44 protein-coding genes are annotated in these 56,870 nt (G+C 68.1%); 25 read left to right on the top strand and 19 right to left on the bottom strand.

What is annotated here, in order from left to right; all coding sequences use genetic code 11:
• The coding region (locus tag IT359_07155) for a transposase (GenBank protein ID MCC6928752.1) at window positions 1-703 on the bottom strand (703 nt) is incomplete at its 3' end.
• Between the two features lie 47 nt (window positions 704-750).
• Window positions 751-1,092, bottom strand: coding sequence for a transposase (locus IT359_07150; protein MCC6928751.1), 342 nt, complete (start codon window positions 1,090-1,092; stop codon window positions 751-753).
• Window positions 1,093-2,177: 1,085 nt separating this feature from the next.
• Here IT359_07150 and IT359_07145 point away from each other — a divergent pair.
• From IT359_07145 to IT359_07135, 3 genes are all read left to right on the top strand, one after another.
• Window positions 2,178-3,530, top strand: a complete 1,353-nt coding sequence (locus IT359_07145) for a hypothetical protein (GenBank protein ID MCC6928750.1) — start codon at window positions 2,178-2,180, stop codon at window positions 3,528-3,530.
• A 613-nt stretch (window positions 3,531-4,143) separates the two neighbouring features.
• Window positions 4,144-7,392, top strand: a complete 3,249-nt coding sequence (locus IT359_07140) for a hypothetical protein (protein MCC6928749.1) — start codon at window positions 4,144-4,146, stop codon at window positions 7,390-7,392.
• Window positions 7,393-7,563: 171 nt separating this feature from the next.
• A complete protein-coding gene (locus IT359_07135; protein MCC6928748.1) occupies window positions 7,564-8,733 on the top strand; it encodes a PLP-dependent transferase in 1,170 nt (389 codons plus the stop codon).
• A gap of 18 nt (window positions 8,734-8,751) precedes the next feature.
• Here the strand turns inward: IT359_07135 and IT359_07130 are convergent, their stop codons facing one another.
• The 4 genes from IT359_07130 to IT359_07115 form a co-directional block, all read right to left on the bottom strand.
• Window positions 8,752-9,837: a homoserine O-succinyltransferase gene (locus tag IT359_07130; protein ID MCC6928747.1), complete on the bottom strand. Its 1,086-nt coding sequence runs from the start codon at window positions 9,835-9,837 to the stop codon at window positions 8,752-8,754.
• Between the two features lie 76 nt (window positions 9,838-9,913).
• Window positions 9,914-11,086 (bottom strand): COX15/CtaA family protein, encoded by a 1,173-nt coding sequence (locus tag IT359_07125; protein ID MCC6928746.1) that lies wholly within the window; start codon window positions 11,084-11,086, stop codon window positions 9,914-9,916.
• On the bottom strand, window positions 11,083-11,745 hold the full coding sequence (locus IT359_07120) for a hypothetical protein (protein ID MCC6928745.1): 663 nt from the start codon (window positions 11,743-11,745) through the stop codon (window positions 11,083-11,085). The genes IT359_07125 and IT359_07120 overlap by 4 nt, the downstream gene beginning before the upstream one ends.
• The gene (locus IT359_07115) at window positions 11,742-13,313 is read right to left on the bottom strand and encodes a hydrogenase iron-sulfur subunit (protein ID MCC6928744.1); all 1,572 of its coding nucleotides are present in this window, start codon (window positions 13,311-13,313) and stop codon (window positions 11,742-11,744) included. Before IT359_07115 ends, IT359_07120 begins: the two co-directional genes overlap by 4 nt.
• Window positions 13,314-13,483: 170 nt before the next feature.
• Here IT359_07115 and IT359_07110 point away from each other — a divergent pair, with 170 nt between their 5' ends.
• The 11 genes from IT359_07110 to IT359_07060 all read left to right on the top strand — a co-directional run bounded on the left by IT359_07110 (window position 13,484) and on the right by IT359_07060 (window position 22,007).
• Window positions 13,484-14,116 carry an RrF2 family transcriptional regulator gene (locus tag IT359_07110; GenBank protein MCC6928743.1) on the top strand — a complete coding sequence of 211 codons (633 nt, stop codon included), beginning with the start codon at window positions 13,484-13,486 and terminating at the stop codon, window positions 14,114-14,116.
• A gap of 35 nt (window positions 14,117-14,151) precedes the next feature.
• On the top strand, window positions 14,152-14,316 hold the full coding sequence (locus IT359_07105) for a hypothetical protein (protein ID MCC6928742.1): 165 nt from the start codon (window positions 14,152-14,154) through the stop codon (window positions 14,314-14,316).
• Between the two features lie 7 nt (window positions 14,317-14,323).
• On the top strand, window positions 14,324-14,929 hold the full coding sequence (locus IT359_07100; GenBank protein MCC6928741.1) for a hypothetical protein: 606 nt from the start codon (window positions 14,324-14,326) through the stop codon (window positions 14,927-14,929).
• Window positions 14,926-16,686 (top strand): cbb3-type cytochrome c oxidase subunit I, encoded by a 1,761-nt coding sequence (locus IT359_07095; GenBank protein ID MCC6928740.1) that lies wholly within the window; start codon window positions 14,926-14,928, stop codon window positions 16,684-16,686. The genes IT359_07100 and IT359_07095 overlap by 4 nt, the downstream gene beginning before the upstream one ends.
• A complete protein-coding gene (locus IT359_07090; GenBank protein ID MCC6928739.1) occupies window positions 16,671-17,603 on the top strand; it encodes an SCO family protein in 933 nt (310 codons plus the stop codon). Before IT359_07095 ends, IT359_07090 begins: the two co-directional genes overlap by 16 nt.
• 46 nt (window positions 17,604-17,649) lie before the next feature.
• Window positions 17,650-18,900 carry a hypothetical protein gene (locus tag IT359_07085; GenBank protein ID MCC6928738.1) on the top strand — a complete coding sequence of 417 codons (1,251 nt, stop codon included), beginning with the start codon at window positions 17,650-17,652 and terminating at the stop codon, window positions 18,898-18,900.
• A gap of 24 nt (window positions 18,901-18,924) precedes the next feature.
• The gene (locus tag IT359_07080; protein ID MCC6928737.1) at window positions 18,925-19,227 is read left to right on the top strand and encodes a metal-sulfur cluster assembly factor; all 303 of its coding nucleotides are present in this window, start codon (window positions 18,925-18,927) and stop codon (window positions 19,225-19,227) included.
• Window positions 19,224-19,730 (top strand): DUF2249 domain-containing protein, encoded by a 507-nt coding sequence (locus IT359_07075; GenBank protein MCC6928736.1) that lies wholly within the window; start codon window positions 19,224-19,226, stop codon window positions 19,728-19,730. The genes IT359_07080 and IT359_07075 overlap by 4 nt, the downstream gene beginning before the upstream one ends.
• Window positions 19,731-19,759: 29 nt before the next feature.
• Complete coding sequence (locus IT359_07070; protein ID MCC6928735.1) at window positions 19,760-20,137, top strand: cupin domain-containing protein; 378 nt, start codon at window positions 19,760-19,762, stop codon at window positions 20,135-20,137.
• Between the two features lie 98 nt (window positions 20,138-20,235).
• Window positions 20,236-21,450: an amidohydrolase family protein gene (locus IT359_07065; GenBank protein ID MCC6928734.1), complete on the top strand. Its 1,215-nt coding sequence runs from the start codon at window positions 20,236-20,238 to the stop codon at window positions 21,448-21,450.
• Window positions 21,451-21,527: 77 nt separating this feature from the next.
• The gene (locus IT359_07060; GenBank protein ID MCC6928733.1) at window positions 21,528-22,007 is read left to right on the top strand and encodes a hypothetical protein; all 480 of its coding nucleotides are present in this window, start codon (window positions 21,528-21,530) and stop codon (window positions 22,005-22,007) included.
• A gap of 37 nt (window positions 22,008-22,044) precedes the next feature.
• Here the strand turns inward: IT359_07060 and IT359_07055 are convergent, their stop codons facing one another.
• A complete protein-coding gene (locus IT359_07055; GenBank protein ID MCC6928732.1) occupies window positions 22,045-22,236 on the bottom strand; it encodes a hypothetical protein in 192 nt (63 codons plus the stop codon).
• A 13-nt stretch (window positions 22,237-22,249) separates the two neighbouring features.
• On the opposite strand from IT359_07055, the gene IT359_07050 reads away from it, so the two are divergent.
• The 4 genes from IT359_07050 (at window position 22,250) to IT359_07035 (ending at window position 29,787) form a co-directional block, all read left to right on the top strand.
• Window positions 22,250-24,535, top strand: coding sequence for a TonB-dependent receptor (locus tag IT359_07050; GenBank protein MCC6928731.1), 2,286 nt, complete (start codon window positions 22,250-22,252; stop codon window positions 24,533-24,535).
• Window positions 24,525-25,937, top strand: coding sequence for a hypothetical protein (locus tag IT359_07045; GenBank protein ID MCC6928730.1), 1,413 nt, complete (start codon window positions 24,525-24,527; stop codon window positions 25,935-25,937). The genes IT359_07050 and IT359_07045 overlap by 11 nt, the downstream gene beginning before the upstream one ends.
• A 182-nt stretch (window positions 25,938-26,119) precedes the next feature.
• Window positions 26,120-29,485, top strand: a complete 3,366-nt coding sequence (locus IT359_07040; protein ID MCC6928729.1) for a PD40 domain-containing protein — start codon at window positions 26,120-26,122, stop codon at window positions 29,483-29,485.
• A 5-nt stretch (window positions 29,486-29,490) separates the two neighbouring features.
• Window positions 29,491-29,787 carry a helix-hairpin-helix domain-containing protein gene (locus IT359_07035; GenBank protein MCC6928728.1) on the top strand — a complete coding sequence of 99 codons (297 nt, stop codon included), beginning with the start codon at window positions 29,491-29,493 and terminating at the stop codon, window positions 29,785-29,787.
• Here the strand turns inward: IT359_07035 and IT359_07030 are convergent.
• The 4 genes from IT359_07030 to IT359_07015 all read right to left on the bottom strand — a co-directional run bounded on the left by IT359_07030 (window position 29,784) and on the right by IT359_07015 (window position 37,896).
• Entirely contained in the window at window positions 29,784-32,987 is a 3,204-nt protein-coding gene (locus tag IT359_07030; GenBank protein MCC6928727.1) for a ribonuclease H-like domain-containing protein, read from the bottom strand. The genes IT359_07035 and IT359_07030 overlap by 4 nt on opposite strands.
• Window positions 32,988-33,782: 795 nt before the next feature.
• Window positions 33,783-34,856, bottom strand: a complete 1,074-nt coding sequence (locus tag IT359_07025; GenBank protein ID MCC6928726.1) for a tartrate dehydrogenase — start codon at window positions 34,854-34,856, stop codon at window positions 33,783-33,785.
• A gap of 22 nt (window positions 34,857-34,878) precedes the next feature.
• A complete protein-coding gene (locus tag IT359_07020) occupies window positions 34,879-36,549 on the bottom strand; it encodes a hypothetical protein (protein ID MCC6928725.1) in 1,671 nt (556 codons plus the stop codon).
• Between the two features lie 6 nt (window positions 36,550-36,555).
• Entirely contained in the window at window positions 36,556-37,896 is a 1,341-nt protein-coding gene (locus IT359_07015) for an aminotransferase class V-fold PLP-dependent enzyme (GenBank protein ID MCC6928724.1), read from the bottom strand.
• A gap of 149 nt (window positions 37,897-38,045) precedes the next feature.
• On the opposite strand from IT359_07015, the gene IT359_07010 reads away from it, so the two are divergent.
• The 3 genes from IT359_07010 to IT359_07000 all read left to right on the top strand — a co-directional run bounded on the left by IT359_07010 (window position 38,046) and on the right by IT359_07000 (window position 42,528).
• Window positions 38,046-39,437, top strand: a complete 1,392-nt coding sequence (locus tag IT359_07010; GenBank protein MCC6928723.1) for a beta-lactamase family protein — start codon at window positions 38,046-38,048, stop codon at window positions 39,435-39,437.
• Window positions 39,438-39,679: 242 nt separating this feature from the next.
• A complete protein-coding gene (locus tag IT359_07005) occupies window positions 39,680-42,082 on the top strand; it encodes a zinc-dependent metalloprotease (GenBank protein MCC6928722.1) in 2,403 nt (800 codons plus the stop codon).
• Complete coding sequence (locus IT359_07000) at window positions 42,073-42,528, top strand: hypothetical protein (protein MCC6928721.1); 456 nt, start codon at window positions 42,073-42,075, stop codon at window positions 42,526-42,528. The genes IT359_07005 and IT359_07000 overlap by 10 nt, the downstream gene beginning before the upstream one ends.
• Here IT359_07000 and IT359_06995 read toward each other — a convergent pair.
• The 5 genes from IT359_06995 to IT359_06975 form a co-directional block, all read right to left on the bottom strand.
• On the bottom strand, window positions 42,503-42,922 hold the full coding sequence (locus IT359_06995) for a VOC family protein (protein ID MCC6928720.1): 420 nt from the start codon (window positions 42,920-42,922) through the stop codon (window positions 42,503-42,505). The two genes, IT359_07000 and IT359_06995, sit on opposite strands and share 26 nt — an antisense overlap.
• A gap of 126 nt (window positions 42,923-43,048) precedes the next feature.
• Window positions 43,049-44,905 (bottom strand): amidase, encoded by a 1,857-nt coding sequence (locus IT359_06990; protein ID MCC6928719.1) that lies wholly within the window; start codon window positions 44,903-44,905, stop codon window positions 43,049-43,051.
• Window positions 44,906-45,164: 259 nt separating this feature from the next.
• Entirely contained in the window at window positions 45,165-45,836 is a 672-nt protein-coding gene (locus IT359_06985; protein MCC6928718.1) for a hypothetical protein, read from the bottom strand.
• 11 nt (window positions 45,837-45,847) lie between these two features.
• Complete coding sequence (locus IT359_06980) at window positions 45,848-48,112, bottom strand: Ig-like domain-containing protein (GenBank protein ID MCC6928717.1); 2,265 nt, start codon at window positions 48,110-48,112, stop codon at window positions 45,848-45,850.
• 320 nt (window positions 48,113-48,432) lie between these two features.
• A complete protein-coding gene (locus tag IT359_06975) occupies window positions 48,433-49,878 on the bottom strand; it encodes a serine hydrolase (protein MCC6928716.1) in 1,446 nt (481 codons plus the stop codon).
• 221 nt (window positions 49,879-50,099) lie between these two features.
• Here IT359_06975 and IT359_06970 point away from each other — a divergent pair, with 221 nt between their 5' ends.
• Window positions 50,100-50,504 carry a VOC family protein gene (locus IT359_06970; GenBank protein MCC6928715.1) on the top strand — a complete coding sequence of 135 codons (405 nt, stop codon included), beginning with the start codon at window positions 50,100-50,102 and terminating at the stop codon, window positions 50,502-50,504.
• 24 nt (window positions 50,505-50,528) lie between these two features.
• On the opposite strand, the gene IT359_06965 is transcribed toward IT359_06970, so the two are convergent.
• On the bottom strand, window positions 50,529-51,092 hold the full coding sequence (locus tag IT359_06965) for a DinB family protein (GenBank protein ID MCC6928714.1): 564 nt from the start codon (window positions 51,090-51,092) through the stop codon (window positions 50,529-50,531).
• Between the two features lie 141 nt (window positions 51,093-51,233).
• Window positions 51,234-52,097 carry a hypothetical protein gene (locus tag IT359_06960; GenBank protein MCC6928713.1) on the bottom strand — a complete coding sequence of 288 codons (864 nt, stop codon included), beginning with the start codon at window positions 52,095-52,097 and terminating at the stop codon, window positions 51,234-51,236.
• 190 nt (window positions 52,098-52,287) lie between these two features.
• Between IT359_06960 and IT359_06955 the strand changes: the two genes are divergently transcribed.
• On the top strand, window positions 52,288-53,214 hold the full coding sequence (locus IT359_06955; protein ID MCC6928712.1) for a dienelactone hydrolase family protein: 927 nt from the start codon (window positions 52,288-52,290) through the stop codon (window positions 53,212-53,214).
• A gap of 508 nt (window positions 53,215-53,722) precedes the next feature.
• On the opposite strand, the gene IT359_06950 is transcribed toward IT359_06955, so the two are convergent.
• On the bottom strand, window positions 53,723-53,974 hold the full coding sequence (locus tag IT359_06950; protein ID MCC6928711.1) for a hypothetical protein: 252 nt from the start codon (window positions 53,972-53,974) through the stop codon (window positions 53,723-53,725).
• 75 nt (window positions 53,975-54,049) lie between these two features.
• Between IT359_06950 and IT359_06945 the strand changes: the two genes are divergently transcribed.
• Together IT359_06945 and IT359_06940 are read left to right on the top strand one after the other, a co-directional pair.
• Window positions 54,050-54,688 carry a DsbA family protein gene (locus IT359_06945; GenBank protein ID MCC6928710.1) on the top strand — a complete coding sequence of 213 codons (639 nt, stop codon included), beginning with the start codon at window positions 54,050-54,052 and terminating at the stop codon, window positions 54,686-54,688.
• Window positions 54,688-55,992: a hypothetical protein gene (locus tag IT359_06940; protein ID MCC6928709.1), complete on the top strand. Its 1,305-nt coding sequence runs from the start codon at window positions 54,688-54,690 to the stop codon at window positions 55,990-55,992. The genes IT359_06945 and IT359_06940 overlap by 1 nt, the downstream gene beginning before the upstream one ends.
• The last annotated feature ends 878 nt before the right edge of the window (window positions 55,993-56,870 follow it).

The following is a 56,870-nucleotide window of genomic DNA, read 5'->3' as shown; positions in this document are numbered from 1 at the left end:
GCGGCCGGATCGTGGTGACCTTGAGCGTCTGGTGCCAGCGTTCGAGCTTGCCGTTCGACTGCGGATAGTAGGGCGACGTCCGCACGTGCGTCATCCCCGCCAGCCGCACGAACTCCTTGAAGTCGCGGGCGATGAACTGCGGCCCATTGTCCGAGATGATCCGCGGGCGGGCGTCGGGATACTGCTCGCGCGCCCGCTGCAGGATCGTCTCGACGTCGGCGGTGGTCATGCGTTCGCGCAGCTCCCAATGCACGAGGAAGCGCGTGGCGCCGTCGAGGAGCGCGCACAGGTAGGAGAACGTCCCCGCAATATTGAGGTAGCTGATGTCGATGTGCCAATGCTCGTGCGGCGCGGTCGGCTGCACGAAGCCCGTGCCCTTCGTCGACGGCGTCCGGTTCCACCGGTCGAGCACCCCGGCCGCCCGCAGCACGCGATACACCGTCGCGGGACTCACCGCCACGATGTTCGCGTCGAGCATCCGGTAGGTCATGCGGCGATAGCCCTCCGGCGCATGCGTGTCGTGGTACGCGAGAATCGCCTGCCGCTCCGCCGGCTGCAGCCAGTGGTCGCGCGGCACGGGGCCGGCGGGCGTGTTGGCCATCCCGTAGCGCGCGGTCCAGCGATAGTACTGCGTCGGGGCCAGGCCCAGGCGCGCCAGCACCCAGCGCACCGACTGTTCGGTGCGCGCACTGAACGTCGACACGAAGTCGACGACCGCGTCGCGGAGATCGGGCGGGACCCATCGGTCGCTCAGGGCGCCCCAAGTTTTTTTTTCAGGGCGAGGTACTCCTCCGACACCTCGGCGATCACCGCATCCTTCTTCGCGAGCTTCGCCTCGAGCGCCGCGACGCGTGCCCGTTCGGCCGCCCCGGCCTGCGCCGCGCCCCGTTGCGAGCGCCCGTCCTGCAGCGCGGCGCCCAGGTGCTCGAAGGCCTGACGCTGCCAGAGGTAGAAGAGCGTGGGCTGGATGGCGTACTCGTCACACAGGTCCGAGACCGGGACCTTGTCGACGAGATGGCGGCGTAGGATCGTGGCCTTCTCATCCGGCGTGAACTGTCGCCGAGCTTTCTTCTTGCCATTCGGTCGACTCATGGACTCCTCCGAGCTCACGGCATAGAGTGAGCGGTTGGGAGTCACATTTCAACTGAGGCAGGACAACTGCACGAACCCGACCGGTGGAGTAGGCGCTATACAGATTACCTGGGGTGACGGATCGCACGGCACTTGCCGGTCGATCACCTTTTCACGAGGCCAGTACACGACCACGATCACGGTTCAGGTGCGTGATACTGGCGTAACTCTTCCTGCTCGATCCTACAGCGTGCAAGTGCAAGTCGAGGACCTAGATGTTTCTTGCCCCACTTGCGTATAAGGAAGATGGCCGACAGGCGCCTCTTCGCCGCAGATGCAATCGTCGAGAGGATGCGTTCATTGGCAAATCGACGATCGTCGCTCTGTTCAAGGCCATCGACCGAAGCCGTACCTAGGCCGACCATCGGACGTCGATCGCGAGCGAATCCGAGCGTGTTCGAAGACGTCCGTTTACTAGTCTCGTTGTCGTATGCTCATCCGGATCTGGTTTGCAGTTCGAGCACGCCTGGCCCTGCGTACCGTGCTACTGATAACTGCTGCAGCCCTACCGCTGGCAGGACAGGAGCGGGCCTCTCGGACGTTTGACCTCTTGAGGCCTGACATCAAAGGTCTGGATCTCTCGGGGACTGAGACGGGTACGGCAGGGTCGGTCCGTACCATTTTCGGCCCACCGGCGACACCCTTGCTGGCGGAACCAAGGTCAACGTTTCGATACGTGGTAACCGGTGCATTGCTCGGCGCAATCGTTGGTGGTATTTGGATTGGCGAACGGGCGTCACATGGATATCCAGGGAACGAGGCCGCACTCTCCCCCGGTAGCGCACGAACCCTTGGCGCCATCGTCGGGGGCGTAGTCGGTGCCGGAGTTGCTGCGCTGCTTCGGGCGGCGAAGAGTTCCCCGAAGAATCGCGATTCCGCAGGATGAAGCGACAATGCTCCCTTCTAGGACAGTTGGAGCTCCTGCGAGAACCTGGACAATCGCACGCGCGCGCCCGCTCAGGTTGGTCGGCGCTCTTGTCTTGGTGAACTGCTCCGCAGCATCAGAGCCACGCAGCGCGAGCCGGGTTTATGCGAGCGCCACCAACTTGATACTCGGCCCAGGCGAGAAGCTCGCTCTTGGTCTCTTCGTTGAGCGAGATGGGAAGTTGTATCAGTCGGGACACACGGATCTGGCAGATCCACTGCCGACGGGAGTTTCAGTTGCTTGGGCATCGCCAGACGAGCGGATCGCGACCGTCGATTCTTCGAACACGTTGACCGCGGTCGCCCCGGGTCATGTCGTCCTTCGCGGGTTTGCGGCGGGGGCCGCTGATTCTTTCTCGCTCGTCGTACGCGGAGCGACGGCCGCGACGCGGTCTTTCGTGTCTGTCGCTGGCGGAGGTTCCCATGTTTGCGCGCTTGGAGTCGACCGTATGGTGTATTGCTGGGGAAACGATTGGTCTGGGCAGCTAGGAAGTGGGGTATTGCGCAAGTACACCGTAACGGCTGCTCCAAACCGCGTTGTTGTTCTACGATCGGCCCAAGCAATTTCGGCAGGCACGAATCACACTTGCGCACTGGACGACTTCGGCGTTGTGTGGTGTTGGGGCGACGGACGGTTTGGACAGGTGAAACCCGGCACGAGTGGAGTATACGCTACACCGGTTTCGATCTCGCTTGCGGAGACGGTTATTGCAGTTAGCGCGGGAGGTGATCACACCTGCGCTATGGGTGTGACTGGCCGTATAGCGTGCTGGGGGCGTGGAACCGGTGCCTTCGCGTGGCTGCAGTCTCCAGGTGAGAGATTTGTTGAGGTTAGCAGCGGCTACAACCATTCATGCGCGGTTGACAACGTCGGTCGCGCTTACTGTTGGGGCAACAATGACGAGGGGCAGTTGGGGCTCGGCGATCGAATGGGACGCAGTCTTCCAACCCCAATTAGAAGCAACGAGCGGTATCGGGCCGTGTCTGCCGGCACTCGGTACACTTGTGGCGTGACCGCACCAGGCGAAGGACGATGCTGGGGCCTAGGGGATGGAGGCATACTCGGCTCCGGCGAGTTTCTGTCGACGAGCGTGCCGACCGCGGTTCGGAATGTTGGAGACTTCGTTCAGATTTCGGCTGGAACGAGGCACACTTGTGGAGTAGTTGCATCGGGCGCAGCCTACTGTTGGGGGCTTGACGACCGCGGCCAACTCGGCGACGGAGGCTCCACTACGCCTTTCCCCATTCTGAGCGACCTGATTCGTCCGGAACCTGTCCGCGTGATGTCCGACGTACTCTTTTCACGCATAAGTGCCGCTAGCGGGGACCATTCGTGCGCGGTGTCTCGCTTGGCCACCCTGTATTGCTGGGGCAACAATGCTCGAGGCGCGATCGGTATTGGCCGACTTGGGGGCGTCGAGGCTTGGCAGCCGACAAGCATCGAGTCGACTGAGCCCGTTCGGTCTGTTCCCTAATCGTTAGGAGATGGACCCCGAAAACGAGGCCACGTGTTGGGTTCTCGGTGTCACTCTGGTGTGCTTGAGAGATAGTGGCGCGGCGTGTAGCCCCTTGTTAGGTCCGGTGTTTGGTTAACAGTCGGGTTGGGGTTAGAGGCCTGAGATTGGCAAATGCCTGCAGGGGTACACCTCCGTTCAAGCTGCGATGCGGGCGCGCGGTGTCGTAAATGCGTCGCCATGGTTCAATGATCCATCGCTGCGACGCGGGTTTACGTAGTCTGCTGAGCACGAGTCAGGCGACGGCGAATCCACGAAGTACCTGCCAACGAGGAGCCTGCGCTAGTCTGGAGCAGGATCCGAGAGCTCGGGTTCGCACGCGCCCCTGCAGCCGCATCGAGCACTGGAGCCACGGCAGGTCCGCCGGTTTCCGCAAGTAGCGACTCGAGTAGCAGCTGCGGGATGCCTCCCCCCCACGCCACGCACGCCCGGCATCGGACCTCGGGTCGCCGCGCCGCGTGCCCCCCGCGGAGCGCACCTCGACGCCCGTTCACTTCCCCGAGCCGACCGACTGGCGGGCGCCCCCCACGGTAGCCGAATATCATGGCCTACCTCCCAAGCCCGGAAACTCCCGATGCGAGCCCTCCCCTGTCGATCCCTTCCGCTCGCTGTCGCCCTCGCGGCGGCGTTGATGCCGCTTGGCCAATCCGCCGCGCAGACGGCAAGCGCCGGCGCCGCCAGGGCGCGCACCGCCGACGCAGCGCCGGAACCCGGTGCGATGCCCCTCGACAGTGTGTTCAAGCCGGTGAAGTGGCGCTCGATCGGCCCGTTCCGCGGCGGACGCTCGGTCGCCGCCACGGGCGTCGTGGGCGACCCCAGGACGTACTACATGGGGACCGTTGGCGGCGGCGTGTGGAAGACCGACAACATGGGGATCACCTGGCGGAACATCTCCGACGGCTGGTTCAAGACTGCCACAGTCGGCGCGATCGCGGTGGCCGAGTCGGACCCGAACGTGGTGTACGTCGGCATGGGGGAGCACGCGGTGCGTGGCGTGATGACCAGCTCGGGCGACGGGGTCTATCGCTCCACTGACGCGGGGCGCAGTTGGAAGAAGATCGGGCTCGACGACAGCCGCCACATCTCGCGCATCATCGTCGATCCGCGCAATCCGGACGTCGTCTTCGTCGCGGCGCAGGGGGCGCTCTATGCGCCGTCCAAGATGCGCGGCGTCTTCAAGTCGACCGACGGTGGCGTGACGTGGAAGAACACGCTCTTCGTGGACGAGAAGACGGGGGCGGCCGAGCTGTCGATGGATGCGCACAACCCGCGCGTGCTGTACGCCGCCATGTGGGAGCATGGGCGGCGTCCGTGGCAGGTCATCAGCGGCGGGCCGGGGAGTGGTCTCTACAAGTCCACAGATGGTGGCGAGACCTGGGAGAAGATGACCAAGGGGCTCCCCGACAAAATGGGGAAGATGGCGATCGCCGTGAGCCGCTCGAACCCGGACAAGGTGTATGCCCTGATCGAGAGCGACTCCTACAGCGCGGCGCGCGGCCTCTACATGTCGACCGACGCCGGCAAGAGCTGGAGCCAGGTGACCAACGAGCCGCGCTTGCTGCAGCGCGCGTGGTACTACATCGAGCTGTTCATCGACCCCAAGGACGAGAACCGGCTTTACGTGCTGAGCGCACCGGCGCTCCGCTCCAACGACGGGGGGAAGACGTGGGAGGAGGTGCCGACGCAGCACGGCGACACGCACAACCTGTGGATCAACCCTGACGATTCGGACAACTTCATCCTCTCCGACGACGGCGGCTCCGCAATCTCGTTCGACCGCGGCAAGAGCTGGAGCACGCTGATGAACCAGCCCACGGGGCAGTTCTACCGGCTCAACGTCGACAACGAGTTTCCCTACCGCATCTACGCGGCGCAGCAGGACAACTCGTCGGTGCGGATCGCGAGCCAGGAGCTCGGCGGCGGTGGCATCACAACCGCGAGCTGGAGTGCGTCCGCGGGCGGCGAGAGCGCGTTCCTGGCCTTCGATCCAAACGACCCGCGCTACGTGCTGGGCGGGAGCTACGCGGGGACGATCGACGTGCTGGATACGAAGGCGCACGTGGGGACGAGCATCATGGCGGCGCCGATACAGTACCAGAGCATGGACGCGAAGGACATGAAGTACCGCTACAACTGGAACGCGCCGGTCATCTGGAGCAGGCATGAGCCCAACACCTTCTATCACGGCGCGCAGCTCCTGCTCAAGACGAGTGACCTCGGCAAGACGTGGAAGGAAGTCTCCCCCGACCTGACGCGGAACGACAAGGAGAAGCAAGGCAAGGCCGGCGTCCCCTACACGAATGAAGGCGTGGGGGCCGAGAACTACGGCGTGCTGGCGTACGTGGCGGAGTCGCCGCACGAGCGCGGCGTGATCTGGACGGGGAGCGACGATGGACTGGTCCACCTCACGCGCGACGGCGGGGCGACATGGAAGAACGTGACCCCCGCGGGGCTCGCCGAGTGCCTGATCAATGCCATCGAGGTGTCACCGTTCGACAAGGGGACGGCGTACATCGCGACGACGCGCTACAAGTTCAACGACCACACGCCTGGGCTCTACAAGACGACGGACTACGGGCAGACGTGGACGCGCATCAACACGGGGATCTCGCCTAACGCGTTCACCCGCGTGGTGCGCGAGGACGACGTGCGGCGGGACCTGCTCTTCGCGGGGACTGAGCTGGGTCTCTACGTCTCGTGGAACGGCGGGAAGGAGTGGGCGCCGTTCCAGCGCAACCTGCCCGTCACGCCGATCACCGACCTCAAGATCCATCGCGGCAACCTGATCGCGTCGACCGCGGGGCGCGGCCTCTGGGTGCTGGACGACCTGGCGCTGCTTCGGCAGTATCGCGCCGAGGGGCAAGAGTTGGCGCTCTATCGTCCGGCGGATGTGGTGCTGACGAACAGTGGGAGCGAGCTGGATGACTCGAAGGAGGAATTCACCGGTGCCAACCCAACGCGCGGCGTGAACCCGGCAAGCGGCATCGTGCTGTACTACCGGCTGCCGAAGCTGGAGAAGAGCGACAGCGTGACGCTCGAGGTGCGCAACGCGGCGGGGGCGCTCGTGCGCCGCTACTCGTCCAAGCAGGACACGACGGCGAAGAAGTGGGCGAGCGCCCCGCCGTCCGATCCGGTGCTCGCAACCGCCACGGGGCTCAACCGCATCGTCTGGGATCTCCGTCATGCGACGCTACCGGGAGTGCCCGGTCTGCACATGGAAGCGAACTACCGTGGGCACAAGGCGTCGCCGGGGTCGTATCGCTTCGCGCTGACCATGGGGAGCAGGACCGTCACGACCGAGGCGGCGATCCTCGCGAACCCACTGGTCGCGACGGATGCTGCGGGCTATGCGGAGTACGACGCCTTCATGTCGGCGATGGAGCGCGAATTCACCCAGATGCACGAGACGGTCAACCGGCTGAACCCGACGCAGGAGCGGCTGACGGCAGTGCTCGCGGAGCTGCCAGCCGGCGACGCATACGCCGCCATCAGGCGCGAGGGCGAGGCGCTCCTTGCGAAGCTCAAGACGTGGGACGAGGAGATGGTCCAGCGCCGCACGAAGGTCTACGACGACGTGGAGAACTTCCCGCAGAAGTTCACCGCGCATTACATCTTCCTCCTGAACCAGACGGAGAGCGAGCGCCCGCAGGTGAACCAGCCCGCCAAGGACCGTCGGGTGGAACTCGACAAGACGTGGGCGGCGCTCAAGGCGCGGGCCGAGGCGATGGTCAACGAGGACATTCCGGCGCTCGACCGGAAGCTGTCGGACGCCGGGATCGGGGCGATTGGGAAGACGTTGAAGCCGCGGGTGGTGCAGGAGTAGTCGTGCACTACGCGGGATGGAGAGCACGGCGATCGTGGCGTCGCCGGTGATGCCTTCGATGGTGCCGCCCCACCAACTACACGTTGCCGACAGTCGCGGTGGACGCCGCCAAGCGCGCGGACATGGTAGCGGCCGCTCGCATACCTTCACTCCCATCGAACACCCCACCGCATGCCTAACAACACCCCCCCCATCCGCACCCAGGCCGACCGCTCCCCCCACAAGGAGCACTCGGTCCCCGTCTACCTCACCTCCTCGTTCGTCTTCGACGACGCCGAAGAGATGCGCGCCGCGTTCGCCGACGAGATCGAACGCAATATCTACTCCCGCTTCACGAACCCGAACGTCACGGAGTTCGTCGACAAGATGTGCCAGCTCGAGGGCGCGGAGGCAGGCTACGCCACGGCCACGGGGATGGCGGCGGTCTTTGCCACCTTCGCAGGACTACTCGGCACGGGAGACCACATCGTCTCGGGGCGCGCGATCTTCGGGTCGACGCACACGATCCTCACGAAGATCCTGCCCCGCTTCGGGATCACGCACACCTACGTTGACGTCGCCGACGGGACCAAAGGGTGGGAGAGGGCGATCACGCCGGCCACGCGCATGATCTACGTGGAGACGCCGACGAATCCGGGGCTGGAGATCGCGGACCTGGAGGCGCTGGGCGCACTCGCGGCGGCGCGGGGGGTGCTGCTCGTGGTGGACAACTGCATGGCGACTCCAGTGCTGCAACAACCGCTTAGGTACGGGGCGCACCTCTCGGTACACTCGGCGACCAAGTTCATCGACGGGCAGGGGCGGGTGATGGGGGGCGTGGTGGTGGGGCGCGAGGATCTCATCCAGCAGATCTACGCCTTCTGCCGCAGCACGGGGCCCGCACTCTCGCCGTTCAATGCGTGGGTGCTCTCCAAGAGCCTGGAGACGCTCTCGCTGCGCATGGAGCGTCACTCGGCGAACGCGCTGGCGGTCGCGCAACACCTGGAAAGCAGCCCGGACCTGGAGCAGGTGCGCTATCCCTTCCTCCCGTCGCATCCGCAGTACGACGTCGCTCGCCTGCAGATGTCGGCGGGGGGCGGGCTGGTGGCGTTCACGGTGAAGGGTGGGATCGACCGGGGACGCCGCTTCCTCAACGCGCTCCGCCTGTGCTCGCTGACGGCGAACCTGGGCGACACGAGGACGATCGCGACGCATCCGGCATCAACCACGCACGCCAAACTCAGCGAAGCCGAGCGATTGGCGGTGGGCATCACGCCGGGACTCGTTAGGGTGTCGGTGGGGCTGGAGGCGATCGAGGACGTGATCGCGGATCTGGACCAGGCGCTTGTCGCGTCCCGGTAGCCGCGCGGTATCAGGCCATCACGGCGCGTCGCCGCGCTTGAGGAGTCCCAACGGATCCTCGGGGTCCACGCCGTCGTCGAAGACGCGCCCGCGGTCGCGGTGGGTGAGCTTGTAGACGGCGCCGAGCCAGTTGTTGAAGAACGCCTTGCCGCTGTCGCCCCAGGTGTTGTCCAGGAGCTGCACCACGTCCTGCTCCGGGAAGTTGGGGAGCGGCGCGCCCGAGCGATGTGCCGCGCGCGCCTTTTCCCACCATCGCTCGATGACGACGGCGGCTGCCTCGGAGATGTAGTGCTCGGGGTACGGGGGAACGTCGTCACGCTCGCCGGCGAACCAGCGGTGCGCCTCGCGGACGTACTCCTTGAGCAGGGAGTTGATGTCGTACTCGGGATGCCCCTGGAAGTAGACGACACGGAACTGATCGGCGCTCACCGCCAGGTGCACGCCGCCATCGGCGCTCTCGGCGAGCACGGTGAGTCCGGCCCGCTCGAACTGCGAACGGTCGATGTCGTTGTTCCGGGAATGCGGGACGTTGAAGCGCGTGTTGACGTCGCGCAGCAGGGGGTGCCCCGGCCTGGTCACGCGGTGGTCGTACACCCCCCAGCGCTTGGCCGGCAGCAGGACGCGGTCGATCCCGTGGAGGTGCTTGAGGAGGGAGTGCGTGGCAAGGCAGGAGCAGAGGACAGACGTCACGTGCTCCGATGCCCACTCGACGACGTCCTCGAGCGGCTGCCAGAACGGTTCCTCGTCGAGCGCCGGGTTGGCGACGTTGGCGCCGGTGATGATGAGCGCGTCCAGCCCCTCGGTGCGCAGCGCGTCGAAGGTGGTGTAGTGCCGGTCGATGTACGCGCGCGTCTCCGCGTTGCGCTCGATGCCCGGGACCGTGAACAGGTGCACGTACATCTGCACGATCTTGTTGGAGTTCCCCACCATGCGCAGGAACTGGCGCTCGGTGACGCGGAGCGCGGCGTCGGGCATCATGTTCAGAAGCCCGATGTGCAGCTCGCGGATGTCCTGGTGGAGCGCACCGTCCAGCGACAGCACCTCATGGCCGGCGTGGCGCAGGTCGTCGAAGGAGGGGAGCGAGGAGTGTGCGACGAGGGGCATGGGAGCGTGTCAGCGGTCGAACGTCCATCGTGTAGCGAACGGCACTACACGAAGATGACGTGCGATCACGCCTCGCTCAATTGGCCGCGGCGCCCTCGATAGCGGTAGTGCGGGCGGCACGCGGTACCGCCACCCCATCCCGCGCCCCCGCATACAGCGTCGCCGTCAGCAACCCCAGCGCCCCAGCCTGGTGCAGCGCCGCCAGCGATATCGGGACGTGAAGCAGAAGCGTCGCCACCCCCAGCGACACCTGCACCGCCGCCGCCAGCTGCACGAAGCCCCACGCTTGACGCGCCTTGGCGTCGGCGAGCGCCGACCGGCGCCGCCACGCATACCAGAGCGCGAGCCCAAGCGTCACGAGCGCGAGCGTGCGGTGATGGAACTGCACCGCGGCCGGGTTCTCGAACCAGTTGCGCCACATCGGCGTCAGGTCGCCATACGTGGGCGGAAGTACGCTCCCCCCCATCAGCGGGAAGGTGTTGTACACCAGCCCCGCATCGAGCCCGGCCACGAATCCGCCACTGAGAATGACGACGAAGACGAGCGCCGAGAGCGCCAGCGCGCCGCCGTTGGGTTCGGTGTGATCGGTGGCCGCGGCGTCGCCCTCGCTGGCGGGAAGCAGACGAAAGGCGGTCCACGCCGCCACGACATAGATGACGACGGCCAGCGCCAGGTGTGCCGTTAGGCGGTACTGCGACACCGAAGTCCGCTCCGACAGCCCGCTCTGCACCATGTACCACCCCATGGCCCCCTGCAACGTGACGAGGAGCGGCAGGTTGGCCATGCGCAGCCGCAGCGACGGGCGAATGCGCCCGCGCAGCAACAAGACGAAGAACGGAACGGCGATGACGAGCCCCACCAGGCGCGCCACCAGGCGGTGCGCCCACTCCCAGAAGAAGAGCGACTTGAACTTCTGGAGCGTGATTCCGGCGTGAACGGTCTGCGCCTCGGGGATCTGCTGGTACTGCGCGAACGCATGCTCCCACGCCGACTCGGAGAGCGGGGGGAGGACGCCGGTGATGGGCTTCCAGACGGTGATCGAAAGCCCGCTCTCGGTGAGTCGCGTGATCCCGCCGACGACGAGGACGGCGAGGACGGACAACATGGTGGCATACAGCCACCGCCTCACGGCGCGATCGTTGGCGGCAGAGGGGATGTAGGTCACGTCGATGTCTTCAACGCTGGTCGTGCGCCACGGTGTGTGCGCAACGCCGGGCGCGGAGTCGATCGAGGGACGGATCGAGGTCACGGGCTCGCACTCCCGGTCCGCGCCACGAGCACGCGGCGCGCGCCGTCGTACGTGACGAGGACGACGCGCCCCGCCCCAAGTGTAATCGTGGTGTCGAGCGAAAGGCGCGCCGGAATCGACTCGGCGGCCCGGCGGGCGCGTTCCTCCCGCTCCCGCCCCTCGCGTTCACCCAGCACGGTGTCCGACTCAGCGCCCGGGCGCACTTGCTCGCCGGTGACGCCGGTGGTCCCGGCAATGGAGTCCTGCGCCGTGGCGGTGGCCGAGTCCAGGCGAGCGAGCGTGACCAGCAGGTGCCGCTCGCCGGGGCGGAGCGCGTGCTCGCGCAGCACGTGCATGGGGCGGTCGTGGCGCAGCCCGTCGCCCTGCACCACGTCGCGCACGGCGACGGAATCGTCAACCGTCAGTCGCAATTCGTAGCGCGCAAAGCGCCCCTCGCACTCGAAGCGAAGGCGCATGTGCGCAGGCCGCGCTTCCAGCTCCTCGTCCGAGAGGCGGCGACAATGCTCCACGCGCTCCGGGCGCGCGCTCCAACTCAGGCGCACCCACGCCGAGTCGCCGCGCGCATCGGTGGTGGGGATGAAGGAGGCGGCGCGCAGGGCGACGAGAAAGAGGACGCTGGCGGCACCGACGGCGACCGCGCGGGCGGGAGTGGGGCTCATCTCCCCTCCTTGGTGGCGGCAGGTGGGACGGGCTCGCACAGCGCGTCGGGGTCTTCCAGCTCCTCAGGTGCAACGATTCCCAATGGCAGGAGCGAATCGCGGAAGTCGCGGAACGCGGTGAGCGTAGCCGCCTGGTCGCCGATGACCATGATGGCGGTGGACACACGGCGACGGTCGACGCGTGCCTGCAGCTCGGCTTCGCGCTCGTTGTACAGGCGCTCCTCCAGCCAACGCGGTCCCTCCTTCCCGCGGCAGTCGCGCGGCGGACAGGAGAAGACGATCACGCCGGCGGCTCCACCGCGCAGCGCAAGCTCCACCACCGACGAGTGCAGGTTGCCGCTGCATGGCACGCCTTGCACCACCGCCCCTTCGCGACGCAGCGCATCGAGCTGCGCCGGCGCGGCGTTCTCACAACAGATGGCCAGCACCTGCGGGCGCGAGGTGACATGCAAGATGTCGCGCGCCAGCACGCGAATGTCGGAAATCTGGTCGCGCCCAGTGCGATGCAGTGGTCCCACGCCCATCGGCGCGCACGAGCCGGCGCAGATGCCGCAGCTCACGCATAACGCGGGATCGACGTGCGCCACGAGCGTGGGGCGATCGTCGTCGCGCTTGCGCATCGTGATCGCTTCCCACGGGCAATCCTGCGGGCACTGGTTGCAGCCGGTGCACAGGCGCGGATCGACCACGCTGGGTGCGAACGAGCCCTCGCGTGGGCGCCGCGTTAGGCGCGGCACCAGCAGGAGCAAGACGAACGTGCCCACGGCTCCGCTCCACGCCCCCCACACCGGAAGCTTGGCGGCGAGCGGGAGCCAGAACGCATAGAAGAGGTTGAGCGGGACCTCTGACGGTACGACGAACGGATCGGCGTGCGGCGGGAGCGGTGCGGGGAGGAGGAGCGCCAGCGCCACGAGACCGCCGATCATCCCCCAGAGCAACGGGCGCGGCGGGAGGAGCGTGGGGCGCGCAATGCGCGAGACGTGCAACCAGATGCCGGCGCCGGCGCCGAGTGGGAGGGCGACGTGCAGGAAGAGGTTGAGGAAGAAGAAGGCTGAGGGGATGGGGCGATCGCCGGCGAAGGTGCGCGACACCGGCTCGGAGAGGACGGGGAGCGCATCGAGCAGGCGCGCGCCGGCGAGGGCGAGCTGGGCGCCGAAGGTGTCCCACACCATCACGAATCCTGTCCACCCGCTCGTGAATAAGAGGAGGAGGAGGACGACGCCGGAGACCCACGCCAGCGTGCGCGGCCCCCAACTGCGCGCCTGCGCGAAAAGGCGGATGACGTGTGCGACGATTGCCACCACGAGCGCATCGGAGGCAAAGCGATGTACGCCGCGCATCCATCGCCCGATGAAGGGGTCGGCCTGCAGGCGAGCCACCGATTCCCAGGGGGCGCTCACTCTATAGAAGATGAGCAGGTAGAGCCCGGTGACGATGAGGACCGTGAGGAGGGCGACTGCGATGGCGCCGCTCTGGTGCAGCGGGTTGTAGCGCCATCCAAGCAGGCGATGACACGCGCTGTCGAGAGCGCGGACGAGGCGAAGGGCGGAGCGTTCGAGCGACCGCATGCCAGCTGGGCGAGTGGACGGGGACCGTGCCACGGCCGACAGCATTGCGGCGGGGTGAAGTCCCTCTTGCGGCGAGTTTATCATATTCACATGATAAATGCAACGCAGCCCGACCCCGCTGCACCCGCCGCCGCCACACTCGCTCCGCTCGTCGCACTCGCCGAACCCGCATGCCGCTGAGCAGCACCACGCAATACGCCTTGCGCGCGGTCTTGTACGTCGCCGAACATGGGACCAACTATCCCGTGCCGGTCGACGCCATTGCCGCCGACCTGCGCGTTCCGCGCAACTATCTCTCGAAGACGCTGCATGCTCTCGCGCGCGCGGGGGTGCTCACATCCGGGCGCGGTCCGCGCGGCGGCTTTCGCCTTGCACGCGCGGCGCGCGACCTCACGCTGGGCGATGTGGCCGCTCCCTTCGACGACGTCGAGGAGAGCAAGTGCATCCTGGGGCGCACGAGTTGCGGCTGGAAGAACCCCTGCTCGGCGCATCCGCGCTGGGAGGCCATCTCGCATGCGCAGCGCGAGTTCTTCCGGCGCACGACGATCGCCGACCTGCTGGGCGAGATCGCCGAGCAGCCGGCCATGGCGCCGCGGCACGACCTCGCGTTGCACGAGCATCGTGTCCCCACGCGCGGCCCCACGCCCGGTGTGCCGGCGGCGTCGCGCGCCGGCGCGAAGAAGGCTGCCGCCAGGTCATCCCCCTCCAAGACCACCCCCTCGAAGCAGTCGCCTGCCGCGCGGGCGTCCGCGAAGCAGGCCGCCGTGAAGCAGTCTCCCGCCACGCGCACGCGCCGTGGCTAGTCCCTGCCGTACCACCTTCCTCCCCGAGGTCCTCCGTGTCCGATCATGCGTCACCGCCTGACGAGTCGCCGCCCTTGATGCAGCGGCTCTTCGACAATGTGTTCCTGCTGCTGGCGCTTGGCATCGTCGTGATGTTCATCGTCTACACCGGGTGGGGGATGTGGGAGATCCTGTCGATGCCGCAAGGCACCTTACCGTGAGGGGAGCATGCTGACCAAGGTTCATACCGGACTGGATGCGGCCCCCGGCGTATGGTGGAAGCCGGCGCACAAGGCCGAGAAGGTGTGGGTGGCGATTGCCTTCGCCTGGTGCATGGTGCTGTTTGCCATGATGCCGCTGTGGCACTGGCGCGGCGGGCAGAACCCGTCGGGGATCAGGCGCCGGGTGGAGCCGCGGGCGTTCTATGCCCGCACGCAGGAGTTTGCCAAGCAATACCAGGTGGGGACCGACCGCGGGCTCCCCATCGTGCAGCCGCCGGCTGGGAGCGACGTGTACATGACCGCGCTCACCTTCCAGTGGTATCCCATCCTGCAGCTCACGCAGGGCGAGACGTACCGTTTGCACCTGTCGGCGCTGGACGTGAACCACGGCTTCAGCCTGTATCCGCTGAACGTGAACTTCCAGATCGTTCCCGGCTACGACTACGCGCTCGAGGTGACGCCCACGGCCTCGGGTGACTTCCGCATCATCTGCAACGAGTTCTGCGGTATTGGCCACCACACGATGGTGGGACGCGTGATCGTGCTCGACAAGGCGGGCCAACGCGTGAGTGACAACGCCAACGCCCGCCTGGGCAACGGAGCCACCCCATGAGCGCCACGCTGACAGCATCCGGCGCGGCCGACGCGTTCCGTACCTGCGCGTTCACCGGCCGCCGCATCCATCGTCAGGCAGAGGCGCTCGTCAAGGCCAACGCCGTCGTCGCCGTCGTCTCGCTCCTCATTGGCGCGATCGCGGCCCTCCTGCTGGTGCTCACGCGCTGGCAGGCCGTGCATCTCCTCCCCGCGGTGTGGTACTACCGCATCCTCGGGGTGCACGGGATGAACATGCTCATCTTCTTCATCATCTACTTCGAGATGGCGGTGCTCTGGTTCACCTCGACCGCGCTGCTCAATGCGCGGCCGGCCAATCCCAAACTGGGGTGGGTGAACTTCGGGTTGATGCTCCTGGGGACGATCCTGGTCGAGTGGATGCAGTGGAGTGGCAAGGCCGACGTCCTCTTCACATCGTATCCGCCGCTCAAGGCGCACCCGATCTTCTACCTTGGCATCATCCTGTTCGCGGTTGGGGCGCTGCTGGTCGTGGCGCAGTTCTTTGCCACGCTGGTGATCGCCAAGCGCGAGAAGACGTATGAGGGGTCGCTGCCGCTGGTGGTGTACGGCGCAATGACCGCGGCGATCATCGCCGTGATCACGCTCCTGCACGGTGCCATCATCTACATCCCGACCTTCCTCTGGTCCATCGGCGTGATCAAGTCGGTCGATCCGCAGATCTATCGCATGATCTGGTGGGCGCTTGGTCACTCCTCGCAGCAGATCAACGTCGCGGCGATGGTGGCGGTGTGGTACATGCTCTCGGCGCTTACCGTGGGCGGCGTGGTGCTCAACGAGAAGGTGAGCCGCTCGGCGTTCGTGCTCTACGTGTTGTTCATCTCCATGGCGTCGGCGCACCATCTCCTGGTCGATCCGGGGTTCGGGCCGGCGTGGAAGGTGGTGAACACGTCGTACTTCATGTACATGGCGGTGCTGGCGTCGATGATCCACGGCTTCACGGTTCCGGCGGGGATGGAGCTCGGGATGCGACTGCGCGGTTACACGCAGGGGCTGTTTGGCTGGCTGCGGCGCGCGCCGTGGGGCGACCCGGGCTTCAGCGGCATGGTCTTCTCCGTCGTCGTCTTCGGTTTCGTGGGAGGGATCACCGGCGTGACCATCGGGACCGAGCAGATCAACATCATCGCGCACAACACCATGCGCATCCCGGGGCACTTCCATGCCACGGTGGTGAGCGGGACGGCGATGGCGTTCATGGCGGCGACGTACTACCTCCTCCCGCTCGTCTTCCGTCGCAAGGTTGCGTTCTGGGGAGCGGCGAAGATCCAGCCGTATCTCTTCGCCATCGGGATGCTCCTGCTCTCCATGGGGATGACGTTTGCCGGCTCGTTCGGGGTTCCGCGGCGGCACTGGGACATCTCGTTCTCGCAGGCGCCGTTCAGCGTGCAGTTCAACCCGGCCGTCGACCTCGTCCTTGCCGTGATGGGCATTGGCGGGATCATGGCGGTGACCGGTGCACTTCTGTTCATCGCGATCGCGGTCAAGTCGGTATTCTTCGGTGAGCCGCTGGGGGAGATCGTCCCGGGGCGGGCCGTGGCCGGCGTGCCGCAGGGGTTGACCAATCCGCCGGTGCATCCCGCCAACGTGGATGAGGTCAACGAGCGGTTGCATCGCGAGAACCCGAGCTGGATCGGGCCGACGCCGGGGACCATGGCGCTGGTCGGCATCTTCCTCGCGGCGTTCGTGGTGTACTACTTCACCAACTGGAAGCTCCTGAGCGTGCTGTGGAAGGTCGGGTAGCAACACTCGAACAGACGACGGTCGATGCGCGCGCCCGGGGAAGGACTCCCGGGCGTGGCATCGCGGTCGTGACGCTGGCGCTCCTCCTGGTGATCACTGCCGGGTGGTGGGCGCTGGCCTTGATGCCGTTGGGACAGGCGCCGCCGGCGTGGGTGGTGCGCACGCGCGCCGCCTGCTTCGGATCGGTAGGCTCCGGCCTCCCGTCGGCGGGCGGCTGGGTGCTCCTCATCGGCGAACCCATCGGGATGATCGGGACGCTCATGGCCGTGTGGGGAAAGGCATTGCGGAGCGACCTCGCGTGGCTGGCCGCGCGCGGGTGGGGGAAGGTGGCGATGCTGTCGACGTTAGGCGCCCTGGCGTGGGGGGGCGTGCTGGCCGCGCAGCGGGTGCTGGGCGCACTCGACCTCGCGGGGCCCGCCGCCTTCGACGTGAACGCCGCGGCGCAGCCGGTGCCGCGCCTCGACCTCGAGGCGCCGCCGCTGGTCCTCACCGACCAGACGGGGGGGCGCTTCGACCTGGCGCAGGCCAAGGGGACGCCCGTCATCGTCACCTTCGCCTTTGCGCACTGTGCCGACGTGTGCCCCACGCTGGTGCACCAGCTTCGCGAGGCGAGAGCGCAGGCAACGCGCGAAGTGCCCATCGTGGTCGTCACGCTCGATCCGTGGCGCGACGTCCCCGAACGGCTCCCGCACATCGCCAAGCAGTGGAGCATGGATGCGGGCGACAAGGTGCTGAGCGGGAGCGTGGACGAGGTGACGGCCGTACTCGATGGATGGGGAATTGGACGTGCCCGTGACGGAGCCACCGGCGACATCTCGCATGCGGCGGTGGCCTTCCTCGTCGCCGCCAATGGCCGCCTGACGGCGCGCCTCGATGGAGGGATCGACCGCATGCGAGAGCTTCTGGCCACACCGTAGGCGCGGCGTGTCGGCGGTTCCCAAAGCGACACCCGCATCGGCTCCCGTGTCGCCTCCAGTTTCGGTGACCAGCGGACCACGCTTCCTCCTCCCGGGCGAGCACTTCGCCACGGCGCTGGTTTTCCTCGTGTTGGCCGGCGTTGGCGCGGTGTGGCAGGCGCCGATGCTCGCCGTGGGCGGCTATTCGGCGCACCAGGTGCTGGCGGTGGTCCATTGCGTCACCTTGGGGTGGCTCACGACCTCCATCATGGGGGCGATGTACCAGTTTCTCCCGGTTGCCGTGGGCGTTCCCATCGCATCGGAGCGCCTGGCCCATGTGAGCTTTGCCTGCTATGCCCCGGGGGTGCTGGCCTTCACGGTTGGGCTGGCGCTGGATCGCCAGACGTTGCTCCTGGCGGGGGTGGTGGCGCTGGTGACGGGGGCGACGCTGTTCGTGGCCAACGCGGCGGTCACGCTGCGCCGAGCCACCACGCGCGACCCGCTCTGGCTGGCGCTGGCGTGCGCGCTGGTCTTCCTCGTCGTGACGCTGGTGCTGGGCGCCGCGCTGAGCGCCAACCTGCGCCTTGCCTTCCTGGGCGTGGCGCGCCCCATCGCGCTCGGCGCGCACCTGCACATCGCGCTGGCCGGCTGGGTCCTGCTGTCGATCATTGGGGTGTCGCAGCGCCTCTTCCCCATGTTCCTGCTGAGCCATGGCGGGAGCGATCGCTACGCGCCCTGGGCGGTGCGCCTCACGGCTGCCGGGGCGGGCGCACTGGCGGTACTGCATCACGTCCCCATCGCCGGGCGCTGGCTCCCCGCCGTCCTCATCGTCAGCGGCGTGGTTGCCTTTCTCCTGCAGGTGCGCGAGTACTACGCGCATCGCTTCCGCAAGGCGCTGGACGTGGGGATGCGACTCGCGGCGGTGGCACTCACCGGCCTCGGCGTTGCGCTGCCGCTTGCGCTCGTCACCGTGGCGGGGCTCGCGCCGCCGCGCGTGCAGGTGGCGTATGTGGCGCTGGTGCTCACCAGCGTGAGCGCTTTCGTGGCCGCGCACTTCTACAAGATCGTCCCGTTCCTGGTGTGGAATCACCGCTTCGGGCCGCTGGCGGGGACGCGACCGTTGCCCAGGGTTGGCGAGCTCTACTCGGCCCGGGGGGCGTGGAGCGCGGCGTGGCTCTATGCGAGCGGGAGCGTGGTGCTGGTCGCCAGCGCCGCCATGGGGATCACGCTGGGCGTTCGTACAGGCGCTGCCCTCTTTGCCGCGGGTGCGCTGGTGACCAGCATTCAGGTGGTGGCGCTCTTCAGAAAACGTCCGTGAGAGTACGTCCGTGAAGGAACGTTCATGAGTGATCCTCTCCCCACCGCGCTCGAGCAGGGGGTGCTCGACGCGCTGTCCACGGTGATAGACCCCGAGGTGGGGCTCGACGTGCGCACGATGGGGCTCGTCTACGACGTCACTGTTGCTGCTGACGGGGCGGTGGGCGTCACCTATACCCTCACGACACGCCATTGCCCCATGAGGGCACACATCACGTCCGGGATCGTCCAGGCGATCTCGCGCGTCCCTGGAGTCACGCGCGTCGTTCCCACGTTGGTGTGGGAGCCCGCATGGCACCCGGGCCTGATCCAGGAGGGTCGGCCATGAACCTGTTACGAGATGACCTGCCGTTGGCGCTGCAAGTCGTGGATCCATCGAAAGTCGTCGAGTGCGATGTGCGCGAAGACCTGCGCCAGGGGCGCGAACCGTTCGCACGGCTCATGGCGGCACGGGGCGAGGTGCAGGAGGGTGGGGCGCTCTGCGTGCGCGCGATCTTCGAGCCCGTCCCGCTCTATTCCGTCATGACGAGGCACGGCCTGGCGCACTACACCGAGCAACTGGCGCCTGACGACTGGATGATCTGGTTCTATCGCGCAACGCCTGTGCTCGACGTGCGCGGGATGGAGCCGCCGGAGCCGCTCTCGTACACGCTGGCCGCGCTCCGCGACCTCCCCGACGAGGTGACGCTCGTGCAGGTCAACGCGCGCGTCCCCATGATGCTCCTGCCGCGACTGGAAGAGCAGGGCTTCTCGTACGACGTGCAGAAGCTTGGCGAGAACCGTGTGCACGTGTTCATCAAGCGCGCGGGCCCTGCGCGCGCGCAGGCCTAACGACTCAACCCCTCCCCCCGGTTATCCGCATGTCATCGCTCGATCGCCCGCTCGACGGGGAAGCGCTCGTCCTCGACCTCGAGCACGAGCACGCGCAAATGCACGCGCTCCTTCCCGACAAGCACGGCCGCACCGCCCGCACCATCCTCAAGAGCGGGGCGCTGCGCCTCACGCTCATCTCCCTGGCTCCGGGTGGCGTGCTCCCCGAGCACGCGGCGGCCGGCCCCATCACGGTGCAACCCATCGAAGGGACGATGCACTTCACGGTCGACGACACCGGCTACGACCTGGGGCCCGGCTCGATCGTGACGGTGGGGGCGCACGTGCGCCACGCGGTGACGAGTGCGACGGGGGTGACCTTCCTGCTCACGGTGGCGATGCCGGAGTCGGGGGGCGCGCCGAGGTAGGCTCCCGAACCAAGGGGCGCCGCGGCGCGGGCGTAGCACGGATCGCGAGGTTGCTCGCACGGGTACAGATTTCTTCCTTCACCCGCTCGGACCCCCTCATGCGTCTCGCGATCCCTCGCGCCGTTTCGGCGGCTTTCATCTCGTCGCTCCTCGTCCCCGCGCTCCTCGCTGCCCAGGGACCGCCGGGGCGACAAGGGACGCCGATCCAGCCGGGTGAACACTGTCCGCCCGGGATGACCGAGGTGCGTCCGCGCAACTGCCAGGCGCCCACCATGCCGCCGCCGAGCATCCTCGATTATCGACCGAGGAACACGCTCAAGACCGTGGCGCACAAGGTGCCGAAGGCGAAGTTTCCCGCCATCGACTACCACGGTCATCCCACGTCGCAGCTCTCCTCGCCTGAGGGATTGAACCAGCTCGGCGATGATCTCGACGCGCTCAACGTGCGCGTGATGGTAGCGGCCAACAACGTCTCTGGCGAGTCGCTCAAGCGGCAGATAGCCCTCGTGCAGTCGTCGCCGCGCATGAAGGACCGCGTGCGCATCCTGACCGGGATCGACTTCCGGGGCGTGGGGCCGGGGTGGGCGGAGAAGGCGGTGGCGCAACTGGAGGCCGACGTTGCAGCTGGCGCTGTCGGCGTGGGGGAAATCGGCAAGGGGCTGGGGCTGTCGACCAGGAAGGCCGATGGTTCACGCCTGTCGATCGACGATCCGGCGCTCGACCCGGTGTGGCAGGCGGCGGCGCGACTCAGGATCCCCGTCTTCGTTCACACCGCCGACCCGCAGGAGTTCTGGGAGACGATCGACTACAACAACGAGCGCTGGCTCGAACTCGCCCTCTTTCCCGGGCGACGCTACCCCGCCGATCAGTATCCGTCGTTCGAGACGTTGATGACCGAGCGCGACAACATGATCAAGCGCAACCCGAAGACGACCTTCGTGATTGCGCACATGGGGTGGCACGCCAACGACCTGGAGCGACTGGGGAAGATGTTCGACGCCAATCCCAACCTCCTCACCGAGGTGGGAGCGGTGCTGTACGACATCGCCAGGCAGCCGCGCGCCGCGCACGATTTCTTCATCAAGTACCAGGACCGCATCCTCTTCGGGAAGGACTCGTTCCAGCCCGAGGAGTATCCATACTACTGGCGCGTTTTCGAGACGCGTGACGACTACTTCGACTACTACCGCCCGTACCACGCCTTCTGGAAGCTGTACGGGATCGACCTGCCAGATGCGGTGCTGAAGAAGGTGTACTTCGGCAACGCGCTGAGAATCACTGGCGGGCTCCCGCAGTCGGGGTGGCCGAAGTAGGGACGACTCGCTGCAGCATCCCTCTCGATAGGTGAGTTGACCCTACCGGGGGGGAGCGCGCAGGATAAACTTGATTCATGCATCGCCCGGTCTGGATTCGCGTCCTCACGCTGCTGTGGGGAGTATGGTTTGCCACGGCGCTCATAGAGCCGGCGGGAATCCTCGCGTGCGCGATGCATGGGAACGCGGCGGCGAGCGCGCAGCACGGGGAGCCGCTCGCGACGTCGACGTCGGCCTCGCATGGGGCGCATGGGGCGCATGGGGCGCATGGGGCGCATGGGGCGCATGGCGCGCAGGGCGCGCACACCACACCGGCCGCGCATGCATCGGCGGCTGCGCTCGCTGACGCGCCATCGGGCGATGCCACGCACGGCTGCTGCACGTGCCTGGGACAGTGCTGCACCGCCGCGCCGGTCACGACCCCCGCGGTGGTCGAGGTGGCCGTCGCGCGCGAGGTGCATGAGGACGCTGTCGCGCCGGTGGTGCAGCGCGCCGAGTCGCGGGAGTGGCGCGACCACACCCTCCCCTTCGCGAACGGTCCCCCGATCGTCGCCTGAGTACCGCGCCTGAGTACCGCCGAGCACTGGTGCGCGCCTAACGCGGCACCGGCGCGCCGGCAGGCAGCTCCCACATCATCAGGTGACGACGATCGATCCCGGCGACGGCCCGAGATCGCGCGGGCGCGTGCATATGGCAGGCGCGATCCGCTGCATCCCGGCTGTCCGGCGAGGTGCGATGTCGTCCGTTCCCCTCACCTTCCGGATCGACTTCGATCATGCGTTCCATTCTGCTTCCTACCGTGAGCGTCGCGCTCGCGCTGATGGCCAGCGGCGCTCGCGACCTCGATGCACAGCGCCCCACCTCTGCTGGGCGCGACAGCGCGGCCACGCGCGATTCGGCGACCACGATTGCCGGCGTGCGCGTGACCGCCGAGCGCGATACCAGGGCGGCCATCACGCGCCTAACGCTTCCGGTTACCGCCAGCATCACCGCGCAACGGGTGCGTGAGACCGTCAACCTCGTCGACACGCCCGATGCGGTGAAGTACCTCCCCAGCGTCTTCATCAGGAAGCGCAACAACGGCGACACGCAGGCGGTGATGGCCACGCGCACGTGGGGGGTGAGTTCCAGCGCGCGCTCGCTCATCTACGCCGATGGTGTTCCGCTCACCGCGCTCATCGCCAACAACAACACCATCGGTGGTCCGCGCTGGGGGCTCGTGGCGCCGGAGGAAATCGCGCGCATCGACATGATGTACGGTCCGTTCTCGGCCGCCTACGCGGGGAACTCCATGGGGGCCGTCATGGAGATCACGACGCGCATGCCGGAACGTTTCGAGGGGAGCGTCACGCAGGGGCAGGCGTGGCAGGCGTTCTCCCTGTATGGTACCGACCGCACCTTCGGGACGACGCAGACGTCGGCGCGGTTCGGCAATCGCTTCGGCAAGCTCTCGTTTGTCGTGAGCGGCAACTACCAGGATTCGCACTCGCAGCCGCTCACCTACGTGACGAGTGCCACGTTCCCGGCCAACACGACCGGCGGGGTCGCTGGGCTCAACAAGCTCAACGCGGCGGCCAACATCCTTGGTGCCTCGGGGCTCCTGCACTCGCAGATGACCAACGCCAAGGCGAAGGTTGCCTATGACCTGACGCCGAACGTGCGGGCGGCGTACACCTATGGATGGTGGGAGAACGACGCCAACGCTGGCGTCGACAGCTACCTGCAGCGCTCGGGCGATGCGACCTTCGCCGGCCAGTCGGGCTTTGCCAGCGGGAACTACAACCTGCTGCAGCGCCACAGCTCGCAGTCGCTCTCCGTGCGTCGCGACACGCGCCGTGACTGGGACTTCGAGGTGGTGGGGACGCGCTACGACTTCGGCACCGACCGGCAGCGCTTCCCCACGTCGGCATCGGCGACGGGGACGACGTTCGGGGCGGCCGGCCGGGTGGCGGTGCTGAGCGGGACCGGGTGGGAGACGCTCGACCTCAAGGGGACTTGGCACCGTGGAGGGCTCAGCGCGGCGCACACCGTCTCCTTCGGTGCGCATCACGACCGATACGAACTGGTGAACCCGACGTATACGACCGCCGACTGGACCAGCGGGGAGCCCTACACCGGGGTTGCCACCCGCGGCGACGGGAAGACGCGGACCAGCGCGCTGTGGGCGCAGGATGCCTGGCAACTGGCGCCGGCGTTGCGCCTGACGGTGGGTGGGCGCTGGGAGACGTGGCGCGGCTACGACGGCGTGAACGTGAATGGTGCGACCACCGTGCGGCAGCCGGAGGTCGAGGCGACCAAGTTCTCCCCCAAGGCGTTGCTGGCCTGGAACGGCGCGCGCGACTGGAAGGTGACGGCGTCGTTGGGCAAGGCGTATCGCTTTGCGACGGCGGCGGAGCTGTACCAGCTCGTGACGACGGGGGCGACGTTCACCTCCCCCGACCCTAACCTCAAGCCGGACAACGTACTGGCGAGCGAACTCCGCGTGGAGCGCCAGCTCGCGCGCGGGCGCGTGCAACTGGCGCTGTTCAACGACGACGTGCATGACGCCATCATCTCGCAGTTCAAGCCGCTCGTGGCCGGGTCGTCGACGCTGTACTCCTACGTCTCCAACGTGGACCACGTGCGCTCGCGCGGCGCGGAGCTGGTGCTCAACGGGCGCGACCTCGTGGTGCGCGGGCTCGAGCTGTCGGGGAGCGTGACCTATCTCAATGCCCGCACGCTCGCCACGTCTGGGCGCGCGAGCGCAACGGCGCCGGCCAGCGCGGCCATCGGGAAGCATCTCCCCAACATTCCCGACTGGCGCGCGAACTTCGTGGCGACGTACCGGCCGGGGGAGCGCGTGGGGGTGACGCTGGCCGGGCGCTACAGCGGGCCGCTCTGGACCACGCTCGACAACGCCGACGTGAATCCCAACACGTACCAGGGCTTCAGCGGCTGGTTCGTGGCCGACGCGGTGGCCAATGTGCGCCTGATGCACAACGTGCATGCGACGTTAGGCGTCGACAACCTGCTGAATCGCAAGTACTTCCTCTTTCACCCGTTCCCGCAGCGAACCCTCAGCACGAGCGTGCGTTATGCGTTCTGAGTCGGGCGTGTGGCTGGCGGCCGCGGGCACGCCGGCGCGCGTTAGGCGCGCGTGGGCAGTGCTGGCGGCTGCCTTGGTTGTCTTGGCCGCGGGGGAGGTGCGCGTCGTTGCGGCGCAGGCGCGCGCGGGGGTCGCGTCGTTGTCCGTGGACGGACGGTCGAGCGACAACGTGTCCATTGCCGCGAGCGGGCGGTTCGTCGCGGTGTCGTGGTCGGCGGCGGGGACGGGGGTGGTGGACATCTATGCCGCGGCGAGCCGCGACGGCGGGGCCACGTTCAGCGCGCCGGTGCGTGTGAACGACACGCCGGGCCGCGCGCGCGTGAACGCGGAGATGCCGCCGCGCGTCGCCCTGGTTCCGCGCGCGGGCGGGGGGCGCGAACCCGAAGTCGTGGTGGTCTGGACCAACAAGGAAGAGCAGGGGTGGCGACTGCTCGTGGCTCGCTCGAGCGACGGCGCGCGCAGCTTCGGCGCCACGGCGATCGTTCCCGGAAGCGGGGAAGGGGGGAGCCGAGGATGGGAGTCGATTGCCGTGGATGCCGCGGGACGTGTGGTCGTGGCCTGGCTCGATCATCGCGAACTGGAAGGGGTCGCGCGTTCGTCGACGAAGCGCGCGACGGGCGACGGCAAAAGCTCGGCGGCGCCTAACGCGCCGAAGGTCTCCACTGCGGCGCCGATGGGGGCGCACGCGCACGCGTCACCGGGTGACGAGATGTCGGAATCCGAGCGCATGGCGGGGCACTCGCAACTCTACGCCACGACGCTCGGCGGCGCCGCGCCGCGCGCGATTGCGCGCAGCGTGTGCTACTGCTGCAAGACCTCGATGACGTCGTCGGGGCGTGACGTCTACGTCGTCTGGCGCCATGTCTTTCCCGGCAACCAGCGCGACATCGCCATCGCCGCGTCGCGTGACGGCGGGGAGAAGTTCGGCGAGCCGACGCGCGTGAGCAACGACCGGTGGGTCTTCGATGGCTGCCCTGACAACGGTCCGGCGGTTGCGGTCGACGGGGCCAAGCGCGTGCATGTTGCGTGGGTGACGCCCGAGGCGGGGGGCGATCCGTCGAAGATGGTCCTCTATCACGCGACGTCGAGCGATGCCCGCACGTTCACGACGCGTGTTCGTGTTCCGGCGAAGGGACTGCCCGGCCATGCGCAGTTGGCGACGGAAGCGGGTGGCGACGTGCTCCTGGCGTGGGATGAAGTCGGCAATGGGACACGACGCGTGAGGCTCGCGCGGGTTCGCGTCGAGAAGGGTGGGAACGCCGTGATCGCAACGCTGGCGGGGCCGGACGTAGGCCCGGGAAAGAGCCCGACGGTGGCGACGGCGGCGGTGGGGACGCTCCTGGCGTGGGTGCGGACTCCGTCAGGCGCGCCCAGTTCGATCGGAGTCGCGCGCGTGCCGTAGCGAAGGGAGCGCGCGGGGCGTGCGCGGGGAGTGCGCGGGGCGTGCGCGGGGAGTGCGCGGGGAGTGCGCGCGAGGCGTAGCTCGTCTCCGCGTTGAGCAGGTGGCGCATCGGGCGCCGCGGAACGATGTTCTGCGGCGCCCGTGCCGTTGTCGTCGAGTACCACTCCCCCACGATTCGTTCGATGATGCATGCCATCCGCCTGAACCGGCTCCCGCGCGCAGCGTGCGCGGCGACTGCAATTGCCTTTGCGCTCGCGCCCGCGCTTCCGCCTGCGTTGGCCAGCGCGCAGGCGCCGGCGCGCCCCGCCAGCCGCGCCCCGCTCCCGCTGGAGGAGGCGCGCCACCTGCGCTTCACGGCGAGCAAGGGGAGCTGGATGTCGGTCGACGTGAGCCCGGACGGCTCGCGGCTCGTCGTCGACCTGTTGGGCGATCTCTACACCATTCCCATGGCCGGCGGTGCGGCAACGCGCCTGACGAGCGGGATGGCGCACGACGCGCAGCCGCGCTGGAGCCCGGACGGGAAGCGCATTGCCTTCATCAGCGACCGCAGCGGAGGGAACAATCTCTGGGTGATTGCGGCCGACGGGCGCGACACGTTGCAACTGTCGAGGACGACCGACGACCTGTTCGTCTCTCCCGAGTGGACGCCGGACGGGAAGTACGTCGCCGTGACGCGCTCGGTGCAGGGGGCGCCCAAGATCTTCCTCTACCATGTGGACGGTGGCGCGGGAATCCAGGTGATCCGCGAGCCGGCCGCGCAGTCGGCGTTAGGTGCCGCTTTCTCCCCCGATGGGCGCACGCTGTGGTACGCCACGCGACAGGGCGTCTTTTCCTACAACCAGATCTTCCCCTCGTTCCAGCTGGCGGCGTACGACCGCGAGCTGGGGACGGTGACGACGATGACGTCGCGCTACGGCGCCGCCTTCCGCCCGGCGGTCTCGCCCGACGGGAAGCTGCTCGCGTACGGCTCGCGCTACGAGAACAAGACCGGGTTGCGCCTGCGCGACCTCGCGTCGGGTGAGGAGCGCTGGCTCGCCTATCCCATCCAGCGCGACAACCAGGAGGCGATGCTGGAGACCGACGCGCTCCCGGGCTACGACTTCACCCCGGACAGCAAGGCGGTGGTCATCTCCTACGGCGGCGAGATCTGGCGCGTTCCCGTGGACGGAAGCGCGGCGACGAAGATCCCCTTCACCATCGATGTCGACGTCGCGATCGGCCCCGAGGTGAAGTTCCAGTATCCGATCGAGGACACGCCGACCATCGTCGCCACGCAGATTCGCGACGGCGTTCCTTCCCCGGACGGCAAGCGCTACGCCTTCTCGGCGTTAGGCGATCTGTATGTCATGGACCTGCCCGGCGGCGAGCCGCGCAAGGTCGTTGCCTCGCCTGAGGGGGAGTTCCATCCCGCGTGGTCTCCCGATGGGCTCTGGATCGCGTATGTCACCTGGACCAACGACGGGGGGCACATCTACAAGGTGCGCGCCGACGGGCGCGGCCAGCCGGTGCGCCTCACGCGTGACGCGGCCACATACTATGCCACGCAATGGGCTCCGGACGGCGCGCGCATCCTCGCCATGCAGGCCGACGCGCGCGAACTGCGCGAGACGCTGCAGCGCTTTGGCGGCGGACAGGCGGCGCGGTTCGTCTGGGTCAGCGCCGACGGCGGTGCCATCACGCGCATTCGCGACGCCGGCGCGCTGGCCGACCCGCACTTCACCAGCGACGCCACGCGCATCTACGCGTATGGAAGGAACGAGGGGCTCGTCTCGTTCCGCTGGGATGGCAGCGACCTGCGCTCGCACGTGAAGGTGACGGGAGCGGCGGCACCAGGGGGCGGCCCAGCGCCTAACGCCAACACGGTGCGCATGGCACCCAGGGGCGACCTGGCGCTGGCCGAGGTGGGCTCTGACTTCTACGTCGTGACCGTGCCGGTGATCGGCGGGCAGGTGCCGACCATCTCCGTCGCGACACCGGAGAGCGCGCCGACCCCGGTGCGCCGCCTCTCGGACATCGGCGGCGAGTTCCCCGCATGGCAGGCAAGCGGGCGCGTGGTGCACTGGTCGATCGGGAACGCGCTCGTCACCTACGACCTCGATCGCGCCAAGGCGTTCGACGACTCGGTGCGCCAGGCGCGGCGCGCGGCGGCCGCGCCGGCAACTCCCGGCGACACGTCGCGCCGCCCGGCGCCGCGCGACACGACCACGGCGACCTACAAGCCGACAGAGATTCGCGTCAACGTCGCCGGCCAGCGCGACATCCCGCGCGGCACCGTGGTGCTGCGCGGGGCCAAGGCGATCACCATGAAGGGGAACGAGGTGATCGAGGACGCCGACGTCATCGTGCGCGACAACCGCATCGTGGCCGTAGCGAAGCGCGGCAGCGTCGAGGTGCCACAGGGGGCGCGCATCATCGACGTGACGGGAAAGACGATCATCCCGGGCTTTGTCGACACGCACGCGCACTTCCGCCATTCGCCCGACATCCACACGGTGCAGCCGTGGGCGTTGCTGGCCAACCTCGCCTATGGGGTGACGACCACGCGCGACCCGCAAACCGGGAGTACCGACGTCCTGAGCTACGCCGATCGCGTGACGACGGGGGACCTGGTGGGACCGCGCATCTACTCCACGGGTCCCGGCGTCTTTGCCGGTGAGCGCCTGCGCTCGCTCGAGCAGACGCGCAACGTCCTCAAGCGCTACAGCGACTACTACCACACCAACACGATCAAGATGTACGGGGCCGGCAATCGCCAGGTGCGGCAGTGGATCATGATGGCGGCCAAGGAGCTGCGCCTCATGCCGACCACCGAGGCAGGGCTCGCCTTCCGCACCAACGTCACGATGGCGCTGGACGGCTACAGCGGCGTGGAACACAACCTTCCCATCACCCCGCTCTTCGACGACGTGATCAAGCTCTTCGCGGCGTCGGGGACGGTGTCCACGCCGACGCTCCTCGTGACGTACGGCGGGCCGTGGGTGGAGAACTACTACTACACGAAGGAGAATCCCAACAAGGATCCCAAGCTGCGCCGCTTCACCCCGGACGACGACCTCGACTCCAAGACTCGGCGCCGCGGGCAGGGGGCCGGTGGCTCGCCCGGCCCTGCGGGCTGGTTCCTCGACGAGGAGTACAACTTCACCGAGCACGCGAAGGTGATCCGCGACCTGATTGCAGCCGGCGGCAAGGCCGGGATCGGCTCGCACGGCCAACTGCAAGGGCTGGGCTACCACTGGGAGCTGTGGACCGTGGCCTCGGGCGGCCTCTCGAACCACGAGGCGTTGCGCGTGGCGACGATCATGGGCGCCGAGGCGCTGGGGCTGGACCGCGATTTGGGGTCGCTGGAACCGGGGAAGCTCGCCGACCTCCTCGTCCTCGACGGCGATCCGCTGGCCAGCATCCGCAACAGCAACACCATTCGTCAAGTGATGCGGAACGGGCGGCTGTACAACGGCGACACGCTGGACGAGGTGTGGCCGCGGCAGCGTGCGTTGCCGCCGCAGCCGTGGCGGCAGCCGGCGCCTGCGGTGAATGCGGGGCTTCGTTAGGTACCGTGCATCCCTCCAAGGTCAACCGACGCTCGCTCCGCACCTTCACCGACCTCCCCAATGTCGGCAAGTCGTTCGCGGAGGACCTGCGCCTGCTCGGCTTCACCTCGCCGGCAGAACTCAGGGGGAAGGATCCGGTACAGCTCTACGACCGGCTGTGCGAACTCACGCACAGCCGGCAGGACCCGTGCGTGCTCGATACGCTGATGAGCATCACCCGCTTCATGGATGGCGCACCGCCGCGCGCGTGGTGGGACTACACGGCCGAGCGCAAGCGGCTCCTGGCGGCACGCGACGCCTAACGCGTCGGGGTAAGCACGGTTCGCACCCCGGCCAGCGACCCGCTCCAGAGCGAGGGCTGCTCCGGGTCGGCAAAGACGGTGTCGAAGTCGGCGGGGGCAAAGGCGCGTTCGAGTCGCGCGGCGTAGGTGTCGCGCAGGACGCGCCGGTAGTGCGCGACGTCGTAGTCGCGAGGGTCGGTGGGCGCGACTTCATCCGCATCGTACTCGCGCACCACGCCGCCGTAGCCAGTCGCGGTGCGGTACACGCGCACGCGCTCGCCCGTGCTCCATGTGGTGCGCCCGCTGGCAAGCAGCGCCTCGTAGGTGAGTTCGCGCCGCTTGTCGCGCACGGCGAGGTACTGCGCTGGCGACTTGGTGAGACGCACGCGCGACGACACCTCCAGCGTTGAGTAGGCGCGCTCGCGTAGCTTGCGCACCGTCTCCACATACTCGGCGCGCACGCCCGCAATGTCGCCGCGCAGCAACGCCCCGATGGCGCGCGCCAGGAAGTCGTTGGCGAACGGCTCGGCGCGACTAGAACGGAAGGCAACGCCACGTAGCAGAAGACGCCCGTCGTAGGTGAGGAGGGCGTAGTTCTTCGGCTCGTGCGACAGCATGGCGGCGTAGCGCCCCTCGAACTCGAGCTGCACCAGCGGCGGGAGCAACGCCGCCACTTCGGCAACGACGCGTCGCTCATCGGCTTCGCTCCACGCCGGCGGGACGGCGAAGTACACACCGTCGGTGTCGGCCTCCAGGAGCGTGACGCCGCGTGCGGCGAGTTCGCGGCAGAGGAGGTCGAGCAGTTCACGCCCGCGCCGCGTGACCTCGTTGGCGGCGCGCACGTCGGCAAAGCGCGTGAGGCCGCCGCCAGCCGCAAGGTAGCCGTAGGCGGAGTTCACCACGATCTTCATCGCCGCCGAGATGGCCTCCTGTCCGAAGCGCTCGGCCGAGCCGGCGGGGTGGCGTCGTGCCTCGGCCTTGGCGGCGAGTCGTTGCGTGACCAATCCGTCGACGAGGGCGAGCAGCGCCTGCAGGTGATCGCGCCGCGGGCCAATGCGATAGGCGCGCATGAGCGACGGATAGAGCGAGGCCACGTCGGCCTTCACCACGCGGTGCGCCACGCCGGCGGCGAACAGGTGCAACGCCGCCCCCTTGTGCTCGATGGCGGGGGCCGGCGCGTGCGCGGGGAGCGCGACGCCGGCGCGGAGATAGGCGCGCACGAGCAGCGGATCGATCACGCCGGTCGCGGCGCCGGCGTCGGCCAGGCGTTCGTAGCGGCGCGGCGCCATGCGCGCGAGGGCGAAGGCGGCGCCGCCTAACACACGCGACAAGCCGGCCACCTCCTCCACGTCGGAGGTGGCGTAGCGACGCACGCGCGCCGGATCGCGCTGGTACACAGTGAAGATGCGATCGCCGCGGATCTCCACGCGGTCGTCGCGCGCGAGGCCAAAGTGGCGCGCCACCGCCTTGAGGCCGTGCCCCGGGAGGTCGCGCGCCGAGAAGTCGTGACGACGCACGGCATCGAGCGTGTCGATCAGTTCGCGCCCGGGAACGATGTAGCGCACTCGGCGCGCGCTGTCGTCGCCGGCCAGAACGCCGCGCATCGCGGCGCGCTCGCGCAGACCTGCGCCGCCGATGCGCCCCAGCGCGAGCGGGACGCCGAGTCGGCGCGCCCGCTCGCGCAGGAAGGGGAGGTCGAAGCCGTGCAGGTTGTGGTTCTCGATGACGTCGGGATCGGCGCGCACGATGGTCTGCGCGAGCGCACCGATGAGCGCTGACTCGCCCGCGTCGTCGACGGAAGGCGCTTCGAGTAGTTCGACGGTTCCGTTGGGAAGTCGCACGGCGACGAGGAAGATGCGGTCGCGCGTGGCGTCGAGCCCCGTGGTCTCGAGGTCGAACTGGAGTCGCTGCAGCTGATCGAAGGCGAGGTCGCGGAAGTACGTGCGCCCCGTGGCGACGAGATACTGTTCCTCCGGCGGGAGGACGAGCACCTCGTGGTCGCCCAGCGCGCGGATGTGGCGCGGGCGCTCCCCGAGCCGCCGCGCCGCCCCCTGCAACACGGCCTTAGTGATGGTGGGCAGGTCTCGCGCGCGCACGAGGAAGCGCAGCTCCCCCGATCCCTCCAGCTCTCGCCAGGTGACGCACGACGGGTCGCGCGCGGCGCCCTCGCCGGCGGGGACGAGTGAGCGCCCCAGGTGTCGCAGGTCATCGAGGCGGGCCAGGAGGATCCACGGCCGAAAGCGCACGTGCTCGCGCAGCAGCGCCCCATTCGCCGGAAAGCGCCTCCAGAGGGCGACGCGTCCGCTGGTGTCACCCCAGACGGAGACGATGCCCGGCGTGGGGTCCCATCCCCACAGCCATTCGTCCTGCGCAGATGGTGACACGATGCGCGGCGGGGCTCGGCGCAGCTCGGCGCGCGTCAGCGCGCCGCGGGGTTGGCGGCGCGAGCGGTCGCGCGCGGGCGGCGGCGCGCCGGCTTCCACCCCAGCATGAGCCCCAGCCGTGTCACGAGTAGCCAGACGCCGGTAAAGGCGGCGATCGTCCCACCGAGCATCGGGATGAGCGTCACGATGTCCCAGAGCGGGCGCTGGTTGTTGAGTGCGGGGATGTCGAAGGTATGCAGCGCATCGCGCCACCAGCGCCACTGCCGCGACGACGCATTCACCACTCCGAGCGGGAGCCCGGTGCGCGGGTCGAGATAGAGCGCGCTGTGCGCCGCATCCGCCAGCTGCACGCGCACCACGGGGAGCGCCACGCCGCGCCCGTGCCCGGCATAGTAGTAGTCGTCGGACGCCGCCATCGGCGTGACGCCGGTGATGGCCACAGGCGCTCCCGCGGCGCGCTGCGCCATGGCCCGCAGCGCCGAGTCGGGGAGTGCCCCGCGTACCGCGCCCGTGGTGGCGTCGACAAAGGCCGACGTGTCCGTCAGGTGCACGACGAAGCCGGGTGCGCCACCTGCCCAGTGCAGGTCCACGGCGCGCACGGGGCCGCGGGAGCCGGTGATGAGCTGCGCGGCGGCAATGGCGGCGCGCTCTGAGATGGCGACCTGTCGCGCGCTCCCGGTGCGTTGCGCGCGATCCATCATCGCACGCGGTGGCGCGAGCCCGGGACCCAGCATCTCCAGCACACCGGTGAAAGTCCAGGCCAGGATGAGGAAGCCGAACACGACGCCCGAGATGTGATGCCACTGGCTCATGCCGCGATAGCCGCTCGCCTGCCATTTGCCGCGCCGCCGGTGCGGGAAGAGCTGCCAGAGCCCCAGCACGATTCCCGAGAGTGCGATGAGACAGGCGATGGCGGGGAGGAGGTAGTTGCTCCACGTCCACGCGGTGTGATGGTCGTGCAGCCACTGGAAGTAGAGCCAGTGCGGGACGGCGCCGGTCCACGTGGTGATGCGTGCCTGCGTGGTGATGATCCCGAACAGGCGTCCGCTGCGGCGCGACACATAGGCCGACGTCGCCTCGCCGTCGCCGAAGTCGACGCGCCAGGCGGGGAAGTCGCGCTCGTACTCGGTTGCCATCATGAAGTGATCGCCGCGCGCGAGCGCCGCGCTTCCGGTGGCCAACCCTAACGACGGGAGCTGCTCCTCTGCCGCGAGTCGCGCCTCGGCGTCGGTGACGGGGAAGTGGACCGCGCCGGTGCGCCCGTCGACGAGGAGCGCCGGTTCATGGTGCCCACCGCGCTGGCGCCACAGCTCGTACATGGGGCGCCCGTTCCACTGTTGCAGCCGCCCGCCCGCCAGATCGCCCGGGGGAATGGCCAGCTCGGGATGCGACGCGAGGTAGTCGTGCCCAGCCTCCCACGCCGCGCCGAAGCCCGCCAGCGAGTCGCTCCCCAACGCCAGTGGCGGTCGCATCGCCAGCTGCTCGTCGTGCGTAGGGGATGGCCACGGGTAGTACATCAGCGCGATCCCGCTCGCGAACCATGCAAAGACCAGGAGTCCGAGGACGATCCCGATCCAGCGGTGCGTGAGGTAGGTAAGGCGCTTGAAAGTCATACGACTGGGCGAAGCGTGCCTAACGCACGGCGGCGGCAATCGCCGAGCCCAGCTCGACGGTCGTGGCGTTCCCGCCGAGGTCGGGCGTGCGCGGCGCCTTCGCATCGGCGAGGACGCGTTCGATGGCGGCCACGAGTTCGGCCGACGCCTCGGCGTGCCCCAGGTGCTCCAGCATCAGCGCCCCAGACCAGATCATCCCGATCGGGTTGGCGATCCCGCGCCCGGCGATGTCGGGGGCGGAGCCGTGCACCGGTTCGAACAACGACGGAAAGCGGCGTTCCGGGTTGATGTTGGCGCTGGGCGCGATCCCGATCGTCCCGGTGCAGGCGGGGCCGAGGTCGGAGAGGATGTCGCCGAACAGGTTGCTGGCCACCACCACGTCGAACCAGTCGGGGTGCAAGACGAAGTGCGCGGTGAGGATATCGATGTGGAACTTGTCCACGCGCACGCCGGGATACTCCTCGGCGATGGCCGCGATGCGTTCGTCCCAGTACGGCATCGTGATCGAGATGCCGTTGCTCTTGGTCGCCGAGGTGAGGCGACGACGCGGGCGGCGCGCGGCGAGCTCGAAGGCGAAGCGTGCCACGCGATCGATGCCAACGCGCGTCATCACCGTCTCCTGCATCACCATCTCGCGATCGGTCCCGGCAAAGAGTCGCCCGCCGACGTTGGAGTATTCTCCCTCGGTGTTCTCGCGCACCACATAGAAATCGATGTCGCCAGGTGCACGTCCGGCCAGTGGCGAGGGGACGCCCGGCATCAGGCGACAGGGGCGCAGGTTCACGTACTGGTCGAAGTCGCGCCGGATGCTGAGGAGCGATCCCCACAGCGAGACGTGATCGGGGACCGTGGCCGGCCACCCTACCGCGCCGAAGTAGATCGCGTCGAGCGGTTCGAGCTGCGCGTGCCAGTCATCCGGCATCATCGCGCCGTGCCTGGCGTACCAGGCGCAACTCGCCCACGGCTTGTGCTCCCACGAGATGGCAATGCCGTGGCGGCGCGCCACCGCGTCCACCACGCGGATTCCCTCGGGGAGGACTTCCGTCCCGATGCCGTCGCCGGGAATCGCGGCAATGCGATAGGCGTGGCTCACGAGAGGTTGCGGCTGGCGAGCATCAGTACGACCAGCGCGCGCCGTCCTCACCGGGCGGTGCGTACTTCTTCACGTGCGCCCCCATCTGCCGCACCAGCTCGGCCCACGGGAAGGCGTGCCATGAGTGTCCCTTGGCCGGGCGGCCGTAGGTGAACGGGACTTCCTTTCCCGGCGTGGCGCTCTTGAGGAAGGTCTCGAAGCGATAGACGGCGAGGTTGAGGTAGAAGTCGTCCATGTCCCCAGCAAAGAAATGCAGCTTGTGCGCCACCTTGGGGCCTAACGTGGCCCAGTTGCGCTCCGCGAAGTCGCGCAGGTCGTAGCCGTTGTCGCGGTAGTAGGTTGCCACGTCGCGGTTGATCGTCCCCGTGAGCTTGTTCCAGAGGGGGCGTGGGTAGCCGTCGGCATCCGAGGGGCCGTAGATCGCCTCCCATCCCTCAAGCTGGTAGTTGGCCCGGCCGCGCGTGCCCAGCACCTCCTCGAAGAGCGAGAGCTGGCGCAGGCTCCATTGCACCTGCCCTTCGGGCGAGCGCCGGAAGGGGCGTTCGGTGGTGGTGAACATCGTGTTGGGGACGACGAACGCGTTGGTGTCGGCGTAGATGTCGACCATCTGGTAGCGGCGGAAGTCGATCGGGTCGGGTTGCAGCACCCAGGCGCCGCCAAAGAAGTCCGGGTACTTGAGCTGCAACGCGAGCGTCTGCCATCCCCCCGTGGAGGCGCCTTCGGCAAGCCGCGCGTAGGGTTTGCCGATCATGCGGAACTGGCGCTCCAGCTCGGGAATGACCTCCTCCACCATGGCATCGCCATAGGGGCCGTTGTTGGCCGAGTTGACGGAATAGCCGTCGAGGAAGAAGGGGGTGGCCTGCTCGAACGAGACGGCGATCACGCGCGGGAAGGCGTCGCCGTTCCACGCCTTGTAGAAGTCGAAACCGCTCTCGACACCCGTGACCGGATTGATCTGTCCCACGCCGCGCACGCGCGTGGAGTCGGGGTTGAAGCTGAAGGGGACGCTGTGGCCAAAGGTGAAGACGGTGGGATAGCGCGCCTCCGGATGCTCGGCGTAGCCCTTGGGGAGGAGGACGGTGGCGTGGAAGTACACGGGATAACCCCAAAACGCCGAGAGCTTGCGGCTCTGGATGCGGACGCGCTTGACCCATGGTGTGTCGCCCGGGCGCGGTTGCGCGGTGATCACCTTGTCGAGGGTGAGCGAGACCGTCCCGCCGTTGCCCACGTGCACGCGTTGCACGGCGCTGTACAGGTTGCCGGGGGCAATCTGCATCACCTGCTGCGTTCCATCGTTGATGTGCAGCCAGGGGCGCTTGCCGTCGGCGCGTGTCACGCGCGTGTACACGTCGACGACGGCCTGGGCGAAGTAGTCGCCCGGTGGGAGCGAGGCGAGGGGGAACGGGTAGCCCAGCGCGCGCGTGTCGACGATGGCGCGTTGTCCCGCCGGGAGCTGCTCGAGGTCGATGGCGAAGAGCGCCGGCCCCTGCGGGGCGATGAGCATGCGCGGCTCGGGCGATTCGGCCTTGGCCAGGACGACGACGAGTCGCCCCGTGAGCGGCTCGGCGCGCGTGGCCGAGGCCACCGAGACCTCGAAGCGCGGCGGTTGCGCGGTGACGGCCGGCGTGGCGAGGGCGAACGACACCACGGCGGCCAGCGCGAGGTGGGAGGGCCGGGTGCAAGTGCGGGACATGGGAGCCTAACGGGTAGCGAGGAGCTGCAACGCGCGCACCAGGCGGTCGGCGTCGGCAGGCGTGTTGTAGAGGGCGGGGGTGACGCGCACGCAGTCGCCCCTGGCGATCCCGGTGCGCGCGAACGTGAAGATCCCGAACTCGTCGAGGAGCGTGCGCGCGAGCGCGAGGTTGGAGTCGCGGTCGCCACGCCCCCGGATGCGGAACGCGGTGAGCGCACCGACCATGCGCGGGTCGTCGGGGGTGAGCACGTCGACACCTGCAATGGCTCGCGCCGGTACCGCCCAGCGGTCGCGCAGGAAGCGCAGGCGCGCCGACTTGTGCTCGATCCCGATCGACGCCTGGAAGTCGAGGGCGGCGGGAATCGTCATCACGGTGGCAAAGTGCGTCGTCCCGGTGTGGATGCGCGACGCGATGCTGGTGAGCGGGGCACTCTCGTCGGCATGCGCGCGGTCGATGCGCTCGAGCTTGTCGGCGCGGATGTACAGGGCGCCGGCGCCGACCGGCGCCCCGATCCACTTGTGCAGGTTGATCCCCACGAAGTCGGCGCCGAGGTCGGCGAGCGAAAGCGGGACCTGCCCGAACGAATGCGCCGCATCCACGACCACGTCCACGCCGCGCGCATGGGCGAGCGCCGCGATTTCCTTCACGGGGATGATGAGCCCCGTCTTGTTGTTGCAGTGCGTGAGGAGGAGGAGTCGCGTGCGCGGGTTGGCGTCGAGCGCCGCCTCATACGCTGCAATCACGTTGTCGAAGGTGGCCGGCTCCGGGATGTCGAACCTGGCCACCGTCGCGCCGGTGCGCTGCGCGAGGGCGTTCATTGCCCACTGCATCGCGTTGTAGTCGAGATCCGCGTACAGGACGCGATCGCCCGCCCTGACGCCGTTGTACTGCCCGATGAGTGCCTGCAACGCCTCGGTGGCCCCGCGCGTGAGCGCGACCTCGCCAGGAGCAACACCTAACGCCGATGCCACGCGGTCGCGCGCCGCCGCGAACAGCCGCGGATACTCTCGGCGCGCGAAGTACGAACTGGCGCGGTTCACCTGGTCGATGGCCTGGTGATACGACGCCAACACCGGCGCCGCCATCATCCCGAAGTAGCCGGCCTCGAGGTTCACCGGGGCGTCGAGGATGCGATAGCGGGCCGCGACCTTGCGCCAATACGCCTCATCACGTGCCGTCTGGCCGGGATCGCCCTCCGGCGGGGCCAGCGGGGCGTCGAGCAGCGCGCGCGCCTCATCGGCGTCCATTGGCGGGGCTGCGGCGAGCGAGTTGGCCGCGGTGACGGAAGCGACCGAGGCGGCCGTGAGGACGGCGGCGTGATGCACGAAATCGCGACGAGTCTTCATGGGGAGAACATGGGGCGGCGACGCTCGCGCGACCAGACGGTGACGGCGGCACGAGTCACCATCCGAAACGCGCCACGCTCGCCGTGCGCTGGCGCGGCCGGCATATTCGAGCCGCGCTGGCCTTCGCTTCACCACTCGTCCCCGCCCCCATGCGCCCCGTGTGCCACATCGCCCGAACTACCGCCCTGTTCGCGCTCGCGGCGGCGGCCCTCACGACAATCCAGGCGGCGGCGCAGCGACCGGCGCGCGCACCGGCGGCGCAACTCGCCTCGCGCATCGATTCGATCATGCAGGCGCAAATCGCCAGCGGACAGGTTGTGGGTGCCTCGATCGCCGTCGTGCGCGGGCGCGACACGATCGCCGCGAAGGGATACGGCAAGGCAAACCTCGAACTCGGCGTCGCCACCCCGCCAGGTGCCATCTACGAGATCGGCTCGGTCACCAAGCAGTTCACCGGCGCCGCCGTGATGCAGCTGGTGGAACAGGGGAGGCTCTCGCTCGATGACGACATCGGGAAATGGGTCCCCGAGTTCAACACCAAGGGGCGGAAGATCCCGCTGCGCCGCCTCCTCGATCACACGTCGGGCATTCGCAGCTACACCGAGATTCCCGAGGCGCGCGCGCTCTTCCCGCTGGCGCTCCCCAGGGACACGCTGCTGCGCCTGATCGAGAAGTGGCCGTATGACTTCGAGCCGGGCGAGGAGCAGATCTACAACAACTCGGCATTCTTCCTCATGGGGCTCGTGATCGAGAAGGCGAGCGGGATGCCGTACGCCGCGTATGTGCAGCAGAAGCTGTTTGCCCCGGCGGGGATGAGCGCGTCGCACTACTGCAGTGAAGTCGACGTGCGGCCCAACAAGACCAGCGGTTACGACTGGGGGAGCAAGGGCGCCATCCAGAAGCGTGCGATGAGTCACGTGTGGCCGTTCGCGGCTGGCTCGTTATGCAGCACGGCGCACGATCTCGTGGCGTGGAACGAGGCGCTGCATCGCACGCGCAAGATCCTCGGCGCGGCCGCCTACCAGGAGATGCTCTCGCCCGACACGCTCAACGACGGCTACCGCGTCGGCTACGCGAAGGGGCTCGCCTTTCCGCGCGTGATGGGGCGCAAGGCGATTCGCCATGGCGGCGGAATCAACGGGTGGACGTCGGAGAACCTGTACTTCCCCAACGAGTCGCTGAGCATCGTAGTCCTCTACAACGTCTCCGGTCCCAGGGGGCCGAGCGAGGCGGCCGAGGCGATCGCCGAGGCGGTGCTGGGTGCGGTGCCGGTGCCGGCGGTTCCGGTCGATGGCGACGTGAATCGATTTGCCGGGACGTATGCAGGGCGCGGCCGCGGTGGCCCGCAGTTGCTCACCGTGATCGTGGAGAAGGGCGTCGTGTCGGCCCAGTTCCGCGGCGCCAGGCGCGCGTTGACATACGTCGGCAACAACACCTTCGTGTGGAGCGGCGTCCGCTTCGTCTTCCGGGAGAACGTAGGGATTGTCAGCGCCGTCCGCGTCGATGGCGGGTCGCAGAACAACGTGCTGCAGCGCAAGTAGCCTATCAGAGGCTTTTCTCCGTGCTCCTCCGTGCCGCCTCCGTGTACCTCCGTGTCGTGCTTTTCAGAAGCTTGACACAGAGGTATACGGAGGTATCACGGAGGTGAACGGAGGAGGGCGGTGTGCGAGGCAGCGGAATCGGTGGGGCGGACGTTTTGTTGCTTGATGGTTGTTGTCTTGGTGTATCGACCGGTTGGTGGTTTCCTGAATCACGAGCTCCCTGAATGAATATCATGCGTTTCATGCTTCGAATCCGCGTGCTTTCCGTTCTGGTCTTCGCCCTCACGTTGCTGGTGCCGTTCGCGGGGCGTGCCCAGGAGCGTCCTTTCATTGGTGTGCGCGTCGACCAGGATCGCAACAAGGTCCTGCTCGAGGTTGCCCCCGATCGCATCGGGAAGGACTTCCTGCACCAGACCGTCCTTGCAACTGGCGGTGGTGTGGTGGCGCTGGGGCTCGATCGCGGGCAGACGGGCGGGAGTGCGGTCGTGCGCCTGGAGCGGCGCGGGAAGCGCCTGGTGCTCGTGCGCGACAACTGGAGCGTGCGCGCGCTTGGGGCCAGCGAGGCGGGGGAGCGCGCGGCGCGAGAGGCGTTCCCGACCTCGGTCATCGCCGCGTTCCCGATCGAGGGGGAGGCAAGCGGGGTGCTCACCGTCGATGCGACGTCGTTGTTCCTGGCGGATACGTACGGGATCGCCGAATCGATCCGTCGCTCGCAAGGGGGGAACGCGCGCGTCGACGCCAATCGGTCGTGGATCGACGCTGCACGCACGAAGGCCTTCCCCATCAACACCGAGATCCACGCGGTCCTCACCTTCGGGGTCGACAACCCGGGAATGGTGCTGCGCCGCGCCGCTCCCGAGCCGCAGTCGCCGACGTTCGAGCTGCACCATTCGCTGGTAGCGCTCCCCGAGGCCAATGGCTGGCGTGCGCGCGAGGCCGATCCGCGCGCCGGCTTCTTCGGGCCGCGCTTCTTCGACTTCAACCAGACGTTTGAGGGGACGTACAGCGACGGCTACATCAACCGCTGGCGCCTGGTGCCCAAGGACTCCGCGGCGTACCTGCGCGGCGAGCTGGTGGAGCCGGTGAAGCCGATCGTCTACTACCTCGACCCTGGAATCCCCGAGCCGTATCGCACGGCGCTTCGCGAAGGGGGAAATTGGTGGGGGAAGGTCTTTGAAGGGGCGGGCTTCCGGAATGCGTTCAGCGTGCAGGATCTCCCCGTTGGCGCCGATCCCATGGATGCGCGTTATGCGATGATGTACTGGATCCATCGCAATGGTCCGGGGCCCAGCGTGGGCCCGTCGCTCAGCGACCCGCGCACGGGCGAGATCCTGCGCACCGTGGTCCGCATGGACGCGTGGCGATCGCTGGTCGACTGCAACATCTATGCGGGGCTGCTCCCGGCGGCTGGCCCCAACGGGCTCAATGTGAGCGCCGACGACTTTGCCATGGCGCGCCGGCGACAGCACGCGGCGCACGAGATTGGTCACACGCTGGGGCTGTCGCACAACTACATCGCCGGCTCGCAGGGGCGCACGAGCGTGATGGCCTATCCCTTCCCGCTCATTTCCCTCGATGCCAAGGGGAACCTCGACCTCTCCAAGGCCTACGCACCGTTTGCCGGCGCGTGGGACTCGCTCGCCATCCAGTACGGCTATCGCTGGTATCCGGACGAGGGCGCCGAGCGCGCCGGCCTGGCCACGACCGTCAAGGAGATGCTCGACCGCAACGTGCGCTTCGTCGCCGACCAGGACGCCGGCGCCGAGGGGTCGATCCCCGAGGTCACGCGCTGGGTGGAAGGGAAGACGATGTTCGACGCCGTCGAGCGCACGAGCGCGGTGCGCAAGCTCCTGATCGACAAGTTCGACGAGCGCGCCATCAAGCCCGGCGAGCCGATGTACCTCCTCAACATGCGCTTTACCCACGTCTACCTGCACCACCGCTACTCGCTGGAAGGGGTGATCAAGTACATCGGCGGGATGGACTTCCGCTATGCGATGCGCGGCGATGGGCAGGTACCGACGACGATCCTTCCCGCCGCACTGCAGCGCAAGGCGTTAGGCGTGGCGCTCGACGCGCTGGAGCCGGCGGCGTTGGCCGTCCCCGAGCGCGTGATGAAGCTGATTCCCCCCGTCCCGTTCGGTGGCGACGAGTCGCTGGCGTGGATGGAGTCGGCCTCGGGGGGCGGCTTCGACCAGATCTCGCTCGCCGGCGGGCTGGCAACGGAGGTGGTGGAGGGGATCATGCACCGCGAGCGGTTGGCGCGACTCGCGCAGTTCAGCGCGCGCAACGCGGCAAACCCGTCGGTGCAGGAGGTGCTGATGCGCGTGATCGAGCGCACGTGGGGGGCGCCGCTTTCGCGCGATCCCAATGCGCAGGCGCTGCGTCGCACGGTGCGGCTGGTGGTGCTCAACACCTTGCTCGATCGCGCGGGGGACAAGCAGGCGTTGGCGGAGGTGCGGCTGGCGGCGGAGTGGGCGCTGGCGCAGCTCGATAGCCTCCTGGCGCCGCAGCCCACCACGTTCACGCTCGCCGACGAAGCGTTTCGCACCCGTGCACGGCGCGACATTGCCCGCTACTTCGCTGGCGACGACGACCCCGCGACGCGTTCGCGCTTCCGGGTGATCCCGCTCCCGTGGCCGTGATTCCGGGGCCGCTGGCGCGGGCGAGCGCCGTGCTGCTGCTCGCGGGGGCGTTGGCGGTGCCGGTGCAGCTGGCGGCGCAGCGCGCTGTACCGGCGGCGCTCGACACGCTGACGGCGCCGCGCGCGGCGCCGGCGCCGGCACCAGGCGCTCCGCCAGATGCGGCGCCCCAGCGCAAGTCGCCGGGCGTGGCGGCGGCGTTAGGCATGGTGCCCGGCGTGGGGCACCTGTACGCGGGGGAGGTGAACCGCGGGTGGCTCCTGATGGCGGCGTACTGGACCGGCTACCTCATGGTGCGCGGGGGGCGCACCGATACGGTGGGGAAGGTGGGGGGCGTGGTGGTGGTGGGCGGGTGGCTCTTCAGCGTCGTGGATGGCGCGAACGCCGCCAGGCGCTACAACGCGCGAGCGCAGGGCGGCGCGGCTACCCCTTCTTCTCCTCGCAGTTGAACATCCACGACACGCCATAGCGATCGACCACGGCGCCGTACAGGGCGCCCCAGGGCGCGGCGATGAGCGGCTGCACGGCCTTGCCGCCTTCGGCAAGGACACCAAAGGCGCGGTGCGCCTGTGCGGCGTCGTCCAGCTGCAAAGCAACGTTCACCGCCCCCTCGGCCGGCACCGCGCCGTGCCCAGGACCGTCGCTCAGCATCACCAGTGCGGTTCCCACCTGCAGCACGGCATGCATCACGTTGTCCCGCAGCGCCTCTGGACAGTTGGGATTGTTGTCGCCGAAGCGCTGCAGCGAGGTCACCGTGGCGCCGAGCGCCTGGCCGTAATGCGCAATGGCCTCGTCGGCGCGGCCGTTGAGGATGAGGTAGGGCGTGGCGGCCTGGATAGTCATGGTCCGTTGATGAGAGGAAGGGAGAGTGTGCGACGGTTCGACGGTCGAGCGTGTGAGAGATCATGGTACCGCCCTCATGTCGCGAATGTGCCGCGTCGCGCCACGCGCCCCGCGACACGACACTCGCTACAGCACCGGCCGCCGGGCGTGGAAGTCGGTCGCCTGCTGGAACTGGTGCGCGACGGAAAGGATGCGATCGTCGGCGTAGAGCGCGCCGACGATGGTGGCACAGATGGGTTGCGCGTTGAGCTTCGGCGCCGGCGTGGTGTCGGCCGGCGCGCGCTGAGCGAACTGCTGCGCCGGCGGGACGTCGAACTTGTAGGGGAAGACCACGCAGGGATGCCCGGTCTGCGCGTTGGCCCCGACGTCGGCCATGGGCGCGGCGATGAACATGTCGAGGTCGCGCATGAACTCCCCCCACTTGACGATCATGGCGTAGCGTCGGCGTTGCACCTGGAGGAAGTCGAAGCCACGCGTGCGACGCCCGTTCACGAAGCGCGGGTTCCAGTCGGCGGGGGCCATCGGGTTGGATGGTGCGGCGTTAGGCGCCGGCGCCGCGGCAGCGCCCGGAGCGCTCGGAGCCGCGGGCGGCGGGAGCGGGGGAAGATTGTCCAGGTCGAGACCGGTCTCCTTCGCCTTGCGCTGCACGTAGGCGTCGAAGGCGGCGGCGTACTCCACCCCCAACCCGCCCCCTTGCATCCCCGCGACGGTCGGGCGCGCGCCGATCTCGCGCGGATTCATCCCCAGCTCGCGCAGCTTCGCCACCAGTTCCTTCGGCGCATTGGGATCCACACCGATGCGCAACGCCGACAGCTTGACCCCGCGCTCGAAGTGGAACGGCGTCGTCACCGTCGACGGATCCTTCTCGTCGACGCCGTGCAGGACGTTGAAGACCATCGCGCAATCCTCGGCGGTGCGGCACATCGGCCCCACGCGATCCTGCGACCAGGCCAGCACCATCCCGCCATGACGCGAGACGCGACCAAAGGTCGGACGCAGTGCGGTGAGGCCGCAACGCACCGCGGGCGAGACGATCGACCCCTGCGTCTCGGTCCCGATGGCAAAGGCGACACACCCCGCGGCGACCGCCGACGATGGGCCAGCCGACGACCCGCTCGAGCCCTGCGAGAGATTCCACGGGTTGTTGGTGCGCCCGCCGAACCACCAGTCGTTCTGCGCGAAGAGCCCGGTGGACAGCTTCGCCACCAGGATGGCCCCCGCCTCGCGCAACCTGACGACGATCTCCGCGTCCTCGTCGATGATGCGGTCCTTGAAGTCGGCCGCCCCCCACGTGGTCGGTACGCCCCTGGTCGAGAACAGGTCCTTCACGCCGTAGGGGAGGCCGTGCAGCGGGCCGCGCCACTTGCCCGCCGCGATCTCCGCGTCGGCGCGCTGCGCCTCGGCGCGCGCCTGGGCGGCCATGAGCGTGACGACGCAGTTGAGCGTTGGGTTGAGCCGTTCGAGCCGGGCCAGGTAGAGTTCCGTCAGTTGCAACGACGTGACCTTGCGGGCGCGCAGCAGCGCCGCCAGGCGATGAGCCGGAAGGAACGCGAGGTCGTCCGGCGACGTCGGCACCGGACCCGACCACTTCGGCACGTCGAACGTGGCGCGGTCGAAGGCGGCGCGCCCGCGCTCGCTCGCCAGTCGCTCCATGAGCGCCCCGGTCCCCGCCGGATACGGCTGGAACTGCAACGCCGGCGCCTCACCGTTCCCCAGCGGGAGCGGCGGCTGCTGGGGCTGTTGCTGTTGCTGCGAACTTTGCGGCCGGCGGTCGCGTCCGCTCCCGGCACTCGTCTCCTGCGCACGGAGCGCGCTCGCCGCGCCCAGCGTACTCGCCGCCGCCGTCACCAGCGAGACGAACATGAAGTGCCGCCGGTCGATGTCGCGTCCGCCGGTCCACTCGCCCGCAGCCAGGTCGAAACCATGGTCCGCGGCGAGCAGTCCCTCTTCCATCTCCTCAAGCAGTTCGTCGGGTGTCGACATCGATCGTTCTCCAAAGGTTTGCAGCTGCAGTGCGGCCACGGGACGGTGCATCGCGCGCCGGGTGACCCGAGCGGGGGTAGCGCCGGCACAATGTGCGACACCACGCGCCCGTCCGCCACGCGCCCCCACCGCATGCGCCCCGCGCGCCCCTGCACCCTCCCCCGGACTCCCGTCCCCCATCCCCGTCCCAAGAGCAAGAGGGGCAACACCGCACCCCGCGGCGTCGCCCCTCGCTTGCTATCGGCACCCCGACAGCGATCTACGGCCGAATGCTCACTCCCACACTGAACACCAGGTCGGTCTGTCGCTGCGCCTGCGGTGTGATGCCGCGAATGGGAAGCTTCCCCTGGTCGAACGAACTGGGGAGGTAGCGCACCTCGGCGCTGATCTCCAACGGCCCGCTCCCTACACCGCGAAAGCCGACGCCGATGTCGGCCGTGGGGCGCCACTGGTTCTCGGCGTCGGTGAGGTTGAACGAGTATCCCTTGAAGCCACCGCCGAGCCGCAGCGTGGGATGGAAGTTCTTCCCCAAGGGGGCGCTCAGCATCACCCCCGCGGTCCCGCCCATCACGGTGACCTGGTCTGACGGCCCGGTGGTGGTGGGTCGGATGGCGGTGCCGAGCGTGATGTGCGTGAAGCCCATGCTCCCGTTGGCGTACACGGCGCCGTACTCCGACAGCAGGTACTGCACATCGATGGCGAAGCTGGGTCCCGCGCCAAGGCGTGTGTCCTTGCCATCGGCGCCGACAATAATCGCCGAGCGCGGGACATAGGCGCCGGTGGACGCCGTGATACGCCAGATCTCCTCGCCGATGCGTCGTTCGGTCGTCGGTGCCTGCGCCACGGCGTCCGAGGCGACGAGGGCTGCGCCGGCCAGCGCTGCAACGAGTGTCAGGGCGAGGCGCGCCGTCATGCTCGATTCACGTCTCATGGAGGAGGTCATCAATTGAAGGTGATCGCCGCGGTGGTCGCCGTGGTGAGGCCGGTACCGGTGATGGAGAAGGTGCGCGCCCCCACCGCTCCCGTGACGTTGACCGTGAAGGTGGCCACGCCAGATGCGTTGGTGACGGCGGTGAGCGTTCCGTTGAGCGTGCCGCCTCCGGACGCGATGGCGATGGTGAGGGTGATGCCGGCCTTGGGCGCCGCCGCGGCCACGGAATCACGCAGCTGCACGGTGATGGTGAAGTCGGTCCCCAGCGTGATGGGCCCAGTGGGGACGCTCGTCAGGTCGATGTCGGTCACGCTCTGCGCCGTGAACGTCACCGGGTTGCCGCTGATCCCCGCGCCGGTCACGGTCGCTGTGACGGTGTTGGGTGACGCCGAGCCTAACGTCCAGCTGCCGACCGTGGCATCGCCGGCCGCGTCGGTCACTTGCGTCACGCCGGTGAGTGTTCCTCCTCCGGCGGTGACGGCGAAGGTCACCGTTGCGCCGCTCACCACGTTGCCGTGTGCATCCGTCACCCGCACCGTGGGGCGGTTGGCGACGGCCGTGCCTTGCACGGCCACTTCATTGTTACCCGAGACGACGGCCACGTTGGCGGGCGGCCCGGCGGTGGCCGACGCTGTGAACGTCACGCTGGGAAGGCCGGTGGCGCTGGCCACGACCGTGTTGCTCCCCGTCGTGCTCCCCAGCGTCCACGAGGTGACGGTGGCCACACCGCTGGCGTTGGTGGTGACGGGCGAGCCGGCGACAGCGCCGCCGCCCGCGGTTACCGCGAAGGTCACGGCGACTCCCGAGACCGGGTTGCCGGCAAGATCGCGCACGACCACGCTGGGCGGTTGGGCGACCGTGGCTCCCGCGGCGGCGCTCTGCGAGACCGATGAATTGGCGACCATCGACACCGCGCGCCCCGGATCGCCGACTGCGGTGAAGGTCACCGACGCGACGTTAGGCGTGGACGCCGTGAGCGTGTTGGTTCCCGGCGTATCGCCCAGGAACCACCCGCCCACTTCGGCCGTTCCCGTGGCATCGGTCACCTGGCGGCCGCCGACGACCGAGCCGCCGCCAGAGGCAACGGTGAAGGTGACAACGGCGCCAGCGACCGCGTTCCCCAGCGCGTCGCGTACGATGACCGACGGCGGGATCGTGACCGGACGCGTCGTTTGCGCACGCTGGTTGTTGCCGGCGGCGATCGTCATTTGCGATGCGGCGCCGGCGGTGGCCGTGGCGCTGAAGGTCACCGGCGTCAGGCCGGTGACGGTGGCCGTCAGCTGCTGCGCACCGGCCACTGGGCCCAGCGTCCAGCTGGTGACGGTGGCCAGTCCTTGTGCGTTGGTGGCCGCCGCCTGCGGGGCGACCGTTCCATTTCCCGATGTGATGGCGAACGTGACCTGCGCGCCGGCCACCGGGTTCCCGCCGGCGTCGGTAACGCGAACGCCGGGTGGTGTGCCGACGGCCGTCCCCACGCGCGCCGACTGTGTGGTGGCGGTGGCGGCGCTCACGAGCGCGGCCGGTCCCGCCGTGGCGGTGGCGGTGAAGAGGACCGGGTTGTTGGTCACCCCGCTCTCTTCCACGCGCGCGGTGAGGGTCTGCGTCCCGGCGGTTGCCCCCAGGACCCAGCTCCCCACCGTAGCCACCCCCTGTGCGTTGGTGCGCACGAAGCCGTTCGTGACGCGCCCTCCGCCAGACGCAACGGCGAAGGTCACGGCGACTCCTTCGACCGCGTTGCCGTTGGCGTCGTTGACGCGCACGGCGGGGGAGAGGGTGACGGCCGTGTTGGCCGCGGCCGTCTGGTTGTCACCCGTTATGCCGCTCACCGAAGCCGCGCGCGCGGCGATGCCGCTGGCGGCGATCGTCGTGCTGGCGGTCCCCGACGCCACCGTGAGGACGTTGTTCCCGGCGGTCTTTCCCAGCGTCCAGGCGGTGCTCGCCACTCCATTGGCGTCGGTCGTGGCATTGGCCGGTGAGACGGTGCCACCGCCGGTGGTGACCGTGAAGGTGACCGGCGCACCGGGGAGCGGCTGGTTGTCGCTCCCCAAAACGCGCACCTGCACGGGGGCCGCGAGCGCCTGCCCCGCGACCCCTACTTGTCCGTTGCCGGACACCGAGGCCACCGTGCCGGCGGCAAGCGGATCGTTGATGGTAGTCTCGCCGCAGGCCGCCAGCCACACGAGCTGGGTGGCGGCAAGGACAACGGCGAGCGGTGATCGCGTGACTCGCCACGACGGCGAGCTTCGGTCGACAGGCGGTGTGAATCGACGGCGCAAGGCTGACATGGCTCCCCAGGATCCGCGTGAGGGTGGCACTAACGAGCGGATGATGCAACGAATGTCGCGGCGCAACCGTGCCCGACGTCACGCCCGCGCGTTGCACGATACACGACGCGCGCTCGCGAATCCAGCGAGGGCGTCGTCAGGCACGATCACTGTCGTCAGGCGTCGTCAGGCAGCGTCAGGCAGCGCGCGGCAGGGCCGACCGGCCTTGCGAAACCTTCATGCGTCGCGCGATGACGGTGTCGCTCGTTATGGTCGTGGCTGCCATTCGCTCGCGCCGCGGCCGCCAGCCGCAGCGCGCCGGCACGAGCGCGCTACGGCGCCAAGCGGTCAAAGCGTATGTTCTGCACCCGGTTGGCATCGAGGCGGAAACCCGGCGACTTCCCCTTGACCGGCGCATCGAACGTCAGCGTCAGGAGCCCGCCCGCCACGTAGGCGCGCTCCGGCTCCAGCGGCGAGAGCGCAACCGACGTCGCGCGCGGGCGCGTGAGCTGGAGCGTGCCATCGGGGGCGACGGCTATCTCATACACGGCGCCCATCAGCTCCGGGCTTGCATAGCGTCCCGCGATGGCGGCGTGCTCGCGCACGCGCGGCGTCCCGGCCTTGCGCGGCGCACTCGCTTCCTCGCCCGCCGTGGAGCCGCGGGGCGAGGGCGCGCCGAGCGACGCGCGCAGCACGGCATCGGCCATGTGGAGCGAGAGCTGCGTCGTGTTGGTGATGCTGCGGTTGCACAGCATCGCGAACGAGGTGTGCTGGTCGGGGAAGCGGAACAGCGCCGCGCGATAGCCACCGGTGGCGCCGGTGTGCTCCACCAGGCGCTGTCCGCGGTAGTTCCCCACCGAGATCCCGAAGGCGTAGGCGTTGCTCGCGCCGGAGGTGAGCGGCTCCACCTGGTGCATGAGCTCCAGGAACTCGCGCCCCCCTACCTTCCCGGTGTAGAAGTTCTCGTCCCACTTCTGCAGGTCGGCCAGCGACGTCACGACTCCGCCCTGGCCCACGATGTCGTTGTTCCACACATCGACCTTCCACCGCCCGCCGGCACCCCCCACCGGCGAGTACGCCATGGCCCGCCCGGCCACCACCTCGGTATGGTCGTCGAGGAAGAGCGTCTCCTGCATGCCTAACGGCTGGAAGATCGCCGAGTCGGCAAAGCGCCGCAGCGACTGCCCCGTGACGCGCTGCACGATCACCCCCAACGCCAGGTAGCCGGTGTTGCTGTAGCGATACTCGGCGCCGGGCGGGAAGTTGAGCCCTTTCTGCCGGGCGGCCAGCGCCAGCATGTCCTGCGAGGTGTAGCCGTCGTCGTAGCGAACACCCGCCAGCCCCACCAGCTCCCAGAAGTCGCGCAGCCCGCTCGTGTGGTGCACCAGGTGCCGCACCCGCACCGGGGTGGGGGTCGCGTTCATCTCGGGGATGTAGCGCCGCACGTCGTCGTCGAGCGACAGCTTCCCCGCGCGCACCAGCAACGCAATCGACGCCGCGGTGAACTGCTTGGAGACCGACCCCACGGTGAAGCGCGTGGCGGGGGTGATCGGGACGTCGTGCGTGAGGTTCGCGAAGCCGTAGCCCCGCGCGAAGGCAATCGCGCCGTTCTGGTAGACCGCCACCGCGCAGCCGGGAGAGCCGGCGTGCGACATGGGAGTGAAGAGCGAGTCGATTGCCGCCGCCGTCGCCGGCGCGAGCTGCGGGGAAGTCGTTTGGGCCGGAAGGAGCGGCGTGGTGGTTGCCAGGAGGGCGGCGGCAACGCACAGTCGGATCATCGGACGCATGGCAGTCGGCGGGCGAACGGGGAATGCAGGGTACCGTGTCGCCCGCGAAAGTCGCGTCTGGCGTGACCGCGCGGTAGAGTGGGAGAGGATCCACGGGCGTCGGGTGTACGCCGCTTTCGGCGCGACGCCTTCGCCCGCCGCCGTACCGCAATCGCCGTCCGGCCGCTCACACGCCCGGCAAGCGTTAGGCACCCTCCAGCCGCGACTTCGCCATGCCTCCCGCCCTCCCGCGCCCCGTCCCCGAACTCCCGGTCGAGAATCTCGAGCGCGCCGTTGCCTACTACGCCTCCCGGCTCGGCTTCACCATCGACTGGAACGATCCGACCATCGGCCTGGCGGGGCTCTCGTCAGGCAGCTGCCGGCTGTTCCTCGCCAGCGCCGACTTCCGGAAGGGGCGCGGCACGGCGGGGCCGGCGCTCACCTGGCTCAATCTCGACAGCAACGACGACGTGGACGCACTCTTTCGCGCCTGGGAGGCGAGCGCGGCCATCGTGCTCGAGCGCCCGGAGTCCAAGCCCTGGGGGCTGCGCGAGTTCACCGTTGCCGACCCGGATGGCAACCAGTTTCGTGTCTTCCACGACTTTGCCACACCGGCGCGACGTGCGGCCGGCTGTTGATCGCACGTCGCGCGGTGCAGTCGCTTACTTGCTCCAGGGCGGGACGACGTTGTTGCTGCGGGCGTAGGCAATCATCTGTCCCAGGTGCTCGTGCAGGTGCGTTACCGTAAGCACCATCGCGCGCATGCGCGTCCAGTCCTGCCCGAAGAACTTGATCGTCTGCGAGGCGTTGGCGTCGGTGGTGAGCCCCATGGCCTGGTGCAGGTGCGTGTACGACGCTTCGAGCTCGGCCACGACCTGCGCCTTGGACAGGGCGCGCTTCTCATACGTACCCACCGTCTTCATGTCGCTCGTGATGCCGCTGGCCTCGGGGGCCGGCTTACCCATGGCTATGGGGATGAAGTAGTTGTCCGAGGCGACGTGCAGCAGGACCTCGCGCACGGTGCGCGTGCCGGCGCTCGGGCGCCAGTCGTAGGCGCTCTCGGGGATGGCGTTGGCGAGGCCGATCATCTTGCGCTGCGCCTCGTTGACGTCGCGGTGCATCTCGCCCATCCAGCTCGGGGCACTCGGCGCGCCTTGCGCCTGGAGGGCAACCATCGGCGTGGCGCTGACGAGTGCAAGGGCGAGGGTGAACAGTCGGGTCTTCATGGGGCACTCCAATGGTGAGGGGACCGACGGAGTCGCGCATGCCACGACCGGGCCACAGGTGCCGGCCGAGGCAGGGAAGTAAGGTGATACTATTGTATGGTGAGCGGGAGTCCCGCGGGGCGAACGGCGGGGGGCGCGTGATCAGCCGCCCATCATCCCCATCGGCGTGCCGGACGGATCGGTGAAGTAGCCGAAGGTGGCCATGCCCGGGACCACGGTCGGGGTGCCGCGGCGCACGCCGCCGGCCCGCTCCACGTCGCGCAGCGCCTGCTCGACACTTGCTGCGTAGATGTAGGGGAGCGAGCGGGTGGACGGGGTGTGCGACTGCCAGATGCCGGCAATGCCGGCGCCCGGGTCGAAAGCGGTGCTGTGCGGGAGCGTGGGGATCGAGCGCCAGGCAAAGACGCTGCCGAAGAAGTGGGCGGTGGCGTTGGGGTCGCTGGTGTACATCTCGACGCTGCACACCGTGCCGTCGGCGGGACGCGGGTTGGCGCCCACGGGGATGGGAACCTGCGGCACCGCGCCGGCGGGGATGTTGCTCGTTAGGCCGTACACCGTCCCCGACGGGTCGGCAAAGCGGACGATGCGCCCTCCCAGCGGGACGTCATAGGGTGCGGCCACCTGTGCGCCGCCCCTGGCGACGACGTCGGCAAGCGCCTGGTTCACGTCTGCCACCTGCAGCAGCGGTGTAGTCGGCGTCTCGTCGCCGGCATCGCGGCTGCGGAGCACCACCGATGGACCGGTCGGCATGAACGACACCGCGACGGACTCCGTGAGATGGTGCATGTGCCATCCGAACGCGGTCGTATAGAAGCGGCGCGCGACCTCGAAGTCGCGCGTGGGGACGACGACGACCGAGATCGGGTGGTGGACGCCGTTGGGAATCGCGTCGAGGGGGGTGGCGCTCAGGGCAGCGGCTCCGGCTGTGGGGCGAGATGGCGCGCACCGTGAGCCCGAACGGGGACGATGGGCGCGGAAAATCTTCGCGTGGGGAGGGGCGCGCACCAGAGGGGAGTGCCCGCCGGCGCTTAACGCACCTTCCCTGCGCGGCGTCGAACCGGGCATGACGAGGTTCCGTCCCAACTCAGGGCTGCGGTGGCATTCCGCCCCGTGGCTACGCCCTTTGACGCGGCTACGCGCTTGGCTGAGTCTGCGTCGTGCGCCTTGGCGCACCGCCGCCGTCCTTGCCGCCGTGGTGGCCGCCACGCTGCTCGATGCCCACGATGCAGGCGCGCAGCTTCGCCGCGGTCGTGAGGCGCCGCGCCGGCGTGAAGCCCCGCGCGAGCGTGAGGTGCTGCAGCACGGCGGGCGCGATCGCACCTATGTCGTGCGCGTTCCCGAGGCGGTCGCCAGGCGCAACGTGCCGGTGCCGCTCGTCGTCGTCTTGCACGGCGGCGGGGGAAATGCGGACAACGCCGAGCGAATGTTCGCCTGGAGCGAGAAGGGGCGGCGCGAGGGGTTCATCGTGGTCTATCCCGAGGGGACCGCGCGCGGCCGGCGGTCGATGTACACCTGGAACGCCGGCCACTGCTGTGGCTTCGCGATGGAGAACCGCGTGGACGACGTCGGCTTCATTGACGCGTTGATCACGCAGCTGCAACGGGAGTACACGATCGACCCGGCGCGCGTCTACATCACCGGGATGTCCAACGGCGCGATGATGGCGCACCGGTTGGGGATCGCGCTCTCGCATCGCGTGGCGGCCATCGCCCCCGTGGTGGGGGCGCTGTTCGGCGACGAGGCGTCACCGGCGTCGCCGGTGTCGGCCATCGTTTTCAACGGAATGGTGGACCAGTCGGTCCCGTACGACGGGGGCGCGGGGGGCGGGATAGGAGCGCGCGCCTGGGACGGGACACCGACTAAGCCGGCGCTGCAGCAAGGGACGTTCTGGGCCGCCGCGAATGGCTGCGCCAGCGCGCCGAGCGTCGACGACCGGGGGCGCCTCGTGGTGACGTCGTACGAATGTCCGCGCCGGCGCGACGTGATCCTCTATGCGTTGAAGGATGGGGGGCACGCCTGGCCCGGCGGGAAGCGGGGGACGCGGATGGGCGACGACCCGGGGACGGCCGTCGACGCGACCGCGCTGATCTGGGAGTTCTTCGCGGCGCATCCCAGGCGCTGAGGGCAAGTGGTCGCGTTCAGATCCACCGACACGCGAGGGGAGCACGCGGATAACTGGTCGATGCACCGAGTCGCGGGCATGCGACTCAATGCTTGGGACTCCGGGCAGACGAACGTCGTCGCCCACAGGCTGGATGCCGATCGAGCGAAGACAGAGGTCCGACCTCTCGCGCTTCGACCATGTCGCATGTCTGTCGCATGTTGATGATTGACGGCTACTCGGGGCGAAAGCACCGTGCTTCTCACGATCGGCAGCTGCTCGCCGGCTGCAGCGTCCTCCTGAGTCGCTGCAACGAGATACAACGGAACCTACCATCACCGAGGGAAGGAGTCATGAGAGTTAAGATGCTGAGATTCGCCGCGTCCGTATTTGCGATTGCCGTAGCGTCCACACCAGCGTCGGCGTTTTCCATCGGCTGTCCGAGTCACTTATCGAATGGTAGTCAATCGTGTCACAATACTGCCGGAACAGAGTGCAAGAGTTGCACATACAACTGCGACGGTACCAGCTACACTTGGAACGTGTGTAATCTCCCACAGTAGAGAGCGCCAAGGGTCATCTCATGAATGGTCGACGGCTCCTGGCGGGCGCCGGCGACCATTCCTGACATGGCTTCAAGTCGCGAATCGATCTCAATCGTCGCGAGCGGGTAGCGGGCGCTGGTGGATTTGACGGTAGAGGCAGTGGCCACGAACGACTGATCGACGGGAGGCTTGCCGCCCCAGGAGACTTCCAACGGAATGCGTCGGATGAGCGACATCGTGTCGTAACGCGCCAGCATTCGAGCGCGGCGACATCACCGAATCGGTCGAGTATGGCAACGGAGGTGGAATCTGTGCGACGACTCACAGATATTGCGACGGCCCTCTTCTTCATCGCGGCGGCATTCCTGATCGCGCAACCGTCATCGCTCATTCGCGCGAGTTGGGCTCGGTATTCGAACAACCGAAGGGTCGTGCAGTTAGCCACTCAGCATTGGAGTGAGATTGATCATATCGGCTCGCGACTATTCAACTCGCGCGAGAAAGTGGAGTTGGTTGTGGTTTCCGACTATGAATGTCCCTTCTGTCGGGCCTCTCAGGCGGCAATCGATTCCGCAGTCAGAAGGGGAGTTCGCATCTCGCTGCTCCACTACCCAGGTCCGACCCATCCGAGTGCCGACGGAGCCGCACGGGCCGCATTGTGTGCGGAGTCTGTGCGACAGCTTCCTCGCCTGCACGCGCACTTCATGCAAACGAATGCATGGCAGAAGAGCCAGGACTGGCTGCGTGAGGCGACCTCGGCGGGCGTTACCGATCTCGACAACTTTGGCGCATGCGTGACCGGCGCAGAGGTTCGCAAACGGCTATCGTCGCAGACGGCGTTGGCCGACAGTCTAATGGTGCGTGGTACACCGACGTTCGTGTCACCTCGCGGCGTGCACGGCGGCGTCGCTTCCCTTGCTGAAATCCTCGATCTTGTGGGTCGGCACTGATGCCATGTCTGGCCACCCTCTATCGCTTTCGACAACGCGATGGATTCTGTCGGCGTGAACTTGCCCTCCTTGCTGCACGCGTGAGGAGAGCTACTGCCGCTCGCCGTCGAACAGCCTCCCAAGTGCGAGTTAGCCCGCAGTTCCTGGTACTCTTTGCGCTCCTTGCGACGTCGCACATCCATACGGTCGAGGCGCAGAATAGCGAGCAGAACCGGCGCTTGGACGATCGGCGCATCGACACGGAGCCATTTCTCGTCATCGGTGATGAATCGAGCGAGGAGAAACGATTTGAGCGCATCGCTGGCGTGACGCGCCTCGCAAGCGGCGAGATTGTCGTGCTCGACGGCGCGTCTCAGGACCTCCGCGTGTTCTCGCCGAAAGGGGACTTCTTGCGGCGCATCGGCAGGAGAGGTGCCGGCCCAGGCGAGCTTGAGAATGCGACTTCGCTGTTTCGCGTGCTCGACTCACTCTTCGTTGTAGAGCAACCGCCCGCGCAGAGTCGCTTGAACCTCTTTCACGCTAGGGAAGGATTCCGACGTCGCTGGCCGTTGCGAGCCAGCAACGCCTTCGACGGAAGCGGTGCAGTCGCACGGCTGTCGAGCGGTGACCTTCTCGTCGTGCCAGCTGGCTTTCGGCCGTTTGTGCCACCGCCCTTCGGCACGGTTGTGCGCGATTCCACCCGTATCGGAATATTGCACCAAGGTAATCCCGGAGAGGTGAAGTGGATCGGTGTTTGGCCGAGTGCGTCGTGGCTGAGCTATGCACTCTCATCAGGTCCGGTGCGCGTGGCCGCCGCTCGCTATTCGCTCGGGCCAGCGCTCGTTGTTGGAAGCAGCGCCGACGGTATTTGGATTGGCGATTCGGGCGACGGCATCATTCATAGGTATGACGGTGCGGGGATGCATTTGGGAGCGTCCACACTTCCAATCGGCCGGCGCCGATTCACCAAGTCGGCATTGTCGAGACGTCGTGTCGAGGCACTCGCCGCAGCCAGTGGTAGCGATGAAAAGGCGAGAATCGAGGCCGACCACGCCATTGAAACCAAGTCACGACTAGCGCCGGCATTCTCGCGGTTCGTGCCGGGTCCAGATCGCGAGATGTGGGTGGTGCTCTTCAACGAGGACACGAAGAGCACGACGACAGCCTTCGTTCTTGACGCGCGAGGCGTCGCCGTCGCTACGGCTGTAGTACCCGCGCGTGTACGGGTGTACGAGGTCGGGCGAGACTACCTTGTCGGCGTGCATACTGATGATGATGGGATAGAGTCCGTCGTCGTATACGCGTTAGGCGCGAACGTCCGATGAGAATCGGGTGGCCGTGCGTTCTCCGCTACTGGATGTTGCTCTGTACCATCTCATGCCAGTCGCAGACAAGAATGGAGAAGCCGCAGAGTCCACTCGTGGGCCGGTGGGTGCAGGTCTTTCCCGCTCGCGGTGCGCTTGACACTCTGGTGCTGCGAGCAGATGGTACGATTCAGGGCAGCGCCGACGGGCTCGATGACACGGAGTTTCCACTTGAGCGCTGGAGGATCGGAGCGCCGCTAATGCGCGACGGACTCTGCCTCGGGGAGGCACAGCAAAGGTCTGGAGCTCGGGTCCCGCAGTTCGTGTGTCAGGCGTTCGTGGTTACAGGTGACACGATGTGGCTCGCCAATAGGAACCACACTGTGTTCCTCCGATATCGGACTTCTGACGCGGTTTCTGCCATTTCGCCTTGGCCCGCCTTGATAGGCGCTCCGCTTGCTCCTCGGCCGGGACAAGAACCAACCACTGGCTCGAGAGAGGCGCACTGACGTCACTGAGGCGGTCCGTCTGCGAAGCAAGGTCGCCACACGAATACACGCGATCGGCGAGCCGCGAGTGTACAGCTCCGACCTGCCTGAGCGTGGTGTGAGCTGGGTGCGCACAACGTCGGTTGCACTAATACCGTTCCCGCCCCTGACACGGCGCAGCCCCACCATCCGCAAGCGGTATTCACTCGGGGCACCTAACCTGCCTCACGCCGCTGGCGGTCCAAGCTCAAGCGGCAGGTTTCGGGAATGGCCCGTCCGCCAGTTGTCCTGGTTCAGCGAGAATGTGACAGGTGGGGTGGGTGTTCAGTGTAGTGCCGCGGGGTGACGGGTGGTCGTGGTGCAGTGGTAGACGGCGTGGCGCGCCGCGCGGCGCGCGCCGCTTCGAGCTTC

This window comes from Gemmatimonadaceae bacterium, from assembly GCA_020852815.1.
GTDB lineage: Bacteria > Gemmatimonadota > Gemmatimonadetes > Gemmatimonadales > Gemmatimonadaceae > SCN-70-22.
The sequence above is the reverse complement of the archived record's forward strand: the minus strand, read 5'-3'. Positions and strand labels throughout refer to the sequence as shown.

Coding starts and splice junctions, on each gene's coding strand:
- IT359_07150 (MCC6928751.1), bottom strand. CDS start 1,092: ATGAGTCGACCGAATGGCAAGAAGAAAGCTCGGCGACAGTTCACGCCG.
- IT359_07140 (MCC6928749.1), top strand. CDS start 4,144: ATGCGAGCCCTCCCCTGTCGATCCCTTCCGCTCGCTGTCGCCCTCGCG.
- IT359_07135 (MCC6928748.1), top strand. CDS start 7,564: ATGCCTAACAACACCCCCCCCATCCGCACCCAGGCCGACCGCTCCCCC.
- IT359_07130 (MCC6928747.1), bottom strand. CDS start 9,837: ATGCCCCTCGTCGCACACTCCTCGCTCCCCTCCTTCGACGACCTGCGC.
- IT359_07120 (MCC6928745.1), bottom strand. CDS start 11,745: ATGAGCCCCACTCCCGCCCGCGCGGTCGCCGTCGGTGCCGCCAGCGTC.
- IT359_07115 (MCC6928744.1), bottom strand. CDS start 13,313: ATGCGGTCGCTCGAACGCTCCGCCCTTCGCCTCGTCCGCGCTCTCGAC.
- IT359_07110 (MCC6928743.1), top strand. CDS start 13,484: ATGCCGCTGAGCAGCACCACGCAATACGCCTTGCGCGCGGTCTTGTAC.
- IT359_07100 (MCC6928741.1), top strand. CDS start 14,324: ATGCTGACCAAGGTTCATACCGGACTGGATGCGGCCCCCGGCGTATGG.
- IT359_07095 (MCC6928740.1), top strand. CDS start 14,926: ATGAGCGCCACGCTGACAGCATCCGGCGCGGCCGACGCGTTCCGTACC.
- IT359_07080 (MCC6928737.1), top strand. CDS start 18,925: ATGAGTGATCCTCTCCCCACCGCGCTCGAGCAGGGGGTGCTCGACGCG.
- IT359_07075 (MCC6928736.1), top strand. CDS start 19,224: ATGAACCTGTTACGAGATGACCTGCCGTTGGCGCTGCAAGTCGTGGAT.
- IT359_07070 (MCC6928735.1), top strand. CDS start 19,760: ATGTCATCGCTCGATCGCCCGCTCGACGGGGAAGCGCTCGTCCTCGAC.
- IT359_07065 (MCC6928734.1), top strand. CDS start 20,236: ATGCGTCTCGCGATCCCTCGCGCCGTTTCGGCGGCTTTCATCTCGTCG.
- IT359_07060 (MCC6928733.1), top strand. CDS start 21,528: ATGCATCGCCCGGTCTGGATTCGCGTCCTCACGCTGCTGTGGGGAGTA.
- IT359_07055 (MCC6928732.1), bottom strand. CDS start 22,236: ATGGAACGCATGATCGAAGTCGATCCGGAAGGTGAGGGGAACGGACGA.
- IT359_07045 (MCC6928730.1), top strand. CDS start 24,525: ATGCGTTCTGAGTCGGGCGTGTGGCTGGCGGCCGCGGGCACGCCGGCG.
- IT359_07040 (MCC6928729.1), top strand. CDS start 26,120: ATGATGCATGCCATCCGCCTGAACCGGCTCCCGCGCGCAGCGTGCGCG.
- IT359_07030 (MCC6928727.1), bottom strand. CDS start 32,987: ATGGCAGGCGAGCGGCTATCGCGGCATGAGCCAGTGGCATCACATCTC.
- IT359_07020 (MCC6928725.1), bottom strand. CDS start 36,549: ATGTCCCGCACTTGCACCCGGCCCTCCCACCTCGCGCTGGCCGCCGTG.
- IT359_07015 (MCC6928724.1), bottom strand. CDS start 37,896: ATGAAGACTCGTCGCGATTTCGTGCATCACGCCGCCGTCCTCACGGCC.
- IT359_07010 (MCC6928723.1), top strand. CDS start 38,046: ATGCGCCCCGTGTGCCACATCGCCCGAACTACCGCCCTGTTCGCGCTC.
- IT359_07005 (MCC6928722.1), top strand. CDS start 39,680: ATGCTTCGAATCCGCGTGCTTTCCGTTCTGGTCTTCGCCCTCACGTTG.
- IT359_06995 (MCC6928720.1), bottom strand. CDS start 42,922: ATGACTATCCAGGCCGCCACGCCCTACCTCATCCTCAACGGCCGCGCC.
- IT359_06990 (MCC6928719.1), bottom strand. CDS start 44,905: ATGTCGACACCCGACGAACTGCTTGAGGAGATGGAAGAGGGACTGCTC.
- IT359_06985 (MCC6928718.1), bottom strand. CDS start 45,836: ATGAGACGTGAATCGAGCATGACGGCGCGCCTCGCCCTGACACTCGTT.
- IT359_06975 (MCC6928716.1), bottom strand. CDS start 49,878: ATGATCCGACTGTGCGTTGCCGCCGCCCTCCTGGCAACCACCACGCCG.
- IT359_06970 (MCC6928715.1), top strand. CDS start 50,100: ATGCCTCCCGCCCTCCCGCGCCCCGTCCCCGAACTCCCGGTCGAGAAT.
- IT359_06965 (MCC6928714.1), bottom strand. CDS start 51,092: ATGAAGACCCGACTGTTCACCCTCGCCCTTGCACTCGTCAGCGCCACG.
- IT359_06950 (MCC6928711.1), bottom strand. CDS start 53,974: ATGTCGCTCATCCGACGCATTCCGTTGGAAGTCTCCTGGGGCGGCAAG.
- IT359_06940 (MCC6928709.1), top strand. CDS start 54,688: ATGCCATGTCTGGCCACCCTCTATCGCTTTCGACAACGCGATGGATTC.